At 61.5% G+C, this 56599-nt stretch carries 54 protein-coding genes (2 of these 54 cut by a window edge); 42 read left to right on the top strand and 12 right to left on the bottom strand.

Annotation, left to right across the window (positions count from 1 at the left end):
• The 6 genes from queA to WIN67_RS24655 all read left to right on the top strand — a co-directional run.
• Positions 1-629 carry the 3' portion of a tRNA preQ1(34) S-adenosylmethionine ribosyltransferase-isomerase QueA gene (queA, locus tag WIN67_RS24680; protein ID WP_102860388.1) on the top strand. The gene continues 436 nt to the left of window position 1, outside the view, so the window shows 629 of its 1065 coding nt (coding positions 437-1065); the start codon falls outside the window, past its left edge; the stop codon is at positions 627-629.
• A 14-nt stretch (positions 630-643) separates the two neighbouring features.
• Positions 644-1759 carry a tRNA guanosine(34) transglycosylase Tgt gene (gene tgt, locus WIN67_RS24675; RefSeq protein WP_161799191.1) on the top strand — a complete coding sequence of 372 codons (1116 nt, stop codon included), beginning with the start codon at positions 644-646 and terminating at the stop codon, positions 1757-1759.
• Positions 1760-1806: 47 nt separating this feature from the next.
• Positions 1807-2145 (top strand): preprotein translocase subunit YajC, encoded by a 339-nt coding sequence (yajC, locus tag WIN67_RS24670; RefSeq protein ID WP_102880809.1) that lies wholly within the window; start codon positions 1807-1809, stop codon positions 2143-2145.
• Between the two features lie 62 nt (positions 2146-2207).
• Entirely contained in the window at positions 2208-4076 is a 1869-nt protein-coding gene (gene secD, locus WIN67_RS24665) for a protein translocase subunit SecD (RefSeq protein ID WP_102860389.1), read from the top strand.
• A 9-nt stretch (positions 4077-4085) separates the two neighbouring features.
• Positions 4086-5000, top strand: a complete 915-nt coding sequence (secF, locus tag WIN67_RS24660; protein ID WP_102860390.1) for a protein translocase subunit SecF — start codon at positions 4086-4088, stop codon at positions 4998-5000.
• A gap of 122 nt (positions 5001-5122) precedes the next feature.
• Positions 5123-5677: a glycine zipper 2TM domain-containing protein gene (locus WIN67_RS24655; protein WP_102880808.1), complete on the top strand. Its 555-nt coding sequence runs from the start codon at positions 5123-5125 to the stop codon at positions 5675-5677.
• A gap of 132 nt (positions 5678-5809) precedes the next feature.
• On the opposite strand, the gene suhB is transcribed toward WIN67_RS24655, so the two are convergent.
• Positions 5810-6625 (bottom strand): inositol-phosphate phosphatase, encoded by an 816-nt coding sequence (gene suhB / locus WIN67_RS24650; protein ID WP_339070150.1) that lies wholly within the window; start codon positions 6623-6625, stop codon positions 5810-5812.
• Positions 6626-6870: 245 nt separating this feature from the next.
• Between suhB and trmJ the strand changes: the two genes are divergently transcribed.
• The 22 genes from trmJ to WIN67_RS24540 all read left to right on the top strand — a co-directional run bounded on the left by trmJ (position 6871) and on the right by WIN67_RS24540 (position 26171).
• Entirely contained in the window at positions 6871-7644 is a 774-nt protein-coding gene (gene trmJ, locus WIN67_RS24645; RefSeq protein ID WP_339070149.1) for a tRNA (cytosine(32)/uridine(32)-2'-O)-methyltransferase TrmJ, read from the top strand.
• On the top strand, positions 7644-8420 hold the full coding sequence (gene cysE, locus WIN67_RS24640; protein ID WP_102880807.1) for a serine O-acetyltransferase: 777 nt from the start codon (positions 7644-7646) through the stop codon (positions 8418-8420). Before trmJ ends, cysE begins: the two co-directional genes overlap by 1 nt.
• 235 nt (positions 8421-8655) lie before the next feature.
• Positions 8656-9147, top strand: coding sequence for a Fe-S cluster assembly transcriptional regulator IscR (gene iscR, locus WIN67_RS24635; RefSeq protein WP_011063217.1), 492 nt, complete (start codon positions 8656-8658; stop codon positions 9145-9147).
• Positions 9148-9197: 50 nt separating this feature from the next.
• On the top strand, positions 9198-10412 hold the full coding sequence (locus WIN67_RS24630; protein ID WP_102860394.1) for an IscS subfamily cysteine desulfurase: 1215 nt from the start codon (positions 9198-9200) through the stop codon (positions 10410-10412).
• 94 nt (positions 10413-10506) lie between these two features.
• Positions 10507-10893: a Fe-S cluster assembly scaffold IscU gene (gene iscU / locus WIN67_RS24625; RefSeq protein ID WP_007929523.1), complete on the top strand. Its 387-nt coding sequence runs from the start codon at positions 10507-10509 to the stop codon at positions 10891-10893.
• Positions 10894-10935: 42 nt separating this feature from the next.
• Entirely contained in the window at positions 10936-11259 is a 324-nt protein-coding gene (gene iscA / locus WIN67_RS24620; RefSeq protein ID WP_007929524.1) for an iron-sulfur cluster assembly protein IscA, read from the top strand.
• Between the two features lie 8 nt (positions 11260-11267).
• Positions 11268-11789 carry a co-chaperone HscB gene (gene hscB, locus WIN67_RS24615; RefSeq protein ID WP_011063215.1) on the top strand — a complete coding sequence of 174 codons (522 nt, stop codon included), beginning with the start codon at positions 11268-11270 and terminating at the stop codon, positions 11787-11789.
• A gap of 51 nt (positions 11790-11840) precedes the next feature.
• Positions 11841-13703, top strand: a complete 1863-nt coding sequence (gene hscA / locus WIN67_RS24610) for a Fe-S protein assembly chaperone HscA (RefSeq protein WP_102860396.1) — start codon at positions 11841-11843, stop codon at positions 13701-13703.
• A 3-nt stretch (positions 13704-13706) separates the two neighbouring features.
• The gene (gene fdx, locus WIN67_RS24605) at positions 13707-14048 is read left to right on the top strand and encodes an ISC system 2Fe-2S type ferredoxin (protein ID WP_025129554.1); all 342 of its coding nucleotides are present in this window, start codon (positions 13707-13709) and stop codon (positions 14046-14048) included.
• Between the two features lie 14 nt (positions 14049-14062).
• Positions 14063-14263, top strand: a complete 201-nt coding sequence (gene iscX, locus WIN67_RS24600) for a Fe-S cluster assembly protein IscX (RefSeq protein WP_102860397.1) — start codon at positions 14063-14065, stop codon at positions 14261-14263.
• Between the two features lie 94 nt (positions 14264-14357).
• A complete protein-coding gene (gene ndk / locus WIN67_RS24595; RefSeq protein WP_339070148.1) occupies positions 14358-14783 on the top strand; it encodes a nucleoside-diphosphate kinase in 426 nt (141 codons plus the stop codon).
• A 28-nt stretch (positions 14784-14811) separates the two neighbouring features.
• Positions 14812-15960 (top strand): 23S rRNA (adenine(2503)-C(2))-methyltransferase RlmN, encoded by a 1149-nt coding sequence (gene rlmN, locus WIN67_RS24590; RefSeq protein WP_102860398.1) that lies wholly within the window; start codon positions 14812-14814, stop codon positions 15958-15960.
• Between the two features lie 12 nt (positions 15961-15972).
• Positions 15973-16731 carry a type IV pilus biogenesis/stability protein PilW gene (gene pilW / locus WIN67_RS24585; protein WP_102860399.1) on the top strand — a complete coding sequence of 253 codons (759 nt, stop codon included), beginning with the start codon at positions 15973-15975 and terminating at the stop codon, positions 16729-16731.
• A complete protein-coding gene (locus WIN67_RS24580) occupies positions 16731-17753 on the top strand; it encodes a RodZ family helix-turn-helix domain-containing protein (RefSeq protein ID WP_339070147.1) in 1023 nt (340 codons plus the stop codon). Before pilW ends, WIN67_RS24580 begins: the two co-directional genes overlap by 1 nt.
• Positions 17754-17756: 3 nt before the next feature.
• On the top strand, positions 17757-18866 hold the full coding sequence (gene ispG, locus WIN67_RS24575; protein WP_016968333.1) for a flavodoxin-dependent (E)-4-hydroxy-3-methylbut-2-enyl-diphosphate synthase: 1110 nt from the start codon (positions 17757-17759) through the stop codon (positions 18864-18866).
• A 23-nt stretch (positions 18867-18889) separates the two neighbouring features.
• On the top strand, positions 18890-20179 hold the full coding sequence (hisS, locus tag WIN67_RS24570) for a histidine--tRNA ligase (RefSeq protein WP_102860401.1): 1290 nt from the start codon (positions 18890-18892) through the stop codon (positions 20177-20179).
• A gap of 40 nt (positions 20180-20219) precedes the next feature.
• Positions 20220-20861, top strand: coding sequence for a tetratricopeptide repeat protein (locus WIN67_RS24565; protein ID WP_102860402.1), 642 nt, complete (start codon positions 20220-20222; stop codon positions 20859-20861).
• Positions 20854-22005, top strand: a complete 1152-nt coding sequence (bamB, locus tag WIN67_RS24560; RefSeq protein ID WP_102860403.1) for an outer membrane protein assembly factor BamB — start codon at positions 20854-20856, stop codon at positions 22003-22005. Before WIN67_RS24565 ends, bamB begins: the two co-directional genes overlap by 8 nt.
• A gap of 141 nt (positions 22006-22146) precedes the next feature.
• Entirely contained in the window at positions 22147-23619 is a 1473-nt protein-coding gene (der, locus tag WIN67_RS24555; RefSeq protein ID WP_011063203.1) for a ribosome biogenesis GTPase Der, read from the top strand.
• Positions 23620-23739: 120 nt separating this feature from the next.
• Positions 23740-24888 (top strand): pyridoxal phosphate-dependent aminotransferase, encoded by a 1149-nt coding sequence (locus WIN67_RS24550; RefSeq protein WP_339070146.1) that lies wholly within the window; start codon positions 23740-23742, stop codon positions 24886-24888.
• The gene (locus WIN67_RS24545; protein ID WP_339070145.1) at positions 24876-25667 is read left to right on the top strand and encodes an amidohydrolase; all 792 of its coding nucleotides are present in this window, start codon (positions 24876-24878) and stop codon (positions 25665-25667) included. The genes WIN67_RS24550 and WIN67_RS24545 overlap by 13 nt, the downstream gene beginning before the upstream one ends.
• A gap of 96 nt (positions 25668-25763) precedes the next feature.
• Entirely contained in the window at positions 25764-26171 is a 408-nt protein-coding gene (locus tag WIN67_RS24540) for a hypothetical protein (protein WP_102860406.1), read from the top strand.
• Positions 26172-26259: 88 nt separating this feature from the next.
• On the opposite strand, the gene leuA is transcribed toward WIN67_RS24540, so the two are convergent.
• The 4 genes from leuA to WIN67_RS24520 form a co-directional block, all read right to left on the bottom strand.
• Complete coding sequence (gene leuA, locus WIN67_RS24535; RefSeq protein WP_102880803.1) at positions 26260-27939, bottom strand: 2-isopropylmalate synthase; 1680 nt, start codon at positions 27937-27939, stop codon at positions 26260-26262.
• A gap of 357 nt (positions 27940-28296) precedes the next feature.
• Entirely contained in the window at positions 28297-29118 is an 822-nt protein-coding gene (locus WIN67_RS24530) for a M23 family metallopeptidase (protein ID WP_110597130.1), read from the bottom strand.
• 3 nt (positions 29119-29121) lie between these two features.
• Complete coding sequence (xseA, locus tag WIN67_RS24525; protein WP_102860409.1) at positions 29122-30501, bottom strand: exodeoxyribonuclease VII large subunit; 1380 nt, start codon at positions 30499-30501, stop codon at positions 29122-29124.
• Positions 30498-31445 carry a LysR family transcriptional regulator gene (locus WIN67_RS24520; protein ID WP_339070144.1) on the bottom strand — a complete coding sequence of 316 codons (948 nt, stop codon included), beginning with the start codon at positions 31443-31445 and terminating at the stop codon, positions 30498-30500. The genes xseA and WIN67_RS24520 overlap by 4 nt, the downstream gene beginning before the upstream one ends.
• A 103-nt stretch (positions 31446-31548) precedes the next feature.
• On the opposite strand from WIN67_RS24520, the gene WIN67_RS24515 reads away from it, so the two are divergent.
• The 6 genes from WIN67_RS24515 to WIN67_RS24490 all read left to right on the top strand — a co-directional run bounded on the left by WIN67_RS24515 (position 31549) and on the right by WIN67_RS24490 (position 37397).
• Positions 31549-32319: a sulfite exporter TauE/SafE family protein gene (locus WIN67_RS24515; RefSeq protein WP_339070143.1), complete on the top strand. Its 771-nt coding sequence runs from the start codon at positions 31549-31551 to the stop codon at positions 32317-32319.
• A 131-nt stretch (positions 32320-32450) separates the two neighbouring features.
• Entirely contained in the window at positions 32451-32999 is a 549-nt protein-coding gene (locus WIN67_RS24510; RefSeq protein WP_102880800.1) for a sugar ABC transporter ATPase, read from the top strand.
• 116 nt (positions 33000-33115) lie between these two features.
• Entirely contained in the window at positions 33116-34585 is a 1470-nt protein-coding gene (guaB, locus tag WIN67_RS24505) for an IMP dehydrogenase (protein ID WP_016968318.1), read from the top strand.
• 104 nt (positions 34586-34689) lie between these two features.
• On the top strand, positions 34690-36267 hold the full coding sequence (guaA, locus tag WIN67_RS24500) for a glutamine-hydrolyzing GMP synthase (protein ID WP_102860414.1): 1578 nt from the start codon (positions 34690-34692) through the stop codon (positions 36265-36267).
• Positions 36268-36591: 324 nt separating this feature from the next.
• On the top strand, positions 36592-36870 hold the full coding sequence (locus WIN67_RS24495; protein ID WP_102880799.1) for a hypothetical protein: 279 nt from the start codon (positions 36592-36594) through the stop codon (positions 36868-36870).
• A 5-nt stretch (positions 36871-36875) separates the two neighbouring features.
• Positions 36876-37397 carry a helix-turn-helix transcriptional regulator gene (locus WIN67_RS24490; protein ID WP_016968315.1) on the top strand — a complete coding sequence of 174 codons (522 nt, stop codon included), beginning with the start codon at positions 36876-36878 and terminating at the stop codon, positions 37395-37397.
• 11 nt (positions 37398-37408) lie between these two features.
• Here WIN67_RS24490 and treR read toward each other — a convergent pair whose 3' ends face one another.
• Entirely contained in the window at positions 37409-38113 is a 705-nt protein-coding gene (gene treR / locus WIN67_RS24485) for a trehalose operon repressor (RefSeq protein WP_110597127.1), read from the bottom strand.
• 229 nt (positions 38114-38342) lie between these two features.
• Here treR and treP point away from each other — a divergent pair, with 229 nt between their 5' ends.
• From treP to tadA, 7 genes are all read left to right on the top strand, one after another.
• Entirely contained in the window at positions 38343-39785 is a 1443-nt protein-coding gene (gene treP / locus WIN67_RS24480; protein ID WP_102880797.1) for a PTS system trehalose-specific EIIBC component, read from the top strand.
• Between the two features lie 60 nt (positions 39786-39845).
• Positions 39846-41492 carry an alpha,alpha-phosphotrehalase gene (gene treC, locus WIN67_RS24475; RefSeq protein ID WP_306396530.1) on the top strand — a complete coding sequence of 549 codons (1647 nt, stop codon included), beginning with the start codon at positions 39846-39848 and terminating at the stop codon, positions 41490-41492.
• A gap of 110 nt (positions 41493-41602) precedes the next feature.
• Positions 41603-42826, top strand: a complete 1224-nt coding sequence (locus WIN67_RS24470) for a maltoporin (RefSeq protein ID WP_213665895.1) — start codon at positions 41603-41605, stop codon at positions 42824-42826.
• Between the two features lie 60 nt (positions 42827-42886).
• Positions 42887-45424, top strand: coding sequence for a phosphoenolpyruvate--protein phosphotransferase (ptsP, locus tag WIN67_RS24465; RefSeq protein ID WP_339070142.1), 2538 nt, complete (start codon positions 42887-42889; stop codon positions 45422-45424).
• Positions 45425-45426: 2 nt separating this feature from the next.
• Positions 45427-45717, top strand: coding sequence for a PTS transporter subunit EIIB (locus WIN67_RS24460; protein WP_102880793.1), 291 nt, complete (start codon positions 45427-45429; stop codon positions 45715-45717).
• A gap of 198 nt (positions 45718-45915) precedes the next feature.
• Positions 45916-47292, top strand: a complete 1377-nt coding sequence (locus WIN67_RS24455) for a multicopper oxidase family protein (protein ID WP_102880792.1) — start codon at positions 45916-45918, stop codon at positions 47290-47292.
• Positions 47292-47780 carry a tRNA adenosine(34) deaminase TadA gene (tadA, locus tag WIN67_RS24450; protein ID WP_110597123.1) on the top strand — a complete coding sequence of 163 codons (489 nt, stop codon included), beginning with the start codon at positions 47292-47294 and terminating at the stop codon, positions 47778-47780. The genes WIN67_RS24455 and tadA overlap by 1 nt, the downstream gene beginning before the upstream one ends.
• A 144-nt stretch (positions 47781-47924) precedes the next feature.
• Here tadA and cmoB read toward each other — a convergent pair whose 3' ends face one another.
• From cmoB to lon, 5 genes are all read right to left on the bottom strand, one after another.
• Positions 47925-48881, bottom strand: coding sequence for a tRNA 5-methoxyuridine(34)/uridine 5-oxyacetic acid(34) synthase CmoB (gene cmoB, locus WIN67_RS24445; protein ID WP_102880790.1), 957 nt, complete (start codon positions 48879-48881; stop codon positions 47925-47927).
• A complete protein-coding gene (gene cmoA, locus WIN67_RS24440; RefSeq protein WP_339070141.1) occupies positions 48878-49621 on the bottom strand; it encodes a carboxy-S-adenosyl-L-methionine synthase CmoA in 744 nt (247 codons plus the stop codon). Before cmoA ends, cmoB begins: the two co-directional genes overlap by 4 nt.
• A gap of 170 nt (positions 49622-49791) precedes the next feature.
• Complete coding sequence (locus WIN67_RS24435; protein ID WP_339070140.1) at positions 49792-50427, bottom strand: lysoplasmalogenase; 636 nt, start codon at positions 50425-50427, stop codon at positions 49792-49794.
• 1 nt (position 50428) lies between these two features.
• Positions 50429-50821, bottom strand: coding sequence for a protease inhibitor I42 family protein (locus tag WIN67_RS24430; protein WP_102860427.1), 393 nt, complete (start codon positions 50819-50821; stop codon positions 50429-50431).
• Positions 50822-50981: 160 nt separating this feature from the next.
• Entirely contained in the window at positions 50982-53402 is a 2421-nt protein-coding gene (lon, locus tag WIN67_RS24425) for an endopeptidase La (RefSeq protein ID WP_102880787.1), read from the bottom strand.
• 403 nt (positions 53403-53805) lie between these two features.
• On the opposite strand from lon, the gene WIN67_RS24420 reads away from it, so the two are divergent.
• Entirely contained in the window at positions 53806-56148 is a 2343-nt protein-coding gene (locus WIN67_RS24420; RefSeq protein WP_339070139.1) for a putative bifunctional diguanylate cyclase/phosphodiesterase, read from the top strand.
• A 46-nt stretch (positions 56149-56194) separates the two neighbouring features.
• On the opposite strand, the gene WIN67_RS24415 is transcribed toward WIN67_RS24420, so the two are convergent.
• Positions 56195-56599, bottom strand: the 3' portion of a protein-coding gene (locus WIN67_RS24415) for a hypothetical protein (RefSeq protein WP_102880785.1). It continues 27 nt past the right edge of the window; the window shows 405 of its 432 coding nt (coding positions 28-432); its start codon lies off the right edge, out of view; its stop codon occupies positions 56195-56197.

Raw genomic sequence — 56599 nt, 5'->3', positions numbered from 1 at the left:
CTCCTTATATAGACCGCCCGGATGAAGGCGCGGACCGTGAGCGTTATCAGACCGTGTACGCCCAGCGTCTGGGGGCTGTCGCGGCGCCCACGGCGGGGCTGCATTTCGACCAGCCGCTGCTGGAGGCCATTGCCGCCAAGGGCGTGGAGACTGCGTTCGTGACCCTGCATGTCGGCGCCGGCACTTTCCAGCCAGTGCGGGTCGAGCGTATTGAAGATCACCATATGCATCACGAGTGGCTGGAAGTCGGCCAGGACGTGGTGGATGCGGTTGCCGCATGCCGTGCTCGCGGTGGTCGGGTGGTGGCGGTGGGCACCACCAGTGTGCGTTCCCTGGAAAGTGCCGCGCGCGATGGTGTGCTCAAGCCGTTCAGCGGCGACACCGATATCTTTATCTACCCGGGCCGGCCGTTCCATGTGGTCGATGCCCTGGTGACCAACTTCCATCTGCCGGAATCCACGCTGTTGATGCTGGTTTCGGCGTTCGCCGGTTATCCCGAGACCATGGCCGCCTATCGCGCCGCGGTGGAAAATGGGTACCGCTTTTTCAGCTACGGTGATGCGATGTTCATCACCCGTAATCCTGCGCCGACCGCTCCCAAGGATCTGGCCCCCGAGGAAACTGTATGAGTCGCACTTGTCGTATGTCCTTCGAGCTTCTGGCCACTGATGGCAAGGCTCGTCGCGGTCGCCTGACCTTCCCCCGCGGTACGGTGGAAACCCCGGCCTTCATGCCGGTGGGCACCTACGGTACGGTCAAGGGCATGCTGCCGCGGGATATCGTCGCCACCGGCGCCGAGATCATCCTCGGCAACACCTTCCACCTGTGGCTGCGTCCGGGCACCGAGGTGATCAAGGCTCACGGTGATTTGCATGACTTCATGCAGTGGAACGGCCCGATCCTCACCGATTCCGGTGGTTTCCAGGTGTTCAGCCTGGGCGCCATGCGCAAGATCAAGGAAGAGGGCGTGACCTTCGCCTCGCCGGTGGACGGTGCCAAGGTGTTCATGGGCCCGGAAGAGTCGATGCAAGTGCAGCGCGACCTGGGTTCGGACATCGTGATGATCTTCGACGAGTGCACCCCGTACCCGGCCGATGAAGATGTGGCGCGGATCTCCATGGAGCTGTCCCTGCGCTGGGCCCAGCGTTCCAAGAATGCCCACGGTGACAACACGGCGGCGCTGTTTGGCATCGTTCAGGGTGGCATGCACCAGGACCTGCGCATGCGTTCCCTGGAAGGCCTGGACAAGATCGGCTTCGACGGCCTGGCCATCGGCGGCCTGTCGGTGGGCGAGCCCAAGCATGAAATGATCAAGGTCCTGGACTACCTGCCGGGCCAGATGCCTGCCGACAAACCTCGTTACCTTATGGGAGTTGGCAAGCCGGAAGATCTGGTTGAGGGTGTGCGCCGCGGTGTGGACATGTTCGATTGCGTGATGCCAACCCGCAATGCCCGCAATGGGCATCTGTTCATCGATACAGGCGTGCTGAAAATCCGTAACGCGTTCCATCGCCATGATGATTCGCCGCTGGACCCAACTTGTGATTGCTACACCTGCCAGAACTTCTCCCGTGCCTATCTGCATCACTTGGACAAGTGCGGGGAAATGCTCGGGAGTATGCTCAATACCATCCATAATTTGCGCCATTACCAGCGTCTTATGGCTGGTTTGCGCGAGGCTATTCAACAAGGTACATTGGCCGCCTTTGTCGATTCCTTCTATGCCAAACGCGGGTTACCCGTGCCGCCTTTAGAATAAGTTCTAAAGACGTTAAGCCACTAATTTTGCAATTATCGGAGTGTTAAATGAGCTTTTTGATCCCTGCCGCGTATGCGGACGCCGCTGCACCTGCCGCTGCCGGTCCTGCTGGCACTGGTTTCGAGTGGATTTTCCTGGTTGGCTTCCTGGTCATCTTCTATCTGATGATCTGGCGCCCGCAGGCCAAGCGCGCCAAAGAGCAGAAAAACCTGCTGAGCAGCCTGCAGAAAGGCGACGAAGTTGTGACCACTGGCGGTATCGCCGGCAAGATCAACAAGGTGACCGACGACTTCGTGGTTCTGGAAGTGTCGGACTCCGTTGAGCTGAAGTTCCAGAAGGGCGCGATCGCTGCCACGCTGCCAAAAGGCACGCTGAAAGCCATCTAAGTTTCATCTTTTACCAATCGACGGGGCGCGCAAGGCGCCCCGCGTCATAAACGGGCGGCGTGATGCTGAACAAATATCCTCTGTGGAAGTACCTACTGATCCTGGCGGTGCTGGCGATCGGTTTTATTTATTCCGCTCCCAATCTATACCCTGATGATCCGGCCATTCAGGTCAGCGGTGCGAGCACTGCGTTGCAGGTCACTCAGGCGGATCTGGATCGTGCGAGCAAAGCGCTCACCGACGCCGGTATCAAGGTCAAGGCTGCTTCCATTGCTGCCAACGGCAAGGGCGGCCTGCTGCGCTTGACCAACAAGGAAGACCAGCTTCCGGCCAAGGATGTAGTGCGCAAGGCGCTGGGCGATGACTATGTGGTGGCGTTGAACCTGGCGCAAACCACTCCGCAATGGCTGCGCAACCTCGGTGCGCACCCGATGAAACTGGGTCTGGACTTGTCCGGTGGTGTGCACTTCCTGCTGGAAGTGGACATGGACAAAGCCCTCGACGCCCGCCTGAAAGTCTATGAAGGCGACGTCAAGAGCCTGCTGCGCAAAGAGCGCCTGCGCTATCGCAGCCTGCCGCAGCTCAATGGCGCCATCCAGCTGGGCTTCAGCGATGAAGACAGCCGTGAACAGGCTCGTTCGCTGATCCGCAAGAACTTCAACGATTTCGATATCGTACCGGCCGACCTCAATGGCCAACCGGTGCTGCGTCTGGCGATGACCCCGGCCAAGCTGGCGGAAATCCGTGAATACTCCATCAAGCAGAACTTGACCACCGTGCGTAATCGGGTCAACGAGCTGGGTGTGGCCGAGCCTCTGGTTCAGCGTCAGGGTGCCAACCGTATCGTGGTTGAGCTGCCGGGCGTGCAGGACACTGCTGAAGCCAAGCGGATCCTGGGCAAGACCGCCAACCTGGAATTCCGTCTGGCCGCCGAGCCGGGTGCTTCCAAGGCGACTTCCGAGTCCTTCGAATTCCGTGAGGGCAACCGTCCTCCTGCACTGATCGAGCGTGGCCTGATCATCACCGGTGACCAGGTGACCGATGCCCAGGCCGGTTACGACGAACACGGCCGTCCACAGGTGAACATCAAGCTTGATGGTCACGGTGGCGAGCTGATGAACCGTTCGACTCGCAGCAATGTCGGTCGCAGCATGGCGGTGATCTTCATCGAGCAGAAGCCGACCACCACCTACACCAAGCAAGTGGTGAACGGTGTCGAGAAAGACGTGGCGGTGCAGACCTTCAAGGAAGAGAAGAAGATCATCAGCCTGGCGACTATCCAGTCGCCGCTGGGTAGCCAGTTCCGCATCACTGGCCTGAACGGCCAGGGCGAGTCTTCCGAGCTGGCGCTGTTGCTGCGTGCCGGTGGTCTGGCGGCGCCGATGTACTTCGCCGAAGAGCGCACAATCGGTCCAAGCCTGGGTGCTGACAACATCACCAAGGGTATCGATGCGTCCCTGTGGGGCATGCTGTTCGTGTCGCTGTTCATTATCGCCATCTACCGTTTCTTCGGTGTCATCGCCACTGTGGCCCTGGCATTGAACATGGTGCTGCTGCTGGCCCTGATGTCCCTGCTGGGGGCGACGCTGACCCTGCCGGGTATCGCCGGTATCGTCTTGACCATGGGTATGGCGGTGGACGCCAACGTACTGATCTTCTCGCGGATACGTGAAGAGCTCGCCGCCGGCATGAGTGTGCAGCGGGCAATCAACGAAGGCTTCGGCCGGGCATTCACCGCGATCCTGGACTCCAACCTGACCACCTTGCTGGTGGGCGGCATTCTGTTCGCCATGGGTACCGGTCCGGTGAAAGGCTTTGCGGTGACCATGTCCCTCGGGATCTTTACCTCGATGTTCACGGCCATCTGGCTGACCCGTGCGATGGTCAACCTGATCTTCGGCGGTCGTGACTTCAAGAAGTTGTGGATTTAAGGGGCTGCCATGTTACGTACTATTAACTTCATGGGCGTGCGCAACGTTGCGTTCGGCGTCACTGTGCTGCTCACCATCCTGGCGTTGTTCAGCTGGTTCCACAAAGGCTTGAACTACGGTCTGGACTTCACCGGCGGTACGCTCATTGAGCTGACCTACGAGCGTCCGGCGGATGTGATGAAGGTGCGTTCGCAACTGAACGATGCCGGTTATCACGAAGCCATCGTGCAGAGCTTCGGTGCGACCACTGATCTGCTGGTGCGGATGCCGGGTGAAGACCCGCAACTGGGCCACCAGGTGGCCGAGGCGCTGCAGAAGGTTGGCGGTGACAACCCGGCGCAGGTCAAGCGCGTCGAGTTTGTCGGTCCGCAAGTGGGTGAAGAGCTGCGGGACCAGGGCGGCCTCGGCATGCTCATGGCCCTGGGCGGCATCCTGATCTACCTGGCCTTCCGCTTTCAGTGGAAGTTCGCGGTGGGCGCGATCGTTTCGCTGATCCACGACGTGATCGTGACGGTGGGCATCCTCTCGTTCTTCCAGATCACCTTTGACCTGACGGTGCTGGCGGCGGTGCTGGCGATCATCGGTTACTCCCTCAACGACACCATCGTGGTGTTCGACCGGGTGCGTGAGAACTTCCGTGTGCTGCGCAAGGCCAGCCTGATCGAGAACATCAATATCTCGACCACTCAGACCCTGCTACGGACCATGGCGACTTCGATCTCCACCTTGCTGGCGATCATCGCGTTGCTGTTCTTTGGTGGCGACAACCTGTGGGGCTTCTCCATCGCCCTGTTTGTCGGTGTTCTGGCGGGTACCTACTCGTCGATCTACATCGCCAACGTGGTGCTGATCTGGCTGAACCTGAACAGCGAGGATCTGATTCCTCCGGCCAATACCGAGAAGGAAGTGGACGACCGTCCATGAGGATCTAGCCCTTTTCCGGCTGTCAGTTAAAAAGGCGCGAGTGTTGAACTCGCGCCTTTTTTATTGCTCCAACGCTGGGAGAAGCGCGGGCCAAGTCCCGTTTGTATGGTCAGGAGGTTCACGTGAACAAGTCGTTGCTGGTTGGTGCGGTATTGGGTGCTGTCGGTGTCACCGCCGGGGGTGCTGTTGCCACCTACAGCCTGGTTAAAAGCGGCCCTGAGTATGCGCAAGTGCTGGCCGTACAGCCGGTCAAACAACAGATCAAGACCCCTCGTGAAGTCTGCAAGGACGTCGCCGTGACTCGCCAGCGCCCGGTCAAGGATGAGCATCAGATCCTGGGCACCGTGGCGGGTGCGGTGGGCGGCGGTCTGCTGGGTAGCATGATTGGTGGTGGTAATGGCAAGAAGATCGCCACTGTGGCGGGTGCGGTTGGCGGTGGCTATGCCGGCAACAAGGTGCAGGAAGGCATGCAGGAACGTGACACCTACACCACCACCCAGACTCGCTGTAACACGGTCAATGACATCAGTGAGAAGGTCGTGGGTTATGACGTGAAATACGACTTGGGCGGCAAGCAAGGCCAGGTGCGCATGGATCGTGATCCGGGCAACCAGATTCCGGTGGATAAAGAGGGGCGTCTGATTCTGGGTCAGAACCAGAATCAACCCGGCCAATAACCCTCGCTTGTAGGGGTTGGCTTGCCGGCGAATGGGCTTTGAGATCGCCTTCGCCGGCAAGCCGGCTCCTATAGGTCGGGTTTTGCGGACATAAAAAAAGCACCCCTCGGGGTGCTTTTTTGTCGCTGGCGCTTAGCGCTTCAGCGAAGCCGGCAGGTGCGGCTGGATGGCGGTCAGGACCGCTTTGAAGCATTTGGTGTTGCCAGCTACCACGTGGCCTTTTTCCAGGAAGTCGTGACCGCCGGTGAAGTCGCTCACCAGGCCGCCGGCTTCTTGAATCAGCAGGGCGCCAGCTGCCATGTCCCATTCGGACAGGCCCGACTCCCAGAAAGCGTCGAAACGACCGGCGGCCACGTAGGCCAGGTCCAGGCTTGCAGCACCAGCGCGGCGGATGCCGGCGGTCTGGCCAACCAGGGCGCGGAACATGCCCAGGTAGTTGTCCAGGTTGTCCATCTGGTCGTCACGGAATGGGAAGCCGGTGCCCAGCAGGGCGCCGTCGAGGCTGGTGCGGCCGCTCACGCGCAGGCGGCGACCGTTCAGCTGGGCGCCACGGCCACGGCTGGCGGTGAATTCTTCCTGGCGAACCGGGTCCAGGACCACGGCGTGTTCCAGGCGGCCACGGTATTTGCAGGCGATGCTCACGGCAAAGTGCGGGATGCCGCGCAGGAAGTTGGTGGTGCCGTCCAGTGGGTCGATGATCCACAGGTAGTCTTCGCCTTCGCCGCTGCCGGAGTGCAGGCCGGTTTCTTCGCCGAGGATGGCGTGGGTCGGGTAGGCCTTGCGCAGCGCGTCGATGATCTTCTGCTCGGCAGCGCGATCAACTTCGGATACGTAGTCTTTGGCGTCTTTTTCGTCGACCTTGATGGTATCCAGGCGCTCGATGGAGCGGAAAATCAATTCACTGGCGCTGCGGGCGGCGCGCAGCGCGATATTCAGCATTGGCTGCATGGATAGGTCACCTAAGGTTGTTAAAGAAAGCCGAGCATTCTAGCAGAAAACTTTTGCAGATGAAGGCTGGTGTTCGCTTTGATTGCATTGATCCGCTGTGTGGCGTTCTCCGGTGGCGAGTGTTTGTACCGGTTGCTGGGCGCCTTTATGGAGCGCTGGAATCTGTCGGGTGGTTATTTTTGAGGCGGGAGTCTTGCCTGTTCGGTAAGATTTGCTCCCCCTTATCGTGTCCGAGAGCGCATCCCTTGCTGCAGAACATTCGTGTCGTCCTGGTCAATACCAGTCATCCGGGCAATATCGGCGGGGCTGCGCGTGCCATGAAGAACATGGGCTTGTCGCGGCTGGTGCTGGTGGGGCCCCGGGTATTTCCGTCTCACGAGGCGGATGCGCGTGCTTCCGGTGCCACCGATATCCTGGCCAATGCCCAGGTAGTTGCCACCCTTGAGGAGGCATTGGCGGGTTGCACGCTGGTGTTTGGCACCAGTGCTCGCGACCGGCGCATTCCCTGGCCCTTGCTTGATCCGCGTGAGTCCGGTCTCAAGGTGGTAGAGGAAGCCGGGCAGGGGGCGCAGATCGCCCTGGTGTTCGGTCGTGAAGATTCCGGCCTGACCAATGATGAGCTGCAGCGATGTCATTTCCACGTGCATATCCCGTCGGACCCGGAGTTCAGCTCGCTGAACCTGGCCACGGCGGTGCAGGTGCTGACTTATGAAGTGCGCATGTCCTGGCTGGCGGCCCAAGGCCGGCCAACCAAGGTAGAGAAGGATGAAGTGGCTTCGCCGCGCAGTGAAGAGCTGGCGACCATGGATGAGTTGGAGCGGTTCTACGAGCATCTGCAGCAGACGCTGGTGGCCATCGACTTCCTCGATCCGGAAAAGCCGCGGCACTTGATGGCACGCCTGCGTCGGTTATACGGTCGCAGCTCGGTCAGCCGGGCGGAAATGAATATATTGCGTGGCATTCTCACGGAAACCCAGAAAGCGGCCCGTGGAGAGCTACAAAAGCGGAAGGATCAGTGATGTTCGAGCGTCTGCGTGAAGATATCCAAAGCGTGTTTCATCGTGACCCGGCGGCGCGCAATGCCTTCGAGGTGTTGACCTGCTACCCAGGTATGCACGCGATCTGGATTCATCGTTTGTCCGGCGCCTTGTGGGGCATGGGTTGGAAATGGCTGGCGCGGCTGGTGTCGAACTTCGGTCGTTGGTTGACCGGGATCGAAATTCATCCGGGAGCCAAAGTCGGCCGTCGCTTCTTTATCGACCATGGCATGGGCATTGTCATTGGCGAGACCGCCGAGATCGGTGATGACGTGACCCTCTATCAAGGGGTGACGCTGGGTGGCACCAGTTGGAACAAGGGCAAGCGCCATCCGACCCTGGAAGACGGTGTGGTGGTGGGGGCGGGCGCCAAGGTGCTGGGTCCCTTCATTGTGGGCGCGGGGGCCAAGGTCGGTTCCAATGCGGTGGTGACCAAGGCGGTGCCGGCCGGAGCGACGGTGGTGGGCATTCCTGGGCGGATCATCATGAAGTCCAGCGACGAGCAGGCGGCCAAGCGCAAGGCTATGGCGGAAAAACTCGGTTTCGATGCCTACGGTGTCGGCGAGGACATGCCGGATCCGGTGGCTCGTGCTATCGGGCAGTTGCTGGATCACCTGCAGGCAGTTGACGGTCGTCTGGAGGATATGTGTGGCGCGCTGAAGGATCTGGGCAGTGACTACTGTGCCAAGGATCTGCCTCAATTGCGTGAAGAAGACTTCGCTGAAGTCAAAGGCAAGGACGGCAGTCAGGTCGGCTGATGGCGCAAAACCGGCCCCTCTGCGGGGTCGGCTTGCTAGCGAAAGGCCCTAATATCCTTTGAGTGACCCGCAGGTCAGGTGTTGCCATACTGCTGTGCCATTACGTCGCAGACTTTGCTATGATTCGCGCGCTCTTTTGCGGGTAAACCCGACTAAAGTAGTTGGTCTTATAGTTGACTCGATTACTCGGGTATTGCATACTCGCGTCCATTCCGAAACTCCGTGGTACTTGTCCATGCGACTGACTACTAAAGGCCGATACGCCGTGACCGCCATGCTTGATCTGGCGTTGCACGCGCAACATGGCCCGGTCTCCCTGGCCGATATCTCTGAGCGCCAAGGCATCTCCCTGTCCTACCTCGAACAGCTTTTCGCCAAACTGCGCCGCAGTAACCTGGTGTCCAGCGTCCGTGGTCCTGGTGGCGGCTACCAGCTGTCCCGTGACATGCAGGGGATTCAGGTGGCTCAGGTGATCGATGCGGTGAATGAATCGGTCGATGCAACCAAATGCCAGGGGCTGGGTGATTGCCATGCCGGCGACACCTGCCTGACCCATCACCTGTGGTGCGACTTGAGCCTGCAGATTCACGAATTTCTGAGCGGTATCAGCTTGGCTGATCTTGTTACTCGCCGTGAGGTACAAGAAGTAGCCCAGCGTCAGGACCAGCGCCGTTGTAATGGTAAGGCGCCGCGCCTGGACAAGATTGAAGCGTCCGCCGTCGAATGACAGCCAAAGAGCTAGCGGCACGCCAGCCAGCCTGATTTAGGAGAGAGTCCATGAAATTGCCGATTTACCTTGATTACTCAGCGACCACGCCGGTCGATCCGCGTGTTGCGCAAAAAATGAGTGAATGCCTGCTGGTCGACGGAAACTTCGGTAACCCGGCGTCCCGCTCTCACGTGTTCGGCTGGAAGGCCGAAGAGTCGGTGGAGAATGCCCGTCGCCAAGTGGCCGACCTGGTTAACGCTGATCCGCGTGAAATCGTCTGGACCTCCGGTGCAACCGAGTCCGACAACCTGGCAATCAAGGGTGTCGCGCATTTCTATCACACCAAGGGCAAGCACCTGATCACCTCGAAAATCGAGCACAAGGCTGTCCTGGACACCATGCGCCAACTCGAGCGTGAAGGCTTTGAAGTGACCTACATCGAGCCGGGCGAAGATGGCTTGATCACTCCGGCCATGGTTGAAGCGGCCCTGCGTGACGACACCATCCTGGTTTCGATCATGCATGTGAACAACGAAATCGGCACCATCAACGACATTGCCGCCATCGGCGAGTTGACCCGCTCCAAAGGTATTCTGTTCCACGTCGACGGCGCTCAGTCCACCGGCAAGGTCGAAATCGACCTGCAGGCCCTGAAAGTCGACCTGATGTCCTTCTCTGCCCACAAGACCTACGGCCCTAAAGGCATTGGCGCGCTGTACGTCAGCCGCAAGCCTCGCGTGCGCCTGGAGGCCACCATGCACGGCGGCGGTCACGAGCGCGGTATGCGTTCCGGTACCCTGGCCACTCACCAGATCGTCGGTATGGGCGAAGCCTTCCGCGTCGCCAAGGAAGACATGGTCGCCGAAAATGCTCGCATCAAGGCCCTGAGCGATCGCTTCTACAAGCAGGTTGAACACCTGGAAGAGCTGTACATCAACGGCAGCATGACGGCTCGTGTACCGCACAACCTGAACCTGAGCTTCAACTACGTTGAAGGCGAGTCGCTGATCATGGCCCTCAAGGATCTGGCAGTGTCTTCCGGTTCGGCCTGTACTTCGGCTTCGCTCGAGCCTTCGTACGTGCTGCGTGCCCTGGGTCGTAACGACGAGTTGGCTCACAGCTCGATCCGCTTCACCTTCGGCCGCTTCACCACCGAAGAAGAAATCGATTACGCGGCGCAGAAAGTCTGCGAAGCCGTTACCAAGCTGCGCGCTCTGTCGCCGCTGTGGGACATGTACAAAGATGGCGTCGATATCTCGAAGATCGAGTGGGCGGCGCACTGAATATAAGTCGCCGCACAGGGTTCTGTAGAGCGTCCCGATAACGGCGATTTGCAGAACCCAAGAGCGACTCTCTGATGAGTGAGGATTAAGAATCATGGCTTACAGCGAAAAGGTCATCGACCACTACGAGAACCCGCGCAACGTCGGCAAGATGAACGCGGAAGATCCGGATGTCGGCACCGGCATGGTCGGCGCTCCAGCCTGCGGCGACGTGATGCGCCTGCAGATCAAGGTCAACGAGCAGGGCATCATTGAAGACGCCAAGTTCAAGACTTATGGCTGCGGTTCCGCCATTGCTTCCAGCTCCCTGGCCACTGAGTGGATGAAGGGCAAGACCCTGGATGAAGCCGAAACCATCAAGAACACCCAGCTGGCTGAAGAGCTGGCCCTGCCTCCAGTGAAGATCCACTGCTCGGTGCTCGCCGAAGACGCCATCAAGGCCGCCGTTCGCGACTACAAGCAGAAGAAAGGCCTGATCTGATCGATCGGCTTTCACAGATTTGGCGACAAGTAAGGAGTCACGATGGCTATCAGCATGACAGAAGCGGCTGCTCAACACGTGCGACGCTCCCTCAATGGGCGCGGCAAGGGTGATGGGATTCGTCTGGGTGTTCGCACCACAGGCTGTTCCGGCCTTGCCTATGTGCTGGAGTTCGTCGACGAGATCGGCGAGGACGATCAGGTGTTCGAAAGTCACGGCGAGAAAGTGATCATCGACCCGAAGAGCCTGACCTATCTGGACGGCACCGAGCTTGATTTCGTCAAGGAAGGGTTGAACGAAGGCTTCAAGTTCAACAACCCCAACGTGCGCGGTGAATGTGGCTGCGGCGAAAGCTTCAATATCTGAGGCTTCTTGTGGGTACTCCTTGTCATTTCGCTTTATTTGAACTGCAACCGAGCTTCCGTTTGGATCTCGAGCAGTTGGCTGCGCGCTACCGTGAGTTGGCGCGTGGGGTTCATCCAGACCGTTTTGCCGATGCTTCCGAGCGCGAGCAACGTCTGGCCCTGGAGCAGTCGGCGAGCCTCAACGAGGCTTACCAGACCCTCAAGAGTCCGCCAAAGCGTGCTCGTTATCTTCTGGCCTTGAATGGCGGTGAGTTGCCGCTGGAAGTCACGGTGCATGATCCGGAGTTTCTTCTGCAGCAGATGCAGTGGCGCGAAGAACTCGAAGACTTGCAGGACAGCGCCGACCTGGCTGGAGTGGCAGCATTCAAGCGTCGACTCAAGACTGCACAGGATGAACTGAACGAAAGCTTCGCAGCCTGTTGGGATGATGCAGCGCAACGCGAGCAGGCCGAACGCCTGATGCGGCGCATGCAGTTCCTCGACAAGCTCACCTACGAAGTGCGCCAGTTAGAAGAGCGCCTCGACGATTAACCCAGTGCCGCTCCGGTCGCACGCCTGATATACAGATAAGTCCAGATAAGCATGGCCCTACTGCAGATCGCCGAACCCGGCCAAAGTCCTCAACCGCACCAGCGTCGTCTGGCTGTGGGGATCGACTTGGGTACCACCAATTCGCTGGTTGCTGCCTTGCGCAGTGGTCTTTCCGAGCCTCTGGCTGACGCGCAGGGTCAGGTGATTCTGCCGTCGGCCGTGCGTTATCACGCCGACCGCGTCGAAGTGGGTGAATCCGCCCGCCTGGCTGCGTCCAGCGATCCCCTGAACACCGTGCTCTCGGTCAAGCGCCTGATGGGGCGCGGCCTGTCCGACGTCAAGCAATTGGGTGAGCAACTGCCTTATCGCTTCGTTGATGGTGAGTCGCATATGCCGTTCATCGAGACCATCCAGGGGCCGAAAAGCCCGGTGGAGGTATCGGCTGAAGTGCTCAAGGTCTTGCGTCAGCGTGCTGAGGCGGCCCTGGGGGGCGAGTTGGTAGGTGCGGTGATTACCGTTCCGGCCTATTTCGATGATGCCCAGCGTCAAGCCACCAAGGATGCGGCCAAGTTGGCTGGCCTGAATGTGCTGCGCCTGCTCAACGAGCCGACCGCGGCTGCCGTGGCTTACGGTCTGGACCAGCACGCCGAGGGTGTGGTGGCGATCTATGACTTGGGCGGCGGTACCTTCGATATTTCCATCCTGCGCCTGACTGGCGGCGTCTTCGAAGTGCTGGCTACTGGTGGCGATACCGCCCTGGGTGGCGACGACTTCGATCACGCCATTGCCGGCTGGATCATCGAGGGCGCGGGCCTGTCCGCCGACCTGGACCCAGGCACCCAGCGCAATCTGTTGCAAACCGCCTGTGCGGCCAAAGAAGCCCTGACCAGTGCTGCATCCGTGGAAGTGGTGCATGGCGATTGGCGCGCCGCCCTGACTCGCGAGGCCTTCGACGCCCTGATCGAGCCTATGGTTGCCCGCAGCCTCAAGGCCTGCCGTCGTGCCGTTCGCGACTCCAATGTCGAGCTGGACGAAGTGCAGGCAGTGGTCATGGTGGGCGGTTCGACCCGCGTGCCGCGCGTGCGTGAAGCGGTGGCTGAAATGTTTGGTCGCCAGCCGTTGACCGAGATCGATCCGGATCAAGTGGTGGCCATTGGTGCCGCGATCCAGGCCGATACCCTCGCGGGCAACAAGCGTGAAGGCGGCGAATTGCTGCTGCTGGACGTGATTCCGCTGTCTTTGGGGTTGGAAACCATGGGCGGGTTGATGGAGAAGGTGATTCCGCGTAACACCACCATACCGGTTGCCCGTGCCCAGGACTTCACCACCTACAAGGATGGCCAGACGGCCATGATGATTCATGTGCTGCAGGGCGAGCGCGAGCTGATCAGTGACTGCCGCTCCCTGGCGCGCTTCGAGCTGCGTGGCATCCCACCGATGGTGGCCGGTGCGGCGAAGATTCGCGTGACCTTCCAGGTCGACGCCGATGGCCTGCTCAGTGTCTCTGCCCGAGAGCTGGGGTCGGGTGTTGAAGCCAGCATTCAGGTCAAGCCGTCCTACGGCCTGACTGACGGCGAAATCGCCAAGATGCTCAAGGACTCCTTCCAGTACGCCGGTGACGACAAGGTGGCCCGCGTGCTGCGTGAGCAGCAGGTTGATGCTCAGCGCCTGATCGAGGCTGTGCAGGGCGCCCTGGACGCCGATGGTGACCGTCTTCTGGATGCTGAAGAGCGCATGGTCATCGAGCTGCAGATGCAGGAACTGAGTGAATTGATGCGTGGCACCGATGGTTACGCCATCGAGCAGCAGACCAAGCGTCTGTCGCAAGTGACCGATGCCTTTGCTGCCCGCCGCCTGGATTCGACGGTGAAAGCCGCTTTGGCGGGGCGCAACCTGAATGAAATCGAGGAATAACTGATGCCGCAGATCATTTTTCTGCCACACGCCGTGTTCTGCCCGGACGGTCTGGTTGTCGAGGTCGAGCCTGGTGTTTCGGTGCTCGACGTGGCCCACGACAACCACATCGAGATCGAGAGCGCCTGCGGCGGCGTCTGCGCCTGCACTACCTGCCACTGCATCATTCGTGAAGGGTTTGACTCGCTGAACGAAGCCGACGAGCTGGAAGAAGACTTGCTGGACAAGGCCTGGGGCCTGGAAGCACAGTCGCGCCTGTCGTGCCAGGCCATCGTTGGTGATGAAGACCTGACCGTTGAAATTCCCAAGTACTCACTCAACCATGCCGCCGAAGCGCCGCACTGATTCAAGGAGTCGTCATGAGTCTGAAGTGGGTTGATGTACTGGAAATCGCGATCCAGCTGGCTGATTCCAAGCCGGATGTGGACCCGCGTTATGTGAACTTTGTCGACTTGCACCAATGGGTTCTGGCACTGCCAGAGTTCAGCGACGATCCGGCTCGCGGAGGCGAGAAGGTTCTTGAAGCAATTCAGGCCGCCTGGATCGACGAAGCGGACTGAATCCGCGGGCTACGCAGTTAGGCAATCCCTATAAACCCGCGTATAATTCGCGGGTTTAATTTTTCGCTTTAATCACCGTTTCTGGAGTTACACCATGGCTGTTCAACGTACTTTCTCCATCATCAAGCCTGACGCTGTTGCAAAAAACGTTATCGGCAAGATCGTTTCCCGTTTTGAAGAAGCCGGCCTGCGCGTTGTAGCTTCGAAAATGAAGCAACTGTCCAAAGCTGAAGCTGAAGGCTTCTACGCTGAGCACAGCGAGCGTGGCTTCTTCGGCGAACTGGTTGCCTTCATGACTTCCGGTCCAGTTGTTGTTCAGGTTCTGGAAGGCGAAAACGCCATCGCTCGCAACCGTGAGCTGATGGGCGCTACCAACCCTAAAGAAGCTGCTGCCGGCACCATCCGTGCTGACTTCGCCGAGTCCATCGACGCCAACGCCGTTCACGGTTCGGACTCCGAAGCTGCCGCTGTTCGCGAAATCGCTTACTTCTTCGCAGCTACTGAAGTAACCGCTCGCTGAGTAAGGCTGGCGAGTGAGGGGTGAGACCATGACTACATCGATCGGCAAAACTAACCTGTTGGGGTTAACTCAACCGGAAATGGAGAAATTCTTCGACTCAATCGGGGAGAAGCGTTTCCGTGCCGGTCAGGTAATGAAATGGATTCACCACTTTGGCGTCGATGATTTCGACGCCATGACGAATGTCGGCAAGGCCTTGCGCGAGAAGCTCAAGGCCGTTGCCGAGATTCGCGGTCCGGAAGTGGTCAGCGAGGACATCTCCAGCGACGGCACCCGCAAATGGGTGGTGCGCGTGGCGTCCGGCAGCTGCGTCGAGACCGTGTACATTCCCCAGGGCAAGCGCGGCACTCTGTGCGTTTCGTCCCAGGCAGGCTGTGCCCTGGATTGCAGTTTCTGCTCCACCGGCAAGCAAGGCTTCAATAGCAACCTCACCGCCGCCGAAGTCATCGGCCAGGTGTGGATTGCCAACAAATCCTTTGGCAGCGTCCCGGCAACTGTCGACCGTGCCATCACCAACGTGGTGATGATGGGCATGGGTGAGCCGCTGCTGAACTTCGACAACGTCATCGCCGCCATGCACCTGATGATGGACGACCTGGGCTACGGCATTTCCAAGCGCCGTGTGACCCTGTCCACCTCCGGCGTGGTGCCGATGATCGATGAGCTGGCCAAGCACATCGACGTGTCCCTGGCGTTGTCGCTGCACGCACCCAACGATGCGCTGCGCAACCAGTTGGTGCCGATCAACAAGAAGTACCCGCTGAAGATGCTCCTGGAGTCCTGCCAGCGCTACATGTCCTCCCTGGGCGAGAAGCGCGTGCTGACCATCGAGTACACCCTGCTCAAGGACGTCAACGACAAGCTGGAACACGCGGTTGAGATGATCGAGTTGCTCAAGGACATTCCTTGCAAGATCAACCTGATCCCGTTCAACCCGTTCCCTCATTCCGGTTACGAGCGTCCGAGCAACAACGCCATTCGTCGTTTCCAGGACCAACTGCATCATGCCGGCTTCAATGTCACCGTGCGCACAACTCGCGGTGAAGACATCGATGCCGCCTGCGGTCAGTTGGTCGGGCAGGTGCTGGATCGCACCCGCCGTAGCGAACGTTATATCGCCGTGCGTGAGCTGAGCGCCGACGCCGATATGCCGCAAAGCGCCGCGACCCGTACCTGAGAGAGGATCTCCATGACCCTGCGCTTCGCGCTGCTCCTGCTTGTTGCCAGTCTCTGTGCTGGCTGTGTTCTGTCGGGTGATTCCAGTCCGATGAACACCAGCAAGGGCCGTGATGAGGCGCGCGAGGCCTACGTACAGTTGGGCCTGGGGTATTTGCAGCAGGGGATGAGCGAAAGGGCCAAGGTGCCGTTGAAAAAGGCCCTGGAGCTGGCGCCTGCCGATGCTGATGCCAACGCCGCCCTGGCGCTGGTGTTCCAGGCCGAGATGGAACCTGCGCTGGCCGATGAGCACTTTCGCCAAGCCCTGGCGGCCCGTCCGGACAGTGCGCGTATCCTCAACAACTACGGCAGCTTCCTGTTCGAAGAAAAACGTTACAAAGAGGCTTATCAGCGCTTCGAGCAGGCCGCTGCTGATACTCTGTACCCCGAGCGTTCCCGGGTGTTCGAAAACCTCGGTATGACCGCTTCCAAGCTGGGCCAGCGTGAGCTGGCCCAACTGCAACTGGAAAAAGCCCTGCGCCTGAATCACCAACAGCCCCGCGCATTGCTGGAAATGGCTGAGTTGTCTTACGAAGACAGGCATTATGTGCCCGCGCGCGACTATTACGATCGTTTTAGCCTGCTCGGCGAGCAAAATGCACGTAGTCTATTGCTCGGCGTTCGGCTGGCAACGGTGTTCGAAGATCGCGACAAGGCCGCCAGTTACGGCCTGCAACTAAAACGACTTTATCCCGGTACGCCGGAATATCAGCAATACCTGTCGGAGCAATGATGAAAGCGGCGCATCCCGAAGTTCAAGCAGTGACTCGCGTAAACCCCGGTGAGACCCTGCGTCAGGCCCGCGAAAGCAATGGTTGGTCGCTGGCTGAAGTGGCCCACAAGCTCAACCTCACCGTGAGCTCCCTGAGCAATCTGGAAGCCGGCGCGTTCGACAAACTGCCAGGGCATACCTTTGCTCGCGGCTATATCCGTGCCTACGCCAAATTGCTGGGCATGGACCAGGCCATCCTGGTACAGGAATTCGATCAATACACCGGTACCGACTCCCAAGGCAGCAGCGTTCACGCTCTGGGTCGTATCGAAGAGCCGGTACGGGTTTCCCACACCATCCTGCGCATCGTCAGCTTGCTGCTGTTGGTGGCCGTGGTGGGTGGCGGTTTCATCTGGTGGCAGGATCAGTCCTCCTTGCGCGGCAAGGAGCCGATCTCCTTGAGTCCCGAGCACGTTGAGGTTGAGGGTGCCGATGGCACCACGCAGATCCATCCAATCGACGAGCCGGAAGACCAGGCCGTCGCCGAAGGTCAGAGCGAAGCCCAGGACAACGCCGCGCAAACTCAGAGCCTGGCTGCTGCTGAGGCGCCTGCCAATCCAGTGGCGCCTGCAACGTCGGCTCCGGTTGCGACTCCTGCGGCCCCAACCCCTCCTGCGCATACCGCCCCGACCGTTGCGCCCGTTGTCAGCGCACCTGCAGTTCAGGCGCCGGTTCCGGCTGTCGTACCCGCTACGCCAGCGAATCCTGCCACTGCAGCGGCGCCTACCTCTCCGGTTGCCGGGTCGGGCCAGGTGCAGATCCAGTTCAGTGCCGACTGCTGGGCCCAGGTCATCGATGGCAATGGCAAGATTCTGCTCAGTGCCCTGAAGCGCAAGGGTGAAACGGTCGATGTTAGCGGCAAGCCGCCTTTTGCCGTACGTCTGGGGTATGCCCGTGGCGCACAAATTTCTTACAACGGTCAGGCGGTGGATATCGCCCCGTTCACCAGTGGCGAGACCGCTCGCCTGAAGTTAGGTCAATAAGTCATGCACGGCGAATCTCCAATCAAACGTCGCGAGTCCCGCAAGATCTGGGTCGGCTCGGTACCGGTCGGTGGCGATGCCCCGATTGCGGTGCAGAGCATGACCAACAGCGACACCAACGACGTGGCCGCAACCGTCGCCCAGATCAACCGCCTTGAAGCTGCCGGTGTCGACATCGTGCGGGTCTCGGTGCCGGACATGGACGCCGCCGAGGCGTTCGGTCGCATCAAGCAGCAGGTCAAGGTGCCGTTGGTGGCCGACATTCACTTCGACTACAAGATCGCCCTGCGCGTAGCCGAGCTGGGTGTCGATTGCCTGCGGATCAACCCCGGCAACATCGGTCGCGAAGATCGGGTGCGTGCGGTGGTGGATGCCGCCCGTGACCGCGGAATTCCGATCCGTATCGGGGTCAACGCCGGCTCCCTGGAAAAAGATCTGCAGAAAAAGTACGGCGAACCGACTCCAGCAGCGCTGGTTGAGTCGGCACTGCGCCACGTCGAGCACCTTGAACGCCTGAATTTCCAGGACTTCAAGGTCAGCGTGAAGGCGTCCGACGTGTTTATGGCCGTCGAGGCCTATCGCTTGCTGGCCAAGGAAATCATCCAGCCTCTGCACCTGGGGATCACCGAAGCCGGCGGATTGCGTTCAGGCACGGTGAAATCCGCCGTCGGCCTCGGTATGCTGCTGGCCGAAGGCATTGGCGATACCATTCGCATCTCGTTGGCGGCCGACCCGGTCGAGGAAGTGAAGGTCGGCTACGACATTCTCAAGTCCCTGCACCTGCGTTCCCGTGGCATCAACTTCATCGCTTGCCCGAGCTGCTCGCGGCAGAATTTCGATGTGGTGAAAACCATGAACGAGCTGGAAGGGCGCCTTGAAGACCTGCTGGTGCCGTTGGATGTCGCCGTGATCGGTTGTGTGGTCAACGGTCCGGGTGAAGCCAAAGAGGCGCATATCGGCCTGACCGGTGGTACGCCGAATCTGATCTACATCGACGGCAAGCCGGCACAGAAACTGACCAATGACAATCTGGTGGACGAGCTTGAAAAGCTGATCCGGCAGAAGGCGGCCGAAAAGGTCGAAGCCGACGCAGCGCTGATCGCTCGCGGCTAACCGAACGTATTTAAGGATTTTTTGTGAGCAAGTCTCTGCAAGCCATTCGTGGCATGAATGACATCCTGCCCGAGCAGACGCCCCTGTGGCGTTATTTCGAGGGCACTGTGGCGCGTCTGCTGGATAACTACGGCTACAAGCAGATCCGCATGCCGATCGTCGAATTCACCGAGTTGTTCAAGCGCTCCATTGGTGAAGTGACCGACATCGTCGAAAAAGAGATGTACACCTTCGAAGACCGCAACGGTGATTCCCTGACCCTGCGTCCGGAAGGCACTGCGGCGTGCGTCCGCGCGGTACTCGAGCACGGCATCACTGGCGGTGGCCAGGTGCAGAAGCTCTGGTACATCGGCCCGATGTTCCGTCACGAGCGCCCGCAGAAAGGCCGTTATCGCCAGTTCCACCAGATCGGTTGCGAGGTTTTCAACCTCGACGGTCCGGATATTGATGCTGAGCTGATCGTGCTGACCTGGCGCCTGTGGGGCGAGCTGGGCATCCGTGATGCTGTCAAGCTCGAACTGAACAGCCTGGGCACTGCTGAGGCTCGTGCACGTTATCGCGACGCGCTGGTGGCGTTCCTGTCGGCGCGCATGGACAAGCTGGACGAAGACAGCCAGCGTCGCCTGAAGACCAATCCGCTGCGCGTGCTCGATACCAAGAATCCGGACACTCAAGCCGTACTGGTGGACGCGCCCAAGCTGGCCGACTACCTGGACGAAGAGTCCCGTGTGCACTTCGAGGGGCTCAAGGCCCGTCTGGACGCCGCGGGTATCCCTTATGTGATCAACCCGAAGCTGGTGCGCGGGCTGGATTACTACAGCAAGACCGTTTTCGAATGGGTCACCGACAAGCTCGGCGCCCAGGGCACGGTGTGTGCCGGCGGCCGTTACGACGGGCTGGTCGAGCAAATGGGTGGCAAACCTACACCGGGTGTTGGCTTCGCCATGGGGATCGAACGTCTGGTGCTGCTGCTGGAAACCCTGGAGCAGATCCCGCAAGAAATCTCGCGTCAGGTCGACGTTTACCTCTGCGCCTTCGGCGAGGCTGCCGAACTGGCCGCACTGGCGCTGAGTGAGCGCGTTCGAGACCAATTGCCGAACCTGCGTCTGCAGATCAATGCCGGTGCCGGCAGCTTCAAGAGCCAATTCAAGAAGGCCGACAAGAGCGGTGCGTTGTACGCGCTGATCCTTGGTGACGACGAACTGGCCCAGCAAGTGGTAGGTTTCAAACCCCTGCGTGGCCAGGGTGAACAACAAAGCATAGCCTGGGATGCGCTCGCCGCGCACCTGGCCACCTGCATCGTGCAGGGTTGAAGCTGTCAAACAGCCGATTTAGCGAATAAGGAGTATTGGGGTGTCGAGTACCGAAGATGAACAGCTGGCGGAATTGAAAGACTGGTGGCAGCGCAACGGCAAACCCCTGGTGACTGGCGGCCTGTTGGCCTTGGTTATCGTGTTCGGCTGGCAGGCCTGGCACAAGTATCAGAACAATCAGTCGCAAGGTGCTTCGGTGCTCTATCAGCAACTGCTGGAAACCACCCTGACGCCAGATGGCAAGCCTGACGCCGCCCGGGTTGCAGACCTGGCCGGCAAGCTCAACAGCGAGTTCGGCGGTACTGCCTACGCGCAATACGGCAACCTGTTCGTGGCCAAGGTAGCCGTGGACACCGGCAAGCTGGACGACGCAGCGGCGCAGCTCAAAGCGGTGCTCGACAAGCCGGCGAGCCCGGCTCTGGGTGAAGTGGCGCGCCAGCGTCTGGCCCAGGTGCTGGCGGCGCAGAACAAGGCTGACGAGGCCTTGAAGCTGCTCGAGGGTGATGCCGACAAGGCGTTCCTGGCGACCCGCGAAGAACTCAAGGGTGATCTGCTGGTCCAGTTGGGCCGTGTGGATGAAGCTCATGCGGCATACCAAAAAGCCAAGGCGGCGCTCTCGGATGAGGCGGCGGTCGGTGGCTTACAAATCAAGCTGGACGACCTGGCCAAAGGGGATGCATGACGTGATCCGTTGGAAACATGCAGCATTGCTGGCCCTGGCCTTGTTGGCCGCGGGTTGCAGCAGCAACAGCAAGAAAGAACTGCCGCCGGCTGAACTGGTCGACTTCAAAGAAGAAGTGGTCCTGCAGAAGCAGTGGAGCCGTTCGATCGGTGACGGTCAGGGCGAAACCTACAACATGCTGGTGCCGGCGATCGATGGTGACACCATCTATGCCGCCGACGTCACTGGCGTTGTGGTTTCCATGGATCGCATGAACGGCGACGTCAAATGGAAGAAAGATCTCGAACTGCCTGTTTCCGGCGCCGTCGGCGTGGGTTACGGCCTGGTCATGATCGGCACTCTGAAAGGCGAAGTGGTTGCCCTGGATGCTTCCAGCGGTGAAGAGAAGTGGCGCTCCCGGGTCACCAGTGAAGTGCTGGCTCCACCGGCGACCAACGGTGACGTGGTCGTGGTCCAGACTCAGGATGACCGGGTGATTGGCCTCGATGCCAGCACCGGCAACCAGCTCTGGCTCTACGACAGCACTCCAGCGGTACTGACCCTGCGGGGCACCAGTGCGCCGTTGGCCACCAACCGTCTGGCCCTGGCCGGTCTCTCCACTGGCAAGGTGGTGGCGCTGGATATCCGCAACGGCGTGCCGGTGTGGGAGCAGCGTGTCGCTATTCCACAAGGCCGTTCCGAGCTGGATCGGGTAGTGGACATCGACGGCGGCTTGCTGCTGTCCGGCGGTACCCTGTACGTCGCCAGCTATCAGGGACGTGTGGTTGCCCTGGACCTGGAGAGCGGTCGTCCGTTGTGGCAGCGTGACGCTTCCAGCTATGCCGGTGTGGCGCAAGGTTTTGGCAGCGTCTATGTCAGCCTGTCGTCGGGCACCGTGGAAGGCGTGGACGAGCGTTCGACTACGGCCCTGTGGAGCAACGACTCCCTGGCCCGTCGTCAACTGTCGGCCCCGGAAGTCTTCTCCAGCTACGTAGCGGTGGGTGACCTGGAAGGTTACCTGCACCTGCTGAGTCAGGTGGACGGCCGTTTCGTCGGCCGTACCCGCATCGATAGCGACGGCCTGCGCGCTCGTCCGCTGGTGGTGGGCGACATGATTTATGTGTATGGCAACAGCGGCAAACTGGAAGCCCTGACCATCAAGTAATGGTTTGACTATGCTTGGGGTTGATTCCCCAAGCGGCCTTGTCTTGACAAGGTTCGCAGCACTTCAAGGTGCTGCCCCGAGCACCAGCCGCTGCCTCGCAGCGGCTTTTGTATTTTCGCAATTAACGCAGTGGAGAGCCGCATGGTTCCCGTAATCGCCCTGGTGGGCCGACCTAACGTCGGCAAGTCCACCTTGTTCAACCGCCTGACTCGGACTCGCGACGCCATTGTTGGCGACCTGTCCGGTCTGACCCGTGATCGCCAATACGGTGAGGCCAAGTGGCAAGGGCGTACCTATATTCTGATCGACACCGGTGGTATTTCCGGTGACGAACATGGCATGGATGAAAAGATGGCCGAGCAGTCGCTGCTGGCCATCGAAGAAGCTGATGTGGTGTTGTTCCTGGTGGACGCCAAGGCCGGGTTTACCGCGGCCGACCAGATGATTGGCGAACACCTGCGCAAACGTAACAAGACCTCCTATGTGATCGCCAACAAGGTCGACAACATCGACCCGGACATGGCCCGCGCCGAGTTCGCGCCACTGGGTATGGGCGATGCGATTCCAATCGCTGGTGCTCATGGCCGCGGCATCACCCAGATGCTGGAAATCGCCCTGAGCGAGTTCCCCAAGGATGACGCCGACGAGCCGGAAGAAGGCGAGGAAGAGATCGTCGCCGAAGGCGAGGAAGCCAAGCGCATTCCTGGTCCGAGCGAGAAAGACGGGATCAAGATCGCCATCATCGGCCGCCCCAACGTGGGTAAATCCACGCTGGTCAACCGCATGCTCGGTGAAGACCGGGTCATCGTCTACGACCAGCCCGGCACCACCCGCGACAGTATCTACATCCCGTTCGAGCGCAACGACGAGAAGTACACGCTGATCGACACCGCCGGTGTGCGCAAGCGCGGCAAGATCCACGAGGAAGTTGAAAAGTTCTCGGTGGTCAAAACCCTGCAAGCGATCAAAGACGCCAACGTGGTGATCTTCGTCATGGACGCCCGGGAAGGCGTGGTGGACCACGACTTGAACCTGCTGGGCTTCGCCCTGGAAGCCGGTCGGGCCCTGGTGATCGCCCTGAACAAGTGGGACGGCATGCAGCCAAGCGAGCGCGACTATGTGAAGACCGAGCTGCAGCGCCGGTTGTTCTTCGTCGACTTCGCCGATATCCACTTCATCTCGGCCTTGCACGGAACCGGCGTGGGCAACCTCTACCAGTCGGTGCAGAACTCCTTCAAGTCGGCGGTGACCCGCTGGCCGACCAGCCGCCTGACGCAGATTCTCGAAGACGCCGTTGGCGAGCACGCGCCACCCATGGTCAACAACCGTCGGATCAAGCTGCGCTACGCCCACTTGGGTGGTGCCAACCCGCCGCTGATCGTGATCCACGGCAACCAGGTGGAGAAGGTGCCCAAGTCCTACGTGCGTTACCTGGAAAACACCTACCGCCGTGTACTGAAGTTGGTGGGCACGCCAATTCGCATCGAGTTCAAGGGTGGCGAGAACCCGTACGAGGGCAACAAGAACACGCTGACCGACCGCCAGGTCAACAAGAAGCGTCGTTTGATGTCGCACCACAAGAAGGCCGACAAGAAGCGCCGCGACAAGCGCTGAGCGACCGGGATTTGTGTGGGTAAGAGGGCGCTTTATGCGCCCTTTTTCATGCCCGGTGTTTGGGCTATTCTCGGGACCTCCCGCGCCGTCGTAGAGCCGGGTGTTCAGCAGGGAATCCTCATGATCACCAGTAAGCTGCCGAATGTCGGCACCACCATCTTCACGCAGATGTCCCAGCTCGCGGTTGAAACCGGAGCGCTCAATCTGTCCCAGGGCTTCCCTGATTTCGAGGGTCCCCAAGCCTTGCGTGACGCGGTTGGACGGCATATCGCCAATGGCCACAACCAATACGCACCCATGACCGGATTGCCGGCCTTGCGCCAACAGGTGGCGGCGAAAATCGCTCGCAGCTATGGCGTCGAGGTCAATGCCGACAGCGAAGTGACCATCACCCCGGGCGCCACCCAGGCCATTTTCTGTGCCATCCAGGCGGTGATTCAGCGCGGTGACGAGGTCATCGTTTTCGATCCCTGTTACGACAGTTATGAGCCGGCAGTGGAACTGGCCGGCGGCCGTTGCGTGCATGTGCAACTGGGCCTTGATGACTTTGCCATCGACTGGCAGAAACTTGGCGAAGCCCTGAGCCCGCGTACGCGGATGATCATTCTCAACACGCCGCACAACCCCAGTGGAGCCTTGATCAGCCGTGCCGAACTGGATCAACTGGCAGCGTTGATCCGTGATCGCGACATCTACCTGGTCAGCGATGAGGTCTATGAGCACCTGGTGTTTGACGGTGTGCCCCATGTCAGCGTTTTGGCCCACGAGGAGCTGTATCCGCGGGCTTTCGTCGTCAGCTCTTTCGGCAAGACCTACCACGTGACCGGCTGGAAGACCGGTTATGTCGTAGCGCCACCGGCCTTGAGCGCCGAGCTGCGCAAGGTGCATCAATATGTCAGCTTCTGCGGCGTGACCCCTTTGCAGTACGCTCTGGCGGACTTCATGGCCGAATGCCCGGAACATGTCGAGCAGCTACCGGCCTTCTACCAGGCCAAGCGTGATCTGTTCTGCGACTTGCTGAGCCCTTCGCGCTTCAGCTTTACCCGGGTGGCCGGCACCTACTTTCAACTGGTGGACTATTCGCGGATTCGTCCAGACTTGAATGACGTCGACATGGCGACCTGGATGACCCGCGAACACGGCGTGGCAGCCATTCCGGTGTCGGTGTTCTATCAGCAGCCGCCCCAGGGGCAGCGTCTGGTACGTCTGTGTTTTGCCAAGCGCGAGGAGACGCTGCGTCAGGCAGCGGAGAAACTATGCGTGATCTGAGTGCGTTACCCGATCTGAATCTGGCGTTGATCCAGACCACCCTGGCCTGGCATGACCGCCAGGCCAACTTCGAGCATTTCGAGCAGTTGCTGGAGCAGGCCCGCGGTGCGGATCTGATCATCCTCCCGGAAATGTTCACCACCGGATTCTCCATGGAATCCAGCACCTTGGCGGAGGCGGAGAACGGCCCCACCAGCAAGTGGCTGCGCTGTCAGGCGAAGAAGCTCGATGCGGTGATCACTGGTAGCGTGATCATCCAGGCGGCGGACGGCAGCCATCGCAACCGCCTGTTGTGGGCGCGTCCCGACGGTGAAGTCTGGCATTACGACAAGCGCCACCTGTTCCGCATGGCCGGCGAGCACAATCACTTCACCCCAGGTGAGCGCCAGGTACAGTTCGAATTCAAGGGGTGGCGGATTCGTCCGCTGATCTGCTACGACCTGCGTTTTCCGGTGTGGAGCCGCGATGCCCAGGACACTGATCTGCTGCTGTACACCGCCAACTGGCCCGGGGCTCGGCGGCTGCACTGGAACCGCTTGTTGCCGGCCCGAGCCATTGAAAACCTGTGCTATGTCGCTGCGGTGAACCGGATAGGTACCGACGGCAAGGGCTTTGCGTATACCGGTGATAGCCAGGTGTTGGACTACCAGGGCGAGACCCTGCTCAGTGCCGGTGAGGCGGATGGGGTGTTCCAGGTACGTTTGAACGCCGGCGAGTTGGCGGCCTATCGAGCACGCTTTCCCGCGAATCTCGACGCCGATACCTTCATGTTCACCTAGAAGGATTGGGGCGCGGCTGCACACTTTTTTACAGGTTGCCGATATCAAGCTTCAGGGATGAAAGCCGATAGGACGGGCATTCAGGAGGAATCACTCATGACCACCATCAATGCCAATGTCGTCAATCCTTACCCGCTGTCCGCGCCGAAAGCCAAGATGGGGGAAGCCGAAGACACCAGCACCAGCCCGCTGGCGCCGGTGGCTGAAAACAAGGACGCCGAAGACCAGGAACTGCGAGTCAACTCTGCGGATGCCAGTATCGATGCGGTGAAAGGCGGAGGCGATCCGGTCAAGCAGCTGCAGAAGCAGATCGAACAGACCCAGAAGATCCTGGCACAGCAACAGGCGCAATTGGCCAGTGTCGAGAAGGGGCAGGCCAGCGATGAGCAGAAAGTCCAGCAAGTGATGGAGATCCAGACCCAGATCGCCGTAACCAACAGCACCTTGCAAGTGTTGCAGGCAGCTTTGTTGCAGGCCATGTTCAGCGTTGATGTGCATGCCTGAGGCACACACCGCCAGTTGTTAGCTCAAGGCCGGATACAAAAAGGTCCCGAGGAGCAGAACTCCCCGGGGCCTTTTTTATCAGGGCTGCTTAAGCGGCCTTGGCTTCCTGCTCGCTCAGGGAGCGGTTCAGGGCACTGAACAGCGCCTTGAAGCTGGCAGTGGTGATGTTTTCGTCGATACCAACACCGTGGACCGCACGCTCACCGTTGACCCGCAGTTCGATGTAGGCCGCAGCCTTGGCGTTGGTGCCCGCACCAATGGCGTGTTCGTTGTAGTCCATGATCTCTACAGGAATCGGCAGGCCGGCCACCAGGGCTTCCAGGGCGCCATTGCCCTTGCCGCGCCAGCTCAGGTTGGTTTCGCCCTGGCCCTTGCTCGACACTTCCACTTCCACGGCGCTGTGGCCGTTTTCTTCCTGCAGGCGATGGCTGACCAGCGCGTACGGGGTGTTGGCCTGCAAGTATTCGCTGTGCAACAGCGCGTGGATTTGCTGGGCGGTCATCTCCAGACCCAGGCGGTCGGTTTCACGTTGCACCACCTGGCTGAACTCGATCTGCATGCGGCGCGGCAAGCTGATGCCGTATTCCTGTTCCAGCAGGTAGGCGATACCGCCTTTGCCCGACTGACTGTTGACGCGGATGACCGCCTCGTAGCTGCGACCGATGTCAGCCGGATCGATCGGCAAGTACGGCACTTCCCACAAGCCATCGGCTTTCTGCTGGGCGAAGCCCTTGCGGATCGCGTCCTGGTGGGAGCCGGAGAAGGCGGTGTGCACCAGGTCGCCGACATAAGGATGGCGCGGATGCACGGCAATCTGGTTGCACTCTTCCACGACTTTGCGTACGCCGTCGATGTCGGAGAAGTCCAGTTCCGGGTTCACACCCTGGGTGTAGAGGTTCAAGGCCACGGTGACCAGATCGACGTTGCCGGTACGTTCGCCGTTGCCGAACAGGCAGCCTTCGACACGGTCGGCGCCCGCCATCAGGCCCAACTCGGTGGCGGCTACGCCAGTGCCACGGTCGTTGTGGGTGTGCAGGCTGATGAGCACGCTGTCACGACGGTTGATGTGGCGGCAGAACCACTCGATCTGGTCGGCATAGATATTGGGTGTCGCCACTTCAACAGTGGCCGGCAGGTTGAGGATCACCTTGTTGGTCGGCGTCGCGTTCCAGACTTCCACCACGGCGTCGCAGACTTCCTTGGCGAACTCCAGTTCGGTGGCGCTGAAGGTTTCTGGCGAGTATTCGAACTGCCATTGGGTTTCCGGCTGCTGGGCGGCGTATTTGACGAACAGCTTGGCCGCGTTCACCGCGATTTCTTTCACACCGGCCTTGTCCTGGTTGAAGACAATGCGGCGGAACGAAGGGCTGGTGGCGTTGTACAGGTGGACGATGGCTTTCTTGGCACCACGCAAGGATTCGAAGGTGCGGGCGATCAGGTCTTCACGGGCCTGGGTCAGCACCTGGATGGTGGTGTCGTCCGGGATGTGGCCGCCTTCGATCAGGGTACGCACGAAGTCGAAGTCGGTTTGCGAGGCGGCGGGGAACGATGCCTCGATCTCTTTCACGCCAACGGCCACCAGGGTCTTCCAGAAACGCAGCTTCTTGACCGCATCCATCGGCTCGATCAGCGACTGGTTGCCATCACGCAAGTCCGAGCTGCACCAGATCGGCGCGCGGGTGATGGTCTTCGACGGCCAGGTGCGGTCCGGCAAGTTGATGGTCGGGAACGCGCGGTACTTGGAGGAGGGGTCTTTGAGCATGGTCATGGAGAAATCCTTATGGTCCGGGCCGAAAAGAGGCGGCCTACCGGTGAGTCAAGAGTGAAGTGTTGACGCAGGGGGATGAGGCACCGCGATTCAGCCTGGCAGTCGTGCGCTGACGAGGCAGAGGCTCCGGTGTTGACGACGCTGAATGAGGGTGTGAGAGGTTTTCATGTGCTCAACCCTAACCACTGAGGTGAGAGATGGCAAGCAGTCGGAAAAAATTGAGAGGAATACTCGAAATCGAATCTATATCGAGATTTTATGCTGCCTATTCTTTGAAAGAATACTAACGATTGCGCAGTCGTGATGGGCTGCGCAATTCTCAGGGGAGGCCGGCTTGCCGGCGATCAGGGCTCGGGATCAGGGCTGAAACGCCCCGATGAAGATTGCCGGATCGACCCGGGCATCGTTCAGGCTGATATTCCAGTGCATATGCGGGCCGGTAGCGCGTCCGGTCGAGCCCACCTTGCCCACCACTGCTCCGCGAGCCAGGGACTGACCCACCTTCACGTCAATCTTCGACATGTGGCAGAACATGCTGATAAAGCCCTGGCCGTGGTCGACGAACACCGTGTTGCCATTGAAAAAGTAGTTGCCGGTCAGGATCACCTTGCCGGCTGCCGGAGTCTTGATCGGTGTACCTGCCGGCACTGCGAAGTCCAGGCCGGCGTGGGGATTGCGCTCCTCGCCGTTGAAGAACCGGCGCACCCCGAACTTGCTCGACAGCGGCCCGTTCACTGGCTTGTCCAGCAGCAGGTTGCTCGGGGTGTTGGGGCTGAAACTGCGATAGGCACGGAGTTGCTCTGCCAGTTCTCCATCGATGCGTTTCAGGTCTGCCGGGTTTGGATTGACCTGGCGCTGGTTCTTCAGGGTGATGTGCTGCTCGGGGTATTTTTTACTGCCCACCACGAAGTTCAGGCTGCGGTTGCCGGCGCTGATTTGCTGGGTGCCTGGCTTGACTGTCAACGGGATACCGACAATGGCCAGCCAGTTGTTCTGCTCCTTCACCACCAGCACGGGTTTACCCTGGTAGCTGACCTTGGGCGCCTGGGCTGCGCTGCCCAGGTCCACTACCGCCACGCCACCAGGCACGGGTTTGTTCAACAGGCGAGTGATGTAGCTGTCGGCGTTGGCGTTGAAGGCCAGGCACAGCAACAGCAGGGAAGTGAGAAAGCGCGGCATGGATCAGTCCAGTAGAGAAAGAGTGACAGGCGTCAGGTGGTTGTCTTCGACTCGCACCTGCAGTTCACCTTCGCCCAGGCGGGCGGTGAGGCGCTGGCCATTGCGGGTCTGAGCGGCAGTGCGGATGGCATGGCCGCGGTCGTCCAGAAGAATGCTGTAGCCGCGTCCCAGGGTGGCCAGGGGGCTGACCACATGCAGGGTTTGCATCTGACTGTGCAACTGCAGGCGTCGGGCTTTCAGACCTTCGCGCATGGCTCGGGGCAGGCGTTCGGCGAGGCTGTCCAGGCGCTGGCGCAATAGGGCCAGTTGTCGTCCCGGATGCTGGGCGCCGAGGCGGGTTTCCAGGCGGATCAGGCGCTCGCGACGGGTATTGAGGTTGCGCTCGAAGGCCCTGCGCATGCGCATATCCAGGTCATCCAGGCGTTGTGCCTGCTGGCGCAGGCGTTCGCCGGGATGGCGCAGGCGGCGGGCCAGACCGTCGAGGCGCAAGCGGTCGCGCATCAGCCGGTCGCGGATGCGCATCACCAGGCGGCGATGCAGGCTGTCGACGCGGTGTTGCAAGTCACTGGCGTCGGGTGCCAGCAGTTCAGCGGCTGCGGAAGGGGTGGGGGCCCGTACGTCAGCGACGAAATCGCTGATGGAGACATCGGTTTCATGGCCGACGGCGCTGACGATCGGCGTCACGCAGGCATCCACCGCCCGGGCTACCGCCTCTTCGTTGAAGCACCAGAGGTCTTCCAGAGAGCCGCCGCCCCGAGCCAGGATCAAGGCATCGAAGCCTCGGGCATCGGCCAGTTGCAGGGCCCGGACGATCTGCGCCGTGGCTTCGCGACCTTGCACGGCAGTGGGGATCAGCGTCAGTGCCACCTGGGGCGCACGGCGGCGGAACACGCTGATGATGTCGCGGATTACCGCGCCAGTGGGGGAGCTGATAATGCCGATGCGTTGCGGATGGGCCGGTAACGGCACTTTGCGTTCGGCACTGAACAGCCCCTCGGCGCTGAGCTTTTCCTTGAGTGCATCGAAGGCCAGGCGCAGGGCACCATCACCGGCGGGCTCCACGGTGTCGAGAATCAGTTGGTAGTCGCCGCGCCCCTCGAACAGCGAAACCTTGCCCCGGACCTTGACCGCCAGGCCGTCCTTCAGTGCCTGGCGGACCCGCGCGGCGTTCTGCCGGAACAGCGCGCAACGCACCTGGGCGCCGCTGTCCTTGAGGGTGAAGTAGACATGGCCGGAAGCCGGGCGAGCGAGGTTGGAGATCTCGCCTTCGACCCAGATATTGCTGAACACGTCCTCGAGCAGCACCCGGGCGCGGCCGTTGAGCTGGGTGACAGTGAGGACCTCGCGGTCCAGGCCGAGTCGTGCAAAGGGATCTTTAATCATGGGGCGCAGTTTAAGGGGCTGTCAGTCCATGGAACAACGCAATTCGATTGCCAATGATTGCGCAGTTGTTCGACAAACTGCGCCACCAGCGGTGTGGGGGCTTGCCGATAGGCGAGGGCGACGGTGCTCTGGCAATCGCTATCGGCCAGAGGCAGGAAACGCACGTTGGCCGGGGCGATGTCCTGCATCGATTCGGGCAGCAGGGCAACGCCGAAACCGGCCTGGATCAACTGCAATTGAGTGGTCTTGCGTGACATCACTCGCGCCGCTTTGGGAAAGAAACCCTGGCTCATGCACAGCTGTGCCGACAGGTAGCTCAAGCCCCCACGCTGGGGATGGGGGATGGAGATAAAGGCTTCGTTGCGTAGTTGTGCAAGCTCCACGCCGTGGGCCGGTGGATCAAGGGCCAGGGGATGCTGCGGCGGCAATGCCAGCAGCAGGGGTTCGCTGAACAAGGGCACGATTTGCACTCCCTCGCATTGGCGCAGTACCGGCAGGCGCAGCAGGCCAGCATCCAGCCGGCCTTCGGCGAGTTCTTGCAACTGCGCCTCGGACGACAGCTTGACGATGTCCATCGAAGCGCCGGGGCACGCCTGTAGATACTCGCTGATGCCTCCAAGCAGACGGCCGCTCATGGGCACGGTGCTTGAGTGACTGAGGCGCAGAGTGCCCAGTTGCCCCTGGCCGACCTGGGTGGCCAGCTCGGCGGCCTTGTGCAGTTCGCTCAGCAGGTTGCGTGCCTTGGGCAGGAAGGCTTCACCGGCGGCGGTCAGCCGAGGCTGGCGGGCAGTGCGTTGGAAAAGTGGGGTTTGCAGCTGGCTTTCCAGTTCCTTGATCTGCCGGCTAAGGGCTGATTGGGCGACAAACAGGCGTTCTGCCGCAGCGCTGAAGCTGCCGCATTCGGCGATTTCCACGAAATAGCGCAGTTGACGGGTTGAAATCACAAGGCATGCCTTTTTGCGATGGGTTGAAGGCTTTGATGATATTAGTCGCAAGGCTCGCCGCTGGCTAAAGTCATTGCTGATCCGCTTGGGGGAAGTCGCAGTGATGAGCGTGGTAATCGAAGGTTTGAACCAGTGGTCTTTCGGCCCGGGTGGTTGGTTGGCGATCGGCCTGGGCATCGCGCTGGCGTACATCGTGTTTGGCATCGCCGGTTTCGGCACGGCGCTGGTGGCGGGACCGATCCTGATCCTGTTCATGCCGTTGTCGAAAATCGTGCCGCTGTTGGTGCTGCTCGACTTTGTCGCGGCCTTCGGCAACCTGCTGCCATCGCGCAAGGACGTGGCCAAGCCGGAGCTGTTGCGCCTGCTGCCCTGCATGGCGCTGGGATGCACCTTGGGGGTGATCTTTCTGCTCAATCTCAAGTCCGATCTGCTGCTTCTATTAATGGGGCTGTTTATCAGTGCCTATGCCATCTACAGCTTGTGGGTGAAGGTACGCCCGGCTCAGTTGGCGGCCGGCTGGTCGGTGCCGATGGGAATAGTGGGAGGAATGTTTGGCGCCTTGTTCGGTAGTGGCGGCTTTTTATATGCCATTTACCTGAACAGTCGTTTGCCCAAGGACCCGGCACGGGCCACTCAAAGTGCGTTGATCAGTTGCAGTACCGTGGTGCGCTTGAGTCTGTTTGCCTTGGCCGGGGTCTATGCCGAGTTGCCGCTGTTGCTGTTGGCGGTGTGCTTTTTGCCGGCGATGGCGTTGGGTCTATGGGTGGGACGGCGCTTGACCATGAGGTTGTCCCGGGAGGCCTTTGTGCGCCTGGTGACCTGGCTGGTGCTGGCCAGTGGTGTTGCCTTGATCGGGCGCTTTCTGAGCACTTGACCTGCGGGGTTCAGGGATTAAGCTGCGGGCCTTTAAATTCGTTCGCCGGCAAGCCGGCTCCTACAATTGATGGTGGGGGCCGGCTTGCCGGCGAAAGCGTTCGTACTGTCCCGCACGTTTCAGGTTTATCCATGAACTCGCAAAGCATCCTCGTCCCGAAAATTTCCACCCTGCCGGTGCACGAGCCCCGGGCTCGGGCCATTGTGCGTTGGCTGGTGCGCAAGAACATCGTCGAGGAAACCCTGAGCACGTGCGGGCGCACCGGCAATCGCATGGGCCATGCGATTGCGCCGGGGGCACGGGAGGTGGTGCTGCGGCCGCAGGCGCTGCCCTTCGGCGAGCCGATCAATGGTCTGGAGATCATCACCAAGCGCTGCATCTATACCCCGGCCAAGGGCTTTCTCGAAGAAGCCGGCTGTGCCGAATGCCGCCAGGAAGTGGGTGAAGCGCTGTTCGAGAGCCTGGAAGACTGGATGCCGGGGCGCACCGATAACTTCACCTGTCCCGAGTGCGGTCATGAAGATGACATCAACGGCTTTCTGTTTCTTCAGGAATGCGGCTTTTCCAACTTGGGCTTTATCTTCAACAACTGGGCCGAAGCGGGTTTCAAACAGAGTTTTATCGACGAGTTCGCCGAGTGGCTGGATCAACCGATAAGTTGGGTCAAGGTCGAGTTGTAGCGCGCTGATATCTCCATCTATCACTCCAGTGATATTAGACAGAGTTTTACATTGAGCCCGGGTAGGTGTCTGAGTATAATGGCGCGCTTCCATTTTCCCGCCCGGGAGCCCCCGCGATGCTGCGTATCAGCCAAGAAGCCCTCACCTTCGACGACATCCTCTTAGTGCCCGGTTATTCCGAAGTACTGCCTAATGAAGTCAGTCTAAAGACCCGTTTGACCCGTGGCATCGAGCTGAATATTCCACTGGTTTCCGCCGCCATGGACACCGTCACTGAAGCCCGTCTGGCAATCGCCATGGCTCAGGAAGGCGGCATCGGCATCATCCACAAGAACATGACCATCGAGCAGCAAGCTGCCGAAGTGCGCAAGGTCAAGCGTTTCGAAGCCGGTGTGGTCAAAGACCCCATCACCATCGAAGCCGACGCCACCGTGCGTGACCTGCTCGAACTGACCAACATGCACAACATCTCCGGTGTGCCCGTGCTGCACAACGGCGATCTGGTGGGCATCGTGACTTCCCGCGACGTGCGTTTCGAAAGCCGTCTGGACGTCAGCGTCCGCGAAGTGATGACGCCTAAAGAGCGTCTGGTCACCGTCAAGGAAGGCGCCGACAAGACCGCCGTCCGTGAGCTGCTGCACAAGCATCGCATCGAGCGCGTGCTGATAGTCGACGACGCCTTCACCCTCAAGGGCATGATGACCGTCAACGACATCGAAAAAGCCAAGGCTTACCCACTGGCCAGTAAGGACGATCAAGGTCGTCTGCGTGTAGGCGCTGCGGTCGGTACTGGTAAAGACACCGGCGATCGCGTTGCAGCGCTGGTCAACGCCGGCGTCGACGTGGTGGTGGTCGACACCGCCCACGGTCACTCCAAAGGCGTGATCGACCGCGTTCGCTGGGTCAAAGAGAACTTCCCGCAAGTGCAGGTGATCGGCGGCAACATCGCCACTGGCGCTGCAGCCAAGGCCCTGGCCGAAGCCGGCGCCGACGCGGTCAAGGTCGGTATCGGCCCTGGCTCGATCTGCACCACCCGTATCGTTGCCGGTGTTGGCGTGCCGCAAATCAGCGCAATTGCCAATGTCGCAGCAGCACTGGTCGGCACGGGCGTTCCGCTGATCGCCGACGGCGGTATCCGTTTCTCCGGTGACCTGTCCAAGGCCATCGTGGCCGGTGCGTCCTGCGTGATGATGGGCTCGATGTTCGCTGGTACCGAAGAGGCGCCGGGCGAGATCGAACTGTTCCAGGGTCGTTCCTACAAGGCTTACCGTGGCATGGGTTCCCTGGGCGCCATGTCCCAGGCCCAGGGCTCTTCCGACCGTTACTTCCAGGACTCCTCCGCGGGTGCCGAGAAGCTGGTGCCGGAAGGGATCGAAGGTCGCGTGCCGTACAAGGGCTCCCTGACCGCGATCATCCATCAGCTGATGGGCGGCCTGCGTTCTTCCATGGGCTACACCGGTAGCGCCAACATCGAAGAAATGCGCACCAAGCCGGAGTTTGTCCGCATCACCGGCGCCGGCATGGCTGAATCCCACGTCCACGACGTGCAGATCACCAAGGAAGCGCCAAACTATCGCGTAGGTTGATAGTGATCGCCTCCAGGCCCAGGCCTGGAGGCGATTGACGAATTTAGTAACCGGGGCTGTGTTTTTCAGCCCCGTGTCGTTTCTGAAATTAGACGAGACTGACCATGGCCCTCGACATTCACGCCCACCGCATCCTGATCCTCGACTTCGGTTCCCAGTACACCCAATTGATCGCCCGCCGCGTGCGTGAAATCGGGGTCTACTGCGAACTGCATCCGTTCGACATGGACGACGAAGCGATCCGCGAATTCGCTCCCAAAGGCGTCATCCTCGCCGGCGGTCCCGAGTCCGTGCACGAAGCCAACAGCCCTCGCTGCCCACAAGCGGTGTTCGACCTGGGTGTTCCGGTCTTCGGCATCTGCTACGGCATGCAGACCATGGCCGAGCAAATGGGCGGCAAGGTCGAAGGTTCCGAGCTGCGCGAATTCGGTTATGCCCGGGTTGATGTGGTGGGCAAGAGCCGCCTGCTGGACGGCATCGAAGACCACGTTGACGCCGACGGCCTGTTCGGTCTCGACGTGTGGATGAGCCACGGTGACAAGGTCACCAAGATGCCAAAGGATTTCCACATCCTGGCCAGCACCCCGAGCTGCCCGATTGCCGGCATGTTCAACGACGACCTGCGCTACTACGGCGTGCAGTTCCACCCGGAAGTGACCCACACCAAGCAGGGCGGCCGCATCCTGTCGCGCTTCATCCTCGACATCTGCGGCTGTGAAGCGCTGTGGACCCCGTCGAAGATCGCCGAAGACGCCATTGCCCAGATCCGTGCCCAGGTCGGCACCGACAACGTCCTGCTGGGCCTGTCCGGCGGTGTCGACTCCTCGGTGGTCGCGGCCCTGCTGCACAAGGCCATCGGCGACCAGCTGACCTGCGTTTTCGTCGACAACGGCCTGCTGCGCCTGCACGAAGGCGAGCAAGTGATGGCCATGTTCGCCGAGAACATGGGCGTCAAGGTGATCCGCGCCAACGCCGAGGAGCAGTTCCTCAACAACCTGGCCGGCGAGTCGGACCCTGAGAAGAAGCGCAAGATCATCGGCCGTACCTTCATCGACGTGTTCGATGCCGAATCCTGCAAGCTGGAAAACATCAAGTACCTGGCCCAGGGCACCATCTACCCGGACGTGATCGAGTCGGCTGGCGCGAAAAGCGGCAAGGCCCACGTGATCAAGTCGCACCACAACGTGGGCGGCCTGCCGGAAGAAATGAACCTCAAGCTGGTTGAACCGCTGCGCGAGCTGTTCAAGGACGAAGTCCGCCGTCTGGGTCTGGAGCTGGGCCTGCCGTACGACATGGTCTACCGTCACCCGTTCCCGGGGCCGGGCCTGGGTGTGCGCATCCTGGGTGAAGTGAAGAAGGAATACGCCGACCTGCTGCGTCGCGCTGACCACATCTTCATCGAAGAACTGCGCAAGGCCGACTGGTACCACAAGGTCAGCCAGGCATTCGTCGTGTTCCAGCCGGTGAAATCCGTCGGCGTGGTCGGCGATGGCCGCCGTTACGCCTGGGTCGTGGCCCTGCGCGCGGTGGAAACCATCGACTTCATGACCGCCCGTTGGGCGCACCTGCCTTACGAGCTGCTGGAAACCGTCAGCGGCCGGATCATCAACGAAATCGAAGGCATCTCCCGCGTCACTTACGACGTGTCGAGCAAGCCGCCGGCAACGATCGAGTGGGAATGATCGGGGCCGAGTGATCGGCGCTTGATCCACTGGCTTTAACCAATGGCGATCGGGACCTTCGGGGATCGATCGCCATTGTCGTTTCTGCGGAGATTGAATCCGTTACACATCGGCATTTGTGTTGCAGAACCTTTAGAAACGCTGCTTTTTCACCTTCCGGCAATATCACGTAAGACATGTTCGGCGCTCTGCCCCGGGCTTCTCTCTACCCTTGGGTCTCCCCCCGCTGTTTTTGCTGCGGCTTGTTCGTGGCGCGGGTTTGATCGGATTGCATAAGGTTGTCAGTTGACAACCCTGCATGACTGACGATACTGGAGGCTATGGATGGCTCGTGCAACTCATCCCAAGAAGGACATTGAAATGGCTCTGCGCTACGCCGAATGGCAGGGCTGGCGAATCGAGGTCGGTGGTGGCCATGCGTGGGGGCGGATCTACTGCCCGTACAACAACGAAGTGTGCCGCTGCGGCGAGTTCTGCATCACCAGTGTCTGGCGTACGCCGAAGAACCCGACCCAGCACGCCCGGGCGCTATGCCGGGTGATCGACAACTGCACCGTGAATCAGCTGCGTGGGGCCAAGGCACCGGCAGCCCGTCAGGAGTAAGCACCATGGAATACCTGTTCACCCTCAACTATCTGCTGCCGCTGGAGGGCTGCGATCCGCTGCAACTGGTGGAGCGCCTCGGTGCGGCGGGCTGCACCGATGTTCTGGTCGGCACTGGTCTGGCCGGGCGCCTGGCCCTGGAGTTCAGTCGCGAGGCCGAGAGTGCCGAAGCGGCGCTGCTCAGTGCCCTGGGGGATATCAAGCGGATCATCCCCGAGGCGCGGCTGGTGGAGGCCAGCCCGGACTTTGTCGGCCTCAGCGAGATCGCCGAGATCGTCGGCGTGTCACGGCAGAACATGCGCAAGCTGATGCTCGGCCACGCCGACAGTTTTCCCCTGGCGATCCATGAGGGCAGCACCTCGCTGTGGCATCTGGCGGAGGTCCTGAGCTGGCTGGACAGCAAGGGCGGTTACCCTCTCAAGCACCCGGTGATCGAGGTGGCGCGGGTGGCACAGCAGGTGAACACCGCCAAGGAGTCGAAGCGCATCGGCCCCCTCAGCGGTGAGCTGGTGGCTCTGTTGGGCTGACGGGGTAGGGCTTAGCGCCGGGCCACGTCGGAGAAGTAGAACTTGTCCAGGGTGTGCCGAGATTCGGTGTACTCGAACTGCCGCCCGTCCTGGAGAAAGGTCTGGTTGCTCACCACGATCACATGGCTCTGGCCGTCCAGGTCGAGCAGTTGCTGGTCGTCCTTGCTCCGCGGGCTGGCCTCGATGGTGCGCTGGGCATAGCTGATGTTCAGTTGCAGGGTCTGTTCGATGTAGGCGTAGATCGAATGCTCGGCGATCTCTCGGTCCAGCCCCGGAATCAGCTCGGCGACAAAATGGTTGATGTCGAGAATCACCCGCTTGCCGTCGATTCGCCGCACGCGCTTGATCCGTGTGATCAGGCTGCCTTCTTGCGCCTGCAGATGGTTGCGCAGGGCGCCTTGCAGGGGGAACTGGCTGAACTCCACCACCTCGGTGCTGACGTCATCCCCCAGGCGTGGATAGGTTTCCTGGAAGCTGACGATGCCGCCCAGCTGGAACTCAATAGGGTTGGGCGAGAGCACGAAGGTGCCCTTGCCGTGGATCTTCTGCGCGAACCCCCGTTCCTGTAGCAGTTCGATGGCCTTGCGCACGGTGCCGCGGCTGGCCTGGTAGCTGTCCATCAGTTCGCTTTCCGAAGGCAGGCGGGCGCCACGCTCAAGACGTTCGGTGGTGATGCTGGCAAGCAGATCGCTGTAGATCTGGTTGTATTTGCTCATGGGATGGCTCTGTGCCGGACTGTGCTCAAGGCAGGCACCTTAAGGGCTGGACGGGGCATTTGTCCATGCGCCCTAGTGAGGCTTCCCGGCTGGAAAAAGCATGGCGCAGGGCCACGCCGGAAGAAAATTTCAAACTCGTCTGTACGAGTTATTGATTTAACTCGTACAGACGAGTAATTTGCCCCTCGGCGTGCTGCCAATAACAAAAATCTCAGGTGGAAGAACAAGCATGAGCCACGACTATTCAACAATCGCCAGCGAGTTGCTGCACAGCCTCGGTGGCGCCGACAACCTCGAACAGGCGGCCCATTGCGTGACCCGCCTGCGCCTGGCCCTCAAGGACCCGAGCCTGGTCGACAGCGCCACCCTCAACCAGATCGATCTGGTCAAGGGCTCGTTCTTCACCGGTGGCCTGTTCCAGGTGGTGATCGGCCCTGGCGAGGTAGAGAAGGTCTACGCCGCCCTGCGTGAGCAGACGGGCCTCGCGGTTTCCACCATTGCCGATGTGAAGCAGAAGGGCGCGGAAAAGACCAACGCCATGCAGCGTCTGGTGCGGGTGTTCTCCGATGTGTTCATGCCCATCCTGCCGGCCCTGATCATCGCCGGCCTGCTGATGGGGGTGAACAACCTGCTGGGCGCCAAGGGCATGTTCATCGAGGGCAAGACCCTGCTTGAGGCGTACCCGGGGCTGGATGGGCTCTGGAGCCTGATCAACCTGATGGCCAACACTTCCTTTGTATTCCTGCCGGCCCTGGTGGGCTGGTCGGCGGCCAAGCGCTTTGGCGGCAGCGAGATCCTCGGCATTGTCCTGGGGCTGATGCTGGTCCACCCGGACCTGCTCAATGCCTGGAACTATGGCAAGGCGGTGGCCGGGTTGGACGGCCAGAGCCTGCCGTACTTCGATATCTTCGGTCTGTTCCAGATCGAGAAGGTCGGCTATCAGGGGCAGATCCTGCCGATCCTGCTGGCGGCCTATGTGATGAGCGTGATCGAAAAATGGCTGCGCGCCCGGGTGCCCAACGCCATCACCCTGCTGGTGGTACCCATCACCACCATCGTGGTCACCGGCGTACTGGCCCTGGCGATCATCGGGCCGGTGACCCGGCACCTGGGAATCCTCATCACCGAAGGCGTGGTCACCCTGTTCGACCTGGCTCCTGTGCTCGGGGGCGCCATCTTCGGCCTGCTCTACGCACCGCTGGTGATCACTGGCATGCACCACATGTTCCTGGCCGTCGACCTGCAACTGATCGCCACCCAGGGCGGCACCTTTATCTGGCCGATGATCGTCATGTCCAACCTGGCCCAGGGCAGCGCGGCCCTGGCGGTGTTCACCATGAGCCGCAACGCTCGTGATCGCAGCATGGCCTCGACCTCGGCGATTTCCGCCTACTTCGGCATCACCGAGCCGGCGATGTTCGGCGTCAACCTGCGCTACAAGTTTCCCTTCTACGCCGCGCTGATCGGCTCGGCCCTGGGCAGCATCTTTCTCTCGCTGAACAAGGTCCAGGCTTCGGCCATTGGTGTCGGTGGGTTACCGGGGTTCATCTCGATCATTCCCCAGTACATCCCGACGTTCGTGATTGGCATGGTCATCGCCCTGGTGGTGCCCTTCGTCCTGACCTGCGGCCTGAGCCTGAAGATCATCCGCCCCGGCTACCGAGTGGCCTGACCGGCCTTGTCGGCGCCGGCTCGCCGGCGAATGCCCTCGCACTTTCCAAAGGATTCCCCCATGCAAGACTGGCAGCGTTCGGTGATCTACCAGATCTACCCGAAAAGTTTTCACAGCCACCAAGGCCAGGCCACCGGTGACCTGCTGGGTGTGGTGGACAAGCTCGACTACCTGCACTGGCTGGGGGTCGATTGCCTGTGGCTGACCCCGTTCCTGCGCTCGCCGCAACGGGACAACGGCTATGACATCAGCGACTACTACGCCATCGATCCCAGCTACGGCAGCATGGCCGACTGCGAGTTGCTGATCGCCGAAGCCGGCAAGCGCGGGATCAAGCTGATGCTGGATATCGTGGTCAACCACACTTCCATCGAGCACGCCTGGTTCCAGCAGGCCCGCAGCAGCCTGGACAACCCCTACCGGGATTTCTACATCTGGCGCGATGAGCCCAATAACTGGGAATCCAAGTTCGGTGGCTCCGCCTGGGAATACGAGGCCCAGACCGGGCAGTACTACCTGCACCTGTTCGATCACACCCAGGCCGACCTCAACTGGGACAACCCCCAGGTGCGTGCCGAAGTGTTCAAGATGATGCGCTTCTGGCGCGACAAGGGCGTCGGTGGCTTCCGTCTCGATGTGATCAACCTGATCTCCAAACCAGCGGATTTCCCCGAGGATCAGAGCGACGGCCGCCGCTTCTATACCGACGGTCCCAACGTGCACCAGTACCTGCAGGAAATGCATCGGGAAGTGTTCGCCGGGCACGATCTGGTGAATGTGGGCGAGATGTCCTCCACCCGCCTGGAACACTGCATTCGCTATTCCCATCCGGAGTCGAAGGAGCTGTCGATGACCTTCAACTTCCATCACCTGAAGGTGGACTACCCCAACCAGCAGAAGTGGCTGCGGGCCGATTTCGACTTCCTCGAACTCAAGCGCATCCTCTCCGACTGGCAAACCGGCATGCAGGCCGGTGGCGGCTGGAATGCGCTGTTCTGGTGTAACCACGACCAGCCGCGGGTGGTCTCGCGCTTTGGCGACGACGGTGAGCACCGGGTGGTGTCGGCGAAGATGCTGGCCACCGCGCTGCACCTGCTCCAAGGCACGCCTTTCGTCTATCAGGGCGAAGAGCTGGGCATGACCAATCCGCACTTCGAGCGGATCGAGCAGTACCGCGATGTCGAGACCCTGAACATCCACCGCCTCAAGCGCGAGGCCGGTGAAGAACCGCAGGCCATCATGGCGGCGATCCAGCAGAAGTCCCGGGACAACGGGCGCACGCCGATGCAGTGGAATGCCGGGATCAATGCCGGTTTCAGCAGCGCCGAGCCCTGGATCGGGATACCGGCCAACGCCAGCCAGATCAATGTCGAGGCCCAGCTCGATGACCAGGATTCGGTGCTGCATCACTATCGCCGGCTGATCGCTTTGCGCCGCCATGAGGCGCTGATCCAGCACGGCCTCTATCGCCAGTTGCTGCCCGAACATCGGCAGATCTGGGCCTATGTACGCGAGGGCGACGGCGAGCGCCTGCTGGTGGTGAACAACTTCTACGGCTCGCCGTGTGAGGTCGAGTTGCCGGAAGCGGTGATCAGCACCGGCATGCAACAGCGCCTGCTGATCAGCAACTACCCGGACCACGAGCCGCGCAGCCAGCACTTGCACCTGCGGCCTTACGAGTCCTTCGTCCTGCACCTGACCCTGTAGGAGCCGGCTTGCCGGCGAACCGGGCCAGGCGATCTTTCTGGCCCGGCGCATGCGCCGCCAAGCCGGTTCCGATGAATCCAAACAACACAATAAAAATAATGCGGTGGCTTATGAAAACAACAATAAATCGCGCTCTGGCGGCGTCCTGCCTGTGTCTGGCCTTGCCCTTGCCGGCCCAGGCCCTGGAGTTTGCCGGGTACCTACGCAGCGGCCTGGGGACCTCGGTGAACAGCGGCTCGCAGTCCTGCTTCCAGTTGCCCGGCGCGCAGTCCAAGTACCGCCTGGGCAACGAGTGTGAGCAGTACGCCGAGCTTGAGCTGCGCCAGGACCTGTACACCCTGGAAGATGGCTCGGTGCTCAGCGTCGACGGCATGGCGTCGCTCTACAACCGCTACGACCGCAACCTGAGCTTCCAGGGCGAGAACGGCTCGGCGCGCATGCCGCAGATGTACGCCCAGTGGTCGAACCTGCCCAGCCTCAATGGCGGCTCGCTGTGGGCCGGGCGCCGTTACTACAAGCGTAACGACATCCATATTTCCGACTTCTACTACTGGAACCAGAGCGCCACCGGCGGCGGGGTCGAGGACGTGCGCATCGGCGATCTGAAGTACAGCTACGCCTTTTCCCGCAAGGACAACCTCTACCAGAAGCAGGCCGTGAGCCGTCACGACTTCAACGTTGCCGGTTTCCAGACCAACCCCGGCGGCGAGCTGGAGTTGGGCCTGAGCTACCTGGAAAAGCCCGATCGCCGTGGTGCCCACAATGGCTGGGCGATCACCACCCAGCATGTGCAGAAAGATTTTTTCGGCGGCAAGAACAAACTGGCCCTGCAATACGGTGAGGGCCCCGGTACCGGCCTGGGCTACACCGGCAATCCCTACCTGGATGACGGCAACAAGAGCTATCGCCTGGTGGAATTCTTCGACTGGCAGGTCACCCCGCGCTTCGGCGGCCAGGTCGAGGCGGTCTATCAGAAGGACATCCGCCCCGACGGCCAGGACCAGAACTGGATCTCCCTGGGCGTGCGCCCGGCCTATGCCATCACCGAGCAGTTCAAGCTGGTGACCGAGTTTGGCCACGATCAGGTGGAAGCGCCCGGGGGCACCCGCAAGCTCAGTAAATTTACCTTCGCGCCCACCTGGTCACCCAAGGGACCGGACTTCTGGGCCCGGCCGGAGGTGCGCCTGTACTACACCTATGCCAGCTGGAACGAGGCCGCCAAACGCGCGGCCAATGAGCTGGCGGCCGGTTCCGCGCTGTCCGACAGCGGTGTGTTCGGCAGCGCCCGGCACGGTGCGAACGTCGGTTTGCAGGTCGAGTACTGGTGGAAATAAGCGATGCTGTCGGGGCTCGCGCTCCATCGGCACTTCAAGGAATCATTAGCAGGTGACGTCATGGCCATAACCCAACCCTTGCAATTGCTCGCGCCCCTGTCCGGGGTGCTGCTGCCCCTGGACCAGGTCCCGGACCCGGTGTTTTCCAGCCGGGTGATCGGTGACGGGCTGTGCATCGACCCGACTTCCCAGATCCTCTGCGCGCCGCTGTCCGGGGTGGTCAGCAACCTGCAGCGCAGCGGCCATGCGCTGAGCATTACCGGCGAGCAGGGCCAGCAGGTGCTGATGCACATCGGGCTGGACACGGTGAGCCTGGCGGGCAAGGGCTTCACCTGCCTGATCGAGGAAGGTCAGCAGGTCTCGGCTGGCCAGCCGCTGATCGAGTTCGACGCTGACTACCTGGCCCTGCATGCCCGCAGCCTGTTGACCCTGATGCTGGTGGTCAGTGGCGAAGCGGTGACGGGGCTGGTGTCCGACAGCCTGCTGGTGGAGCTGGGACAGCCGGTGTTACAGATCGAGCCCGCCTCCGCAGAGGAAGGTGCCAAGGCCGAGGACGCTGAAGCTGAGGCGCTGTTTTCCAAACCGCTGATCCTCGGCAACCCCCAGGGCCTGCATGCGCGCCCGGCGGCTTTGCTGGCCCAGGCCGCCAAGGGCTTTGCCGCGAATATCTGTCTGCACCGGCGCCAGGACTCGGCCAATGCCAAGTCCCTGGTGTCGATCATGGCCTTGCAGACGGTGCAAGGCGATGTCTTGCAGGTCAGTGCCGCAGGTGCGGATGCCGAGCAGGCGATCCAGGTTCTGGTGGAACTGTTGGCCTCGGGTTGTGGCGAGAAAGTCAGTGCTGCGGCGCCGAGTCTTGCGCCGCTAGCGGCGCGGGATGAGTCGTTGGAGACGGTTCTGCGGGGAGTCTGTGCGTCACCGGGTTCGGCGGTCGGCCAGGTGCTGCAGGTGGCTGAACAGCGCCTGCAGATAAAGGAGTGGGCGGCGAACCCGCAGCAGGAGCGCGAAGTGCTTGAGCGCGCTTTGGGGGAGGCGGTCCGGGACCTGCAGCAGCTGCGGGACAATGCCCGGGGTGGCGCGCAGCAGGAAATCTTTCGGGCCCACCAGGAGCTCCTAGACGATCCGAGTCTGTTGCAGCAGGCCGAGGCCCTGATCGTCACCGGCAAGAGCGCTGCCTTTGCCTGGAACCGTGCCATCGAGGCCACCGCCGAGCTGTTCAAGGGCCTGGGCAGTACGCTGTTGGCTGAGCGCGCGGTGGATCTGGCGGACGTCGGCCAACGGGTGCTCAAGCGGATGCTCGGGGTGCAAGAGCATGCCCTGAGCTTGCCGGATCAGGCCATTCTGATTGCCGAGCAACTGACCCCCTCGCAGACCGCCAGCCTGGACACGGCCAAGGTGCTGGGATTTGCCACCGTTGGCGGCGGCGCCACCAGCCACGTTGCGATCCTCGCCCGGGCCCTGGGCCTGCCGGCGATCTGTGGCCTGTCGTCCCGGGTCCTGTCCCTGGCCAACGGCACCCGGGTTCTGCTGGATGCCGATCGCGGCGAATTGCATACGGACCCGGACCCTCAGCGTCTGCAGCAACTGGAGGCCCTGCGTCAGCAGCAACGCCTGCGCCAGCGTCAGGACCTGGCCCAGGCGGCGCAACCGGCGGTGACCCGCGATGGTCATCATCTGGAGGTCACGGCCAACATTGCCTCTCTGGCGGAGGCCGAGCAGGCAATGAGCCTGGGCGGCGAAGGCGTCGGCCTGTTGCGTTCGGAGTTCCTCTACCAGGACCGCAGCCACGCCCCGAGCGCCGAGGAGCAGGCCGAAACCTATCTGGCCATTGCCCAGGCCCTGGGGCCGACGCGCAATCTGGTGGTGCGGACCCTGGACGTGGGCGGCGACAAGCCTCTGGCCTATGTGCCCATGGACAGCGAAGCCAACCCCTTTCTCGGCCTGCGGGGTATCCGCCTGTGCCTGGAGCGTCCCGAACTGCTGCGGGAGCAGTTCCGGGCGATTCTCGCCAGCGCCGGGCAGGCCCGCCTGCACATCATGTTGCCGATGGTCAGCCAACTGGCGGAGCTGCGTCAGGCGCGCCAATTGCTCGATGACGAGGTTCAGGCCCTGGGCCTGGCGGAGCGGCCCAAGTTGGGCATCATGATCGAGGTGCCTTCGGCGGCCCTGATGGCAGACCGCTTTGCTCCAGAGGTGGATTTCTTCTCCATCGGCACCAACGACCTGACCCAGTACACCCTGGCCATGGACCGTGATCATCCGCGCCTGGCCAGCCAGGCCGACAGCTTCCATCCGTCAGTGCTGCGCCTGATCGCGCGCACGGTGCAGGCCGCCCATGCCCACGGCAAGTGGGTCGGCGTCTGCGGTGCACTGGCTTCCGAGACCCTGGCGGTGCCGCTGTTGCTGGGCCTGGGAGTAGACGAGCTGTCGGTGAGCGTGCCGCTGATTCCCGCCATCAAGGCCCGGGTGCGGGAGTTGGATCTGAGCGAGTGCCAGGCCTTGGCAGCGCGGATCATCGATCTGGAAGACGCGGTTCAGGTACGTGAATGCCTGCAACGGCAGCAAGTCGCCGCCGACTCACTGGTTCTGGAGAACTGAAGATGTTCGAGAAATTGCAACGGGCGTTCTGGAAGGCCCTGACTCCAGACCTGATCCCTGATCAGCCGAAGGCCCCCCAGGCCAAGGGCAGTGTTCTGAATGACGCGATGCTGGCGGCGCTGGGTGGCAGCGCCAACATCAAGAGCCAGCAACCATTGGCCCTGACCCGCCTGCGCCTGGAACTGCACGATCCGCAGTTGCTGGACAGCAGCGCCCTGCGCGTGGCGGGGGTGCCGGCAGTGATGCCCCTGGCCGGTGGTGTGGTGCATCTGCTGTTGGGATTGCAGGGCTGAGGGGCTTGTTCGCTGGCAAGCCGGCTCCTGCAAGAGCAACGGGCTTGCCAGCGAGCGCACCCTCGAAAACACCCATCGTTTCCCCGTCCCGCCTGCGTCCGGTCGCCGCGCCGGCCTTACTGTTTCTCAACTGCGGGTGTATCGTATTCGCCTTTTGCGGGCCTGGGCCCGCCGCGGATACGTGAGGTAGTTGAGTCCATGTCCTTTACCCGTCGACAAATACTCGGTGGTCTGGCCGGTCTGGTAGTGGTGGGCGTGGGAGCGGGTGGCGCCTCACGCTACTGGCTGGGGAAAATGGCCGACGCTGAAGCGGGCCACGACTACGAGCTGATCGCGGCGCCGCTGGATGTGGAACTGGTGCCAGGGCACAAGACTGAAGCCTGGGCTTTCGGGCCATCGGCACCGGGCACCGAACTGCGGGTACGCCAGGGCGAGTGGCTGCGGGTGCGCTTCATCAACCACCTGCCCGTGGCCACCACCATCCACTGGCACGGCATCCGCCTGCCCCTGGAAATGGACGGTGTGCCTTATGTCTCGCAACTGCCGGTGCTGCCCGGCGAATACTTCGACTACAAATTCCGCGTACCGGATGCCGGTAGCTACTGGTATCACCCCCATGTGAACAGCAGCGAAGAACTGGGCCGCGGCCTGGTGGGCCCGCTGATCGTCGAAGAGCGCGAACCCACCGGTTTCCAGTATGAGCGCACCCTGAGCCTGAAAAGCTGGCACGTGGACGAAGAGGGCGCGTTCGTCTCCTTCAGCATCCCCCGGGAAGCGGCGCGGGGCGGCACGGCCGGGCGCCTGTCCACCATCAACGGCGTGTCCCAGGCGGTGATCGACCTGCCGGCCGGGCAGATTACTCGGGTGCGTCTACTCAACCTGGACAACACCCTGACCTACCGCATCAACATCCCCGATGTCGAAGCGCAGATCTATGCACTGGATGGCAACCCCATCGAGCCGCGTCCTTTGGGCAAGGAATACTGGCTGGGGCCGGGCATGCGCATCTGCCTGGCGATCAAGGCGCCGGCGGCGGGGCAGGAGCTGTCCCTGCGCAACGGTCCGGTGCGCCTGGGCACCTTGCGTTCGGTGGCCAACAACGATGCGCCGACCCAGTGGCCGCCAGCCCTGCCGGCCAACCCGGTGGCCGAGCCGGATCTCGACAACGCCGAGAAGCTCAACTTCAATTTCGAGTGGGTTGGCTCGGTCTCGGTGAACGTGGACAATGGCCAGCCGCCGAGCCTGTGGCAGATCAACGGCCAGGCCTGGGACATTACCGACAAGACCTGCGCCGACCGCCCGATTGCCACGTTGAAAAAGGGCAAGAGCTACATTTTCGAATTGAAGAACATGACTCAGTACCAACACCCGATCCACTTGCACGGCATGAGCTTCAAGGTCATCGCCTCGAACCGCAAGAAGATCACTCCCTACTTCACCGACACCTACCTGCTGGGCAAGAACGAGCGTGCCCGCGTGGCGCTGGTGGCGGATAACCCTGGGGTCTGGATGTTCCACTGCCACGTGATCGACCACATGGAAACCGGTCTGATGGCCGCCATCGAGGTGGCGTGATGCGTCAGATACGCCCGGCGCCGATCATCGACCGCAGCCGCGACCAGGACTTCATGCGCGAAGCCCTGGCCCTGGCCGCCCAAGGCGCAGCCCTGGGGGAAGTGCCGGTGGGCGCGGTGCTGGTATTGGATGGTGAGATTATCGGCCGCGGTTACAACTGCCCCATCAGCGGCAGCGACCCCAGCGCCCACGCCGAGATGGTGGCGATCCGCGCGGCGGCCCAGGCGGTGAGCAATTACCGGCTGCCCGGCAGCACCCTGTACGTGACCCTGGAGCCTTGCAGCATGTGCGCCGGGTTGATCGTCCATTCGCGCATTGCCCGCGTGGTGTACGGCGCGTTGGAACCCAAGGCGGGCATCGTGCAGAGCCAGGGTCAGTTCTTCACCCAGGGCTTTCTCAATCATCGAGTGCTGTACGAGGGCGGGGTGTTGGCCGAAGAGTGCGGCACGGTGCTGAGCGAGTTCTTCAAGGCGCGTCGAGCGCGCTGATCGCAAACCGGCCCGCGGCCTGCACAAAACCGTAGGAGCCGGCTTGCCGGCGAACAGGCCCTTGAGCCTTGCGCCGCTTTGGCGGGCGCGTTCGCTGGCAAGCGGAACGCCGCCCGGCCAGCTCCTACAGGAGGAGGGCGGTGCCTATTTTCTGGCGACAATCACCGCGCGCATCGGTGCCGGCAGGCCTTCGATGGTCTTGCTGTGGTCATTGGGGTCGAGGAAATCGCTGAGGGACTGGTACTTCATCCACTCGGTGCCGCGCTGCTCCTCGATGCTGGTCACGCTCACATCCACGCAGCGCACGTCGCTGAACCCGGCGCGCCGCAGCCATAGCTCCAGGGCCGGCACCGAGGGCAGGAACCACACATTGCGCATCTGCGCGTAGCGGTCTTCCGGCACCAGCACCTGATGCTGATCGCCTTCCACCACCAGGGTTTCCAGCACCAGTTCGCCACCCTTGACCAGGCAGTCCTTGAGCGCCAGCAGATGCTCGATGGGCGAACGCCGGTGGTAGAACACCCCCATGGAAAATACGGTGTCGAAACCTTCCAGGTTGGCCGGCAGGTCTTCGAAGGGGAATGGCAGGTGCCACACCGACGGCTCCGACAAGTAGCGCTGCACCGCCTGGAACTGGCAGAAGAACAGCCAGTTGGGGTCCACGCCAATCACGCTATGGGCGCCGGCGCCGAGCATGCGCCACATGTAGTAGCCATTGCCGCAGCCGACATCGAGGATGCGTTTGCCTTCAAGGTTCAGGTGCGGTGCGACCCGCGACCATTTCCAGTCCGAACGCCATTCGGTATCCACGTGCACGCCGAACAGGTCGAACGGGCCCTTGCGCCACGGTGACAGGCCCATCAGTGCGGTACGCATCTGCGCCCGGGTGGCGTCGTCGCAGTCGGTGTCCAGGCGCAGGCCGTTGATCAGGTCGACTTCGCTAGGTTGGATCTTCGGCAATGCGTCAAGGGCGCTCTGCCAGCGCTCCAGGTCGCCATGGCCCTTTTCCATCTTGGCATCGAGCTGGGCTTGCAGGCCGTTGGCCCATTCGGCCAGGGGCGTGCCCGCCAGACGGCGAGCGAGGGGAGACAGATCAATCATGGCAGGGCAATCAACGAGGCAAAATTAAGACACTGGAACCACGGCACGACTTTCGAGAACCCGGCGGCCAGCAGGCGTTCGCGGTGTTCTTCGAGGCTGTCGGGCTTCATGACGTTTTCGATGGCGCTGCGCTTCTGGGCAATTTCCAGTTCGCTGTAGCCGTTGGCGCGTTTGAAGGCGATGTGCAGGTCGGTGAGCAGGGCGTGTTCCTCGGTGTCGTTGAAGCGCAGCTTCTCCGAGAGGATCAGCGCGCCGCCGGGCAGCAACGACTGGCGGATGCGTCCGAGCAGGGCCAGGCGTTGCACCGGGGCGATGAACTGCAGGGTGAAGTTCAAAGCCACCACCGAGGCCGGCTGGAACTCCAGGGCCAGGATATCGCCTTCGATCACCTGCACCGGCAGCAACTCCTGGAACATCGAATCCTGGCCGTTGAGGTATTCCCGGCAACGCTCGACCATGGCCGCCGAATTGTCCACGGCGATCACCCGGCAACCGTCGCTGCGCACATGGCGGCGCAGGGCCTGGGTCACCGCGCCCAGGGATGAGCCCAGGTCGTAGAGCACGCTGTTGGGCTGAGCGAACTGCGCGGCCAGCACCCCGAGGTTCTCGACAATGGTCGGGTAACCCGGCACCGAGCGCTTGATCATGTCCGGGAACACCCGCACCACATCCTCGTTAAAGGCGAAGTCGGGCACCTGGGCCAGGGGCTGGGCGAATAGGCGGTCGGGTTCTTTGCTCACGGCATTTCCAGCGATGGAGATAAAAAGAGGGCGGCATTGTAGCCGCTGCCGCAGGCTGCGATAAGGCCCGCAGGGCCTTCAGGAGCGCAAGGGCGACGCAAGGTGTGATGCTGTTCGCCGGCAAGCCGGCTCCTACAGATTGTAGGGACCGGCCTGTCGGCGAAGGTAGGTCAGCGCGGCTTCTGGCTGAACGCCGAAGCGGCGATACCCCACTGGCCCAGCCAGTAGAAAATGATGATCAAGTAGGGCGCGGCATCGAAGGCCACCACGAAGCGGCTGATGCCAATCAGGCTGTCGGAGAAGGCAAAGCTCAAGGCGCCCACCGCGGCCAGGGCCGCCGAGCGCGCAGGCACTGTCGAGCCCAGGCGTGCCAGGGCGCGCCAGAGCATGGCGCTGATGGTCAGGGCGTAGACGATCACCGGGATCAGCAGCGGGCCCAGGCCGTGGGAAATCAGGATGCTCAACAGCCCCGCGCCAATGGCCAGTGCCACCACCATCGGCAACAGCGCCAGGCGCCGACAGTCGCAGAGATAGGCCTTGAGGTAGGCCAGGTGCGCCACCAGAAACGCCCCGAGGCCGAACACGAACAGGTCCGAAGGCCAGGCCAACAGCACGTCCCCCAGCACTGAGAACAACAGGCCAATGGCGATCCAGCGGCGATAGTCCCCCGGCGGCGCATCGTGCAACCAGCCCAGCAGGGCCAGTACCGGCAACGGCTTGACCAACAGGCAGAGCAACGTGGCGTGCACGCTGATCCCGTAGATGAAGGCGGCGGCGCCCATTAGCGCAAGAATCAGCCAGCCCATGTCAGTTGACCGTGATCGAGCAGTCGAAGGCTTTTACCGGTGCTTCTTCCGGTGCCCAGGGTTGCTGATAGGTCAGCAGCAGTCGGCCCTGGCCGCTGGCGAACGCCTGGAAACGCCAGGTGGATTGACCACCGCTGCCCACCAGACCGGTGTTCTCGGGATTGCTGTAGACCTCGGGGCTGACCTTGCGCAGGATGCCGCCGGCCGAATCCTGGATTGCCCAGCGATAGCCCGTGGTGGGATTGCTGGGCAGGGTCAGGGTCAGGGTTTGCCCGTTGTGCAATTGCAGGGGGCATTGGCTCTGGTTTTCCACGGTGACGTTTTGCTTGGGCTGGCTGGCGCAGGCGGCCAGCAGGGCGAGGCTGAGCAGGGCAAGCAGGCGAGGTGCGGACATGGGTCAGGAAGCTCCGATCATTCGTGACGAACGGCGAGCATAACTGAAGATGATGGTCGGTGTGGGTCGGGGGACGGAGGTTGGCGCTTATGGCCTGTTCGCCGGCACGCCGGCTCCTACAAGGGACAACCTGTAGGAGCCGGCTTGCCGGCGAAGGGATTTAGAACAGTACCTTGGCCACGTCGGCAAAACGCTTGGCGAAATGCACGGTGATGCCTTCCTTGAGGTAGTCCGGCAGTTCCTCGAAATGCCCGCGGTTGGGCTCCGGCAGGATCAGCTCAAAGATCTTCTGGCGCCGCGCCGCGATGACTTTCTCCCGCACCCCGCCAATGGGCAGCACGTGGCCGGTGAGGGTCAGCTCGCCGGTCATGGCCACGCCTTTTTTCGGCGGCTGGTTGCGTGCCAGGGACAGCAGGGCGCTGGCCATGGTCACCCCGGCACTCGGGCCATCCTTGGGCGTGGCACCTTCAGGAACGTGCAGGTGGACGAAGGCTTCGTCGAAGAACTTGCTGTCGCCGCCGAACTGCTTGAGGTGCGAACTGACGTAGCTGTAGGCGATCTCTGCCGACTCTTTCATCACATCCCCCAACTGACCGGTGAGCTTGAAACCACGGTTGTGGGTATGAATCCGCGTCGCCTCGATGGGCAGGGTCGCGCCGCCCATGCTGGTCCAGGCCAGGCCGGTGATGACTCCGGTGCCACTCAGGACCTGCTCGTTGCGGAACACCGGCATGCCCAGGGAGGCCTCCAGGTCCTTGGGCCCGATCTTGATGTTTGCATCCGGCTCGTCCAGCAGCTTGACCACCGCTTTGCGCACCAGTTTGCCCAGTTGTTTCTCCAGTTGGCGCACCCCGGCTTCCCGGGCGTAACTGTCGATCACGGCGCGCAGGGCACTGTCGCTGATGCTCAGGCTGCTCTTGGCTACACCGGCTTTCGTCAACTGCTTGGGCCACAGGTGGCGCTTGGCGATGGCGAGTTTTTCCTCGGTGATGTAACCCGACAGGCGAATCACTTCCATGCGGTCGAGCAGCGGCCCGGGGATCGAGTCCAGGGTGTTGGCGGTGCACACGAACAACACCTTGGACAGGTCCATGCGCAGGTCCAGGTAATGGTCGAGGAAGTCGACGTTCTGCTCCGGATCGAGGGTCTCCAGCAGGGCTGAGGCCGGGTCGCCCTGGTAGCTCTGGCCCATCTTGTCGATCTCGTCGAGCATGATCACCGGGTTCATCACCTCCACTTCCTTGAGGGCCTGCACCAGCTTGCCCGGCTGGGCGCCGATGTAGGTACGGCGGTGCCCCTTGATCTCGGCTTCGTCGCGCATGCCGCCGACACTGAAGCGATAGAACGGCCGCCCCAGGGATTCGGCAATGGACTTGCCGACACTGGTCTTGCCCACGCCCGGCGGGCCTACCAGCAGTACGATGGAGCCGCTGATCTCGCCCTTGTAGGCGCCCACCGCGAGGAATTCGAGGATGCGGGTCTTGATGTCATCGAGCCCGGCGTGGTGCTGGTCGAGCACTTTGCGCGCGTGCTTGAGGTCGAGCTTGTCCTCGCCGTAGACGCCCCAGGGCACAGCGGTGGCCCATTCCAGGTAGTTGCGGGTCACGGCGTATTCCGGCGAGCCGGTTTCGAGGATCGACAGCTTGTTCATTTCCTCGGTGATGCGCTTCTGCGCCTGGGCCGGCAGGACCTTGCCGCTCAGTCGCTGCTCGAACTGTTCCAGGTCGGCGCTGCGGTCATCCTTGGTCAGTCCCAGCTCCTGCTGGATCACCTTGAGCTGTTCCTTGAGGAAGAATTCGCGCTGGTGCTCGCCGATCTTGCGGTTGACCTCGGCGGAGATCTCTTTCTGCAGGCGCGCGACCTCGACTTCCTTGCGCAGCATCGGCAGGACTTTCTCCATGCGCTTGAGCATCGGCACGCAGTCCAGCACCTCCTGCAACTCGTTGCCGGTGGCGGAAGTCAGGGCGGCGGCGAAGTCGGTCAGGGGCGAAGGGTCGTTGGGGCTGAAGCGGTTGAGGTAGTTCTTCAGTTCTTCGCTGTACAGCGGATTGAGGGGCAGCAGCTCCTTGATCGCGTTGATCAGCGCCATGCCGTAGGCCTTGACCTCGTCGGTGGGTTCGCTGGGCTGGTGCGGGTATTCGACTTCCACCAGGTAGGGCGGCCGGTGGTGTTTGAGCCAGGTGCGGATGCGTACCCGGGTCAGGCCCTGGGCGACGAATTGCAGCTTGCCGTTCTCGCGGCTGGCGTGGTGGACCTTGACCAGGGTGCCGTACTCCGGCAACGCGGATGTATCGAAGTGGCGCGGGTCTTCCTGGGGGGTATCCATGAAAAACAGGGCCAGGGAGTGGTGGTCGGATTGGCTTACCAGCTCCAGGGTTTCGGCCCAGGGTTCTTCGTTGACAATCACCGGCAGCACCTGCGCCGGGAAGAAGGGACGATTGTGAATCGGCATGATGTAGACCTTGTCCGGCAGATTCTGCCCGGGCAGGGCCAGGCCGGTGCCATGGGCACTGGGCTGTTCGGTATTTTCCGGATCGAGGTACTCACGTGGATCTTCGGGAAATGCTTGCTGGTCGCTCATGAAGGCTCCTGCGCGATGGGCTATGCAGGTTAGATGGGGCAGGTCGAGACGGGTTTCAATGGGAAACTGGTTTCAGCTTTTTTCCGAGCGGCCCTCAACTGTCCGTTGAGGCTCTGTCCAGACGTGTGGTGTGGACGCTGTGGACGTATTGGACGGCGTTGACGGACATCAAATGTCAATAAAATGACTTGGATGTCACCTGTTTTATTGCGTGATCTTCTACAGTTTGAGGATTAATCTGAGTGTCCGGAATGTCGGAGTGAAATCGGCATTTATTTGACGCGCGCATTCGGCTTCTTAGAGGGATGGGTATGAAGAACGGATTTTTCAGCTCCCGGCGGCCGTCACCCGCGCAGGTGCTTTTCCGGCCCGGCGGGCGATCGGAGTGGATGAGAGCAGCCCTATGAAGTGGCGCCGAACCTTTCAGGCAAGGATTGTCGGGGTGCTGGCGCTGTTGCTGTTGGTGCTGATTGGCGCGGTGTACTTTGCGGTGAAGACCGCCACTACTCACGCAGTGGAGAAGCAGGCGCAATTGCAATTGAAGATCGGCACTCGCGTGTTCGAGCGCCTGCTCGACCTGCGGGGCCGCAATCTGCAATACGGTATCGACTGGCTGGTGGTGGATTCGGAGTTTCACCGCGCTGTGGTCAGCGGCAAGCCGGTGGACATCCTCGCGTCCCTGGCGCAGTACCGTGGGGGTATTCGTTCCAGCGAGATGTTCGTGCTCAGTCCCGAGGGACGGGTAATCGCCAGTACGCTGGCGGACATTGCCAGGGGGCAGCCGTTTCCCTATGACCGGGCGTTGCGCCGAGCGCAGCGGCACGACACTCACATGCTGTTCGTTGCGATCAAAGGCCGCCCCTATCTGTTGGTGCAAGGTGAAGTGCTGGATTCGCTGCCCGTTGCCCGGGTGGTGATGGGCTTTCCCATGGATGAGCTGTTCGCCCGGGAACTGCGTTCCATGAGCAACCTGGAAGTCTCATTCCTGACCGTTGACGGCGAGCACCCCGGAGAGTTGTTCAGCACCCAGCCGGAGTTCTTCTGGTCGCCGATCATCAATGTCCTGCGTGACTCGTTGTGGCAGTCCCTGCCGCAGATGAGCGAAACCCATGGCCAACGCTTTCTCAACCAGGCACTGCAACTGGCCAATACCGGGGATGCCCACGATCCACGGGTCATGGTCTTGTTGCAGAGCCCCCTGGAACAGGCACTGCAAGCCTTTGCGCCACTGGACCGGGAGTTCCTGTGGATCGCCATGGTGGCGCTGGTGATTTCCCTGGTCTTTGCCCTGTTGATGGCTCGGCGGGTTTCGCGGCCCCTGGAAGACCTGGCCCAGGCTGCCCGACGTATCGGTGCCGGCAACTATCAGGCCACGGTGGCCATCAAGCGCAGCGACGAGTTCGGTGTGCTGGCGGATGCCTTCAACGCCATGCAGAGCGCCATTGCCACCCGTGAGCGGCAACTGGCCCACAACGCCCTGCATGATCCTCTGACCGGGCTGCCCAATCGGGCCCTGGCCATCGAGCGCCTGAGCCAGGCCATCGCTGCCCGGCGCAACGTGGTGTTGCTGTACCTGGGGATCGACAACTATCGGGCGATCAACGAAGGCTTTGGCAATGAAGGGCTGGAGCAGATGATGGGGGAACTGAGCCGGCGGCTGCGTGATGTGCTGTCCCAGGGCGATACCGCGGCGCGGATCACCGCCAGCGAGTTCCTCCTGCTGCTGGAAAACACCGAGCTCGATGGCGCCATTGCCATGGCCGACCGCCTCCATGACCTGTTGAGCCGACCCCAGCTGATTCAGGGGGATGAGGTACGGCGCCAGATCTGCATGGGCATGGCGGTGTATCCCGCCGACGGCAAGTCCGCCGAAGAGCTGATCAGCCGTGCCGCGATCGCCCGCCACGACGCAGCGCTCAACCCCGGTTACCTGCAGGTCTACCAGCAAGACCGCGACCTGGCTCATCAGCGCCAGATCAGCCTGATCCGTGACCTGCGTCGCGCCGCCGCCGATGGCGAGCTGTTCCTGCTGTATCAGCCCAAGCTGGATCTGCGCCGGGATTACCTGCACCAGGCCGAAGCCCTGCTGCGTTGGCGGCATCCGGTATTTGGTGTGGTGTCGCCGGCGGAGTTCATTCCCCTGGCCGAGCGCACCGGCAGCATGCACAGCCTGACGTCCTGGGTCATCGAGGCTTGCATTCGCCAGTTGGCGGAGTGGAACCGCCGGGCTTTTCCCGTGCGCCTGTCGCTGAACATCTCCGCCAGCGACCTGGAGGACGACGGCCTGGAAGTCCGGGTCAGCCAGTGCCTGGAGCGCTATCAGGTGGCCGCTGAGCAACTGGTGTTCGAGATCACCGAGAGCGCCATCATGCGCCATCCGGAACAGTCGCTGGCGGTGCTGCAGCGCTTGCGTGGCTGCGGCATCAGTCTGTCGGTGGATGATTTTGGCACCGGCTATTCATCCCTGGCCCAGTTGCAGCGTCTACCGGTGCAGGAGTTGAAGATCGACCAGTCCTTTATCCGCAACCTGGACGAAACCAGCGGTGATGCGGTGATCGTGCGCTCAACCATCGAAATGAGTCACAAGCTGGGGCTCAAGGTGGTGGCCGAAGGGGTGGAGTTCGAGCATTGCCTGAAACTGCTGGAAAGCTGGGGCTGCGACACGGTCCAGGGTTACCTGATCAGCCGGCCGTTGCCCGCCGAGGCCTTCGAGCATTGGATGTTGAAGTCTCGGGTGTCCAGCTGAAGGGGCTGGATGGCCGGCGGGGAGCCGGCATCCAGGGTTGGGGCTTTCAGAGGGTGGCCGACTCGGCCTTGGTCAGCAGGCTGTGCAGCTCCGGCTCGATGCCTTCTTCACTGAGGTTGTCCATGATTTCCAGGATACAGGGCGCATAGCGCTGCTCGATGGCAGCTTGCGCCCAGTCCAGCTCATAGACCGCCATGACCCGTACATCCAGGTAAGGCGAGTCTGCCAGCAGGCGTTTCAACAAGGCGATGGCCGGTGCCGTTCGCAACTCGCCCAGGGAGACGGCGCAGCGGTGCTGCCAGTACTCGGGCCGGGACAGCAGTGTCTCGCCGAGCCGTTGCCATTGCGCCGGGGTAAAGGCGTGAAGCACGCCCTTGGCCACCTGTTCGGTGGTGTATTCGTTCCAGTTGGTGGCTTCCGAGTCACCGAACCAGTGGTGCAACCGATCAAA

Origin of the sequence: Pseudomonas idahonensis (assembly GCF_037903935.1) — a bacterium.
In the GTDB taxonomy this organism is placed as follows: Bacteria; Pseudomonadota; Gammaproteobacteria; order Pseudomonadales; family Pseudomonadaceae; genus Aquipseudomonas; species Aquipseudomonas danubii.
Note: the sequence above shows the minus strand (reverse complement) of the source record. Positions and strands in the feature narration are given on the sequence as shown.

What these genes read in the sequence shown, in the direction of transcription:
- tgt (WP_161799191.1), top strand. Translation starts at nt 644, where the DNA reads ATGTCCTTCGAGCTTCTGGCCACTGATGGCAAGGCTCGTCGCGGTCGC.
- yajC (WP_102880809.1), top strand. Translation starts at nt 1,807, where the DNA reads ATGAGCTTTTTGATCCCTGCCGCGTATGCGGACGCCGCTGCACCTGCC.
- secD (WP_102860389.1), top strand. Translation starts at nt 2,208, where the DNA reads ATGCTGAACAAATATCCTCTGTGGAAGTACCTACTGATCCTGGCGGTG.
- secF (WP_102860390.1), top strand. Translation starts at nt 4,086, where the DNA reads ATGTTACGTACTATTAACTTCATGGGCGTGCGCAACGTTGCGTTCGGC.
- suhB (WP_339070150.1), bottom strand. Translation starts at nt 6,625, where the DNA reads ATGCAGCCAATGCTGAATATCGCGCTGCGCGCCGCCCGCAGCGCCAGT.
- cysE (WP_102880807.1), top strand. Translation starts at nt 7,644, where the DNA reads ATGTTCGAGCGTCTGCGTGAAGATATCCAAAGCGTGTTTCATCGTGAC.
- iscR (WP_011063217.1), top strand. Translation starts at nt 8,656, where the DNA reads ATGCGACTGACTACTAAAGGCCGATACGCCGTGACCGCCATGCTTGAT.
- WIN67_RS24630 (WP_102860394.1), top strand. Translation starts at nt 9,198, where the DNA reads ATGAAATTGCCGATTTACCTTGATTACTCAGCGACCACGCCGGTCGAT.
- iscU (WP_007929523.1), top strand. Translation starts at nt 10,507, where the DNA reads ATGGCTTACAGCGAAAAGGTCATCGACCACTACGAGAACCCGCGCAAC.
- iscA (WP_007929524.1), top strand. Translation starts at nt 10,936, where the DNA reads ATGGCTATCAGCATGACAGAAGCGGCTGCTCAACACGTGCGACGCTCC.
- hscA (WP_102860396.1), top strand. Translation starts at nt 11,841, where the DNA reads ATGGCCCTACTGCAGATCGCCGAACCCGGCCAAAGTCCTCAACCGCAC.
- fdx (WP_025129554.1), top strand. Translation starts at nt 13,707, where the DNA reads ATGCCGCAGATCATTTTTCTGCCACACGCCGTGTTCTGCCCGGACGGT.
- iscX (WP_102860397.1), top strand. Translation starts at nt 14,063, where the DNA reads ATGAGTCTGAAGTGGGTTGATGTACTGGAAATCGCGATCCAGCTGGCT.
- ndk (WP_339070148.1), top strand. Translation starts at nt 14,358, where the DNA reads ATGGCTGTTCAACGTACTTTCTCCATCATCAAGCCTGACGCTGTTGCA.
- rlmN (WP_102860398.1), top strand. Translation starts at nt 14,812, where the DNA reads ATGACTACATCGATCGGCAAAACTAACCTGTTGGGGTTAACTCAACCG.
- pilW (WP_102860399.1), top strand. Translation starts at nt 15,973, where the DNA reads ATGACCCTGCGCTTCGCGCTGCTCCTGCTTGTTGCCAGTCTCTGTGCT.
- WIN67_RS24580 (WP_339070147.1), top strand. Translation starts at nt 16,731, where the DNA reads ATGAAAGCGGCGCATCCCGAAGTTCAAGCAGTGACTCGCGTAAACCCC.
- ispG (WP_016968333.1), top strand. Translation starts at nt 17,757, where the DNA reads ATGCACGGCGAATCTCCAATCAAACGTCGCGAGTCCCGCAAGATCTGG.
- bamB (WP_102860403.1), top strand. Translation starts at nt 20,854, where the DNA reads ATGCATGACGTGATCCGTTGGAAACATGCAGCATTGCTGGCCCTGGCC.
- der (WP_011063203.1), top strand. Translation starts at nt 22,147, where the DNA reads ATGGTTCCCGTAATCGCCCTGGTGGGCCGACCTAACGTCGGCAAGTCC.
- WIN67_RS24550 (WP_339070146.1), top strand. Translation starts at nt 23,740, where the DNA reads ATGATCACCAGTAAGCTGCCGAATGTCGGCACCACCATCTTCACGCAG.
- WIN67_RS24545 (WP_339070145.1), top strand. Translation starts at nt 24,876, where the DNA reads ATGCGTGATCTGAGTGCGTTACCCGATCTGAATCTGGCGTTGATCCAG.
- WIN67_RS24540 (WP_102860406.1), top strand. Translation starts at nt 25,764, where the DNA reads ATGACCACCATCAATGCCAATGTCGTCAATCCTTACCCGCTGTCCGCG.
- leuA (WP_102880803.1), bottom strand. Translation starts at nt 27,939, where the DNA reads ATGACCATGCTCAAAGACCCCTCCTCCAAGTACCGCGCGTTCCCGACC.
- WIN67_RS24530 (WP_110597130.1), bottom strand. Translation starts at nt 29,118, where the DNA reads ATGCCGCGCTTTCTCACTTCCCTGCTGTTGCTGTGCCTGGCCTTCAAC.
- xseA (WP_102860409.1), bottom strand. Translation starts at nt 30,501, where the DNA reads ATGATTAAAGATCCCTTTGCACGACTCGGCCTGGACCGCGAGGTCCTC.
- WIN67_RS24515 (WP_339070143.1), top strand. Translation starts at nt 31,549, where the DNA reads ATGAGCGTGGTAATCGAAGGTTTGAACCAGTGGTCTTTCGGCCCGGGT.
- WIN67_RS24510 (WP_102880800.1), top strand. Translation starts at nt 32,451, where the DNA reads ATGAACTCGCAAAGCATCCTCGTCCCGAAAATTTCCACCCTGCCGGTG.
- guaB (WP_016968318.1), top strand. Translation starts at nt 33,116, where the DNA reads ATGCTGCGTATCAGCCAAGAAGCCCTCACCTTCGACGACATCCTCTTA.
- guaA (WP_102860414.1), top strand. Translation starts at nt 34,690, where the DNA reads ATGGCCCTCGACATTCACGCCCACCGCATCCTGATCCTCGACTTCGGT.
- WIN67_RS24495 (WP_102880799.1), top strand. Translation starts at nt 36,592, where the DNA reads ATGGCTCGTGCAACTCATCCCAAGAAGGACATTGAAATGGCTCTGCGC.
- WIN67_RS24490 (WP_016968315.1), top strand. Translation starts at nt 36,876, where the DNA reads ATGGAATACCTGTTCACCCTCAACTATCTGCTGCCGCTGGAGGGCTGC.
- treR (WP_110597127.1), bottom strand. Translation starts at nt 38,113, where the DNA reads ATGAGCAAATACAACCAGATCTACAGCGATCTGCTTGCCAGCATCACC.
- treP (WP_102880797.1), top strand. Translation starts at nt 38,343, where the DNA reads ATGAGCCACGACTATTCAACAATCGCCAGCGAGTTGCTGCACAGCCTC.
- treC (WP_306396530.1), top strand. Translation starts at nt 39,846, where the DNA reads ATGCAAGACTGGCAGCGTTCGGTGATCTACCAGATCTACCCGAAAAGT.
- WIN67_RS24470 (WP_213665895.1), top strand. Translation starts at nt 41,603, where the DNA reads ATGAAAACAACAATAAATCGCGCTCTGGCGGCGTCCTGCCTGTGTCTG.
- ptsP (WP_339070142.1), top strand. Translation starts at nt 42,887, where the DNA reads ATGGCCATAACCCAACCCTTGCAATTGCTCGCGCCCCTGTCCGGGGTG.
- WIN67_RS24460 (WP_102880793.1), top strand. Translation starts at nt 45,427, where the DNA reads ATGTTCGAGAAATTGCAACGGGCGTTCTGGAAGGCCCTGACTCCAGAC.
- WIN67_RS24455 (WP_102880792.1), top strand. Translation starts at nt 45,916, where the DNA reads ATGTCCTTTACCCGTCGACAAATACTCGGTGGTCTGGCCGGTCTGGTA.
- tadA (WP_110597123.1), top strand. Translation starts at nt 47,292, where the DNA reads ATGCGTCAGATACGCCCGGCGCCGATCATCGACCGCAGCCGCGACCAG.
- cmoB (WP_102880790.1), bottom strand. Translation starts at nt 48,881, where the DNA reads ATGATTGATCTGTCTCCCCTCGCTCGCCGTCTGGCGGGCACGCCCCTG.
- WIN67_RS24435 (WP_339070140.1), bottom strand. Translation starts at nt 50,427, where the DNA reads ATGGGCTGGCTGATTCTTGCGCTAATGGGCGCCGCCGCCTTCATCTAC.
- WIN67_RS24430 (WP_102860427.1), bottom strand. Translation starts at nt 50,821, where the DNA reads ATGTCCGCACCTCGCCTGCTTGCCCTGCTCAGCCTCGCCCTGCTGGCC.
- lon (WP_102880787.1), bottom strand. Translation starts at nt 53,402, where the DNA reads ATGAGCGACCAGCAAGCATTTCCCGAAGATCCACGTGAGTACCTCGAT.
- WIN67_RS24420 (WP_339070139.1), top strand. Translation starts at nt 53,806, where the DNA reads ATGAAGTGGCGCCGAACCTTTCAGGCAAGGATTGTCGGGGTGCTGGCG.